The sequence below is a fragment of the Microbacterium phyllosphaerae genome (assembly GCF_050628115.1).
Lineage (GTDB): Bacteria > Actinomycetota > Actinomycetes > Actinomycetales > Microbacteriaceae > Microbacterium > Microbacterium phyllosphaerae_A.
Window position 1 is genome coordinate 792,952 of record NZ_CP192502.1, and the last position, 57,671, is coordinate 850,622.

Below are 57,671 nucleotides of genomic sequence, written 5' to 3' on the forward strand. Positions count from 1 at the left end.
GCTAAGCGGGTGGCTGGAAGCGGACTGGCGACGGGTGATCCCGACCGCATCTCAAGACAGCCGAGGCTCACGTTCCACCACAGAACTCCAGGTCAGATATCTTTTCGGCGGTCGTGGGCTTCCGGCAGATGAACAGCCACCGACCGACGAGATCGGATGGATCGACGCACAGCGCAGGGCGTCCGACGCCCTGTCGTCTCTCGCGACAAGCTTCATCACTCCGAAAGGCGTTGTGCTCGTCGACGAGTGGACGCCCCAAGACTGGTTGTCCGCACAAGATCTTTACAACTTCGCAAGCCGGTTGGGGACTGGCCAGGTTCACCTATTCTCGATCAGCGAGGCAACCGCTGCGGATCCGCTGATCAATGCCGCCGCCCGCAAAGGCGTACTCACCACGCACACAGAATCACTCGGCGAGTTTCTCGAGGCGGCGACCGAGAAGGGCCTGCTCCGCGACTCCGCGGGTCGCGGAGTAACTTCGTCGCGCTTCATCCCCGCCGGCTCCGGCTTCGTTCCAATAGATGTCGCGACATGGAACCGGATCGTCGGGACTGCGCGGCCCGTCGACCTTGAGCTGCTCGAACCATATGCGCACGCCTCCGAGGCGCTCACCTACCAGCGATTCCGGACCTTCCTTGGTTCGCCGGAAGGAGCGCCTCCATGGCGGGCAATCGCGAGCGAGATGAAGCTTGCGCGATCGTACGAAACACGCCTACTCAAAGTCGTCGAAGCCGCACTCGACGATCCCGAAGTGGTGGCTCCGATCATCCTTCAGGGTCAGACTGCGACCGGCAAAAGCCTCGCCCTCGCGTGGCTCGCTCAGGTTCTGGCTAGGTCCGGCAACGTCGCAGTGCTTCATCAATCCAGGCGCCGTGATCGCCCGATCGCGTCCGAGGTCGAGGCGTACAGCATCTGGGCAGAAGAGGTGGCCGGCCTGAAGTCCGTCCTCGTGTGGGATGGGATGGTCGACGTCGACGACTACTTCGCATTGCACCGACAGCTCCGCGCGAGGGGGCAGCGGGTACTCATCGTCGGGAGCACCTACCTCGGCGCAGTCACCGACAAAGACCACACGGTGGTGGCGCCGATCCACCTCGACGCGAAAGAGGCAGCAGCATACCGCCCGTGGCTAAAGTCTTACGGCATTGAACTTCCGGGTCTCAGTCCAGAGTCAGACACGTCGATCCTGGCAATGCTCTACCGAGCAATCCCCGAAACGGAATCCGGTCTACGACGCGGTCTCGCGCTTGAGATGCGCGCGGCCGAATCCGGCATGGAGTCACTGGCCCGGGAACGCAAGCAGCAGGAGCCAGAAGCCCGCATGACGGCGGTCGCTGCCGCTTTGGTTGCCGCGGGCTTCCATCTCGACACTCTCACACCATCGGACCATGCGGCGGAGGAGCTCGCAAACCTTGAGTTTGCAAAGCGCAGTACGACCGAGCAGCTCAGCGCCATGCTCCTAACAGCGGGTCGGCGCGGCCTCAGCGTCCCGCTTGAGCTCGCCCTTCGTGTCGTGGGACGCCAGGGTTCAGCGGCGATCGTCGACTTCATCCGCCGCTTCGACATCTTCAGGTGGACCGAAGAAGCGAACGGAAATCAGTTCCTCGGCGTCCGCACTCGCCTAGAGGCAGAACTACTCGCTCGCGAGAGCCTGACGGACCTCACCGAGGTTGACGTTGTCACGTCCTTCATCCACCACGTTCGACCCCAGTTCAACGGGCGAACTGGTGGCGACGAGATTCAGTTCATCGTAGATCTGATGGACCAGATCGGCCCCCAGAGTATTGAGAAGGGGCGGTACGCGCGGTGGTACGGAGACCTCGCGGATGCGTTTGCCGCACAACGGGAAAGCAGCGGCATCCTCCATCCACGGCTTGTACTGCAGGAAGTGAATCTCACTCGCGAGTTCGTCAAGCGCGCACAGCGCTCAGATGAACTGACCCGAGACGAGCGCATCGAGCGGCTTCGCGGGTCGGAAGACCTCCTTCATAGAACGCTCGAGGAGAGCGATAACTCGCCTCGAGCAAGACTGAACCTCTATGTCGAACTCGCGGCCGCCCTCGGTTCGCAAGCGTTCGAACTTGGCATGGAGGACGGCGCGCACTCAACCGAAGCGCTGGCACCGCTGCTTGAGCGCCTCGTCGATGCCGTCATGCGCGCACGCGCGGCCGACCCCGAGAATATCTATCCGGTCGATGTGCTCGCGTGGGCGGCAAAGGACGCCGTAGCCTCAGGCGGCCTGACTACCACCGCGCGCGTCGGACTGCTCGCCGACGCGAAGGCGTCGCTCGACTCGATCGACCCCGAAGACTTGTCAACGGGCCAGCTTGCGAAGTACCGTGCCCGCCAAGCAGAGATCTCCGGGCTCCTCGGCCACAAGGAACTAGAAACGAGCTTCCTGCAGGAGCTCATGCAGATGGAGGACCCCGCGGCCTATTACCTCTTGGCCGTGCGAGCGCTGGGAAACACGAACGATCCTGCGCGCGTCAAGATCGCACTGCAGGTCCTCCTCGAGGCTCCCGCGTCGATCCGTGAGGACTGGAAGTGTGCGCGGCTCATACTCGACTTGTATTGGCAAGCGCGCACCGGTGAGCGACTACTGCGCGGAGAGCGGAACACGGTCGCTTTCACGGAAAGCGAGTGGCGAGAGTGCCTGACGCTCCTTGACACGCTGCGCGGTGCCGCGACCTTCGACCAGTACCGAATTGCTTTTCTTCACGGCCTGACGCTGTTCCACATCGGCTCGGTCGCAGCGTCTCAGTCCGAGTTCCGCGAACTGGGTTCGCTCGGCCTCGACGTCAGCCGACGGGTGCACCTTGCATACCTTGCCAGCGACAGCGAGGGCCGCCCTCGGAAGTTCACAGGTCGCGTCGCCTGGGCATCGGCAGATGGCCGCAAGGGGCGAGTCTGGGTGGACCAGCTCAAGACCGAAGTGGACTTCGTCCCATTGCGCTTCTCCCCGGATGCGTACCGCTCGAAGGGCGAGGCGGTACCGACGTTCCACATCGGCTTCAACTACCTCGGTCCGATTGCAGACCCAATTCGCCTCCGCATGCGCCCAATCGGAGGTCGGTCGGTATGACGCTGGAACGCGTTGTCGGACTGGTCGGCGACCTGGACCGCAGCAAGCGTATGGCCGTCGGTACCGGATGCGCCCCCTTCCCACAAGCGACGTTCGGAGCGAAGAAGGTCTCCTTCACTGACGCAGTGACCGCCGTTTGGACGTGGTACACGGAGAAGCTACGGCACGACCTCCAGTTCTTGACTGCCCGCGCTGAGTACGCGCAGAAGGCAACCCTCCACGCTTTCGTCACGCTGCTCGACGACCAACGTCACGTCAATGAACACGCCGACTTCAACAGAGCTAGTGAAGCCCTCGCATGGAGAGCCGCGGTCCCGACCGACGCAGAGGTGCCGTCGGACGACGACATGCTCGACGCACTGCTCGACGAACTCATAACCGCGCTTGAGACCCTGAAGGCCATCGCCGCCAGGGTAGGCCAGAGCAACTCTGGCCCAGCCGAGTGGCGAACCCATGAAGCGCACACTCCTGAGAGCGAGATTCGCGCCGTTCTCGCCGACATCGGTCGCGACGGCCTTCCGCAGAGACGCGTCGAAACCGTCGTTCGACGCTTCGTGGGTCACTACAAACTCAAGACTGCCCTCACACAGCTAGACCGCACAAAAATTGCCGCAGTCGTCGCGATGGAAATGAACCTCGATCCCCTGAGTATCCCGCATAGCGACATTCTCGACGAGTTCAGTCTCATCGGAGATCCACGGGGATTCGCCCTCCTCCTGGTAGCTCACGGCGCGGAATCAGCCGGTTTCACGGGTTCTCGCCTGCTTCCGGCACTCCGACGCGCCTGGAGTGGGATGCATTCCAGTAACCCCCTAAAACCGCCAGTCTGAACGACCCGGTCAATGCGATTGCTCGATAGTGGAGATCGCTCTACGTTGCGTCGGTCTGCTGGTCACATTTCTAGCGGTCGCACTGACTTCGGCACAGATCTGGCCGGCGGCGTACCGCCTATTGGGCCGCGCGATACATCGCGTTGAGGTTCCTGTTCGACACGGTGATTGACCCGAGGCTGGCTACGAGGCAGCCGTCTCGGTGTCGACGCGTCATGTCCGCTCCCGGACACGTGGCCCGGGCCACCGCGCGTGAGAGTGAACCAGATCTAGATGCGACTCATGCTCAGGAAATGCGATCCTGGGTTTCAGAGCCTTTGGCGTCACGTTTTGGGGTCATCGTGATCTAGTACACGCACGGAGCGCAGGGGGCGCTTCTGCCCGGCACCTCCCCGTCGGATTCCTGGTCTCCCCAGTCCAGGAGGGGGAGGGCTGCTCCCCGCGCCCTCCCCTACCCCCCTCTGATACAGGAGATCATGTCTTCGCGTGCTGCAACGCCTCGCGTACCGGCGCCGAAGGCATGCTGGCAACAACACCGAGCTATCGGCAGATCGTTGCGGGGTGGGTCATCAGCGGCGTCTTTGGGCAATCGCGGCCCGCCGGTCGAAGAGTGTCCCGGCAAAGTGCCGTCTAGCTCATGGAGAGGTTGGCCAGTCCAATCCGTTTCGACAGTGAGGCGCCCCGGCACTCAGTATGTGACTCACCGCTGGGTCTCCACACTGGGCCTCGAGCACCACCCCACAGCGGCCAACCCCCCGCCGACCTTAGCTAGCGAAACAGCTTGGGAACGGGCGTTCAGCGTCTCGCCTATCGGGATGGACCTGTCCGACCTGCTTAGATCGACATGCATGCCAAACGCTCAGTCGCTACCAGAGTCCGGAGAACCAGTTGTCTGACCCTCAGAACATCGCTGACTCCACGGTCGCCGAGCTGCATTTCGAGGTCCATCCGTCAGTTCTATTCAAGCTGGGTGAGGATCTCATCACGGATGATGCCCAGGCACTCGTCGAGTTAATCAAGAACTCATATGACGCCGATGCGCAAACAGTGCGCGTTGACATCGACACCGAGCATTGGTACGACCGAATCAGCGGCGAGCAGCTTGAGCACAACTCGGCAGCGGCCGCAGGGGCCGTGCGGGGCAAGCTCACGGTCCAGGATGACGGGCACGGGATGAGTCTCGATGCTATCAAGCGAGGCTGGCTCACCGTGTCCAACAGTGAGAAGCGAATCTTTAAGGCGAAAGGGCTAACAACGTCCCGAGACCGAACGCCGTTGGGCGACAAAGGACTCGGACGACTCGGCGTCCAACGCCTGGGACAGCTTGTCGGACTCACTACCGTGGCGGAAGAATCGGGCTACTACGTGCGTCACCAACTTGTGATCGATTGGGCACCGTTTTTCGATGCCGAGAATCTGTCGTCCGTGTCGCTCCCCGTTTCCTCCGAGGCAGCTCCGGATCAACGGACTCGCACGACAGTGTCCGTGCTCGGGTTGAAAAACCCAGGCTACTGGGAGGGCTCCGGGGAACTGGACCTTCAGAAGCAGTTAGTTTCCATACTTTCCCCCTACGAGAACGCCGCCGGACTCCGAGTGTTCATCAAGATTAACGGCGCTGAAGTCGATATGCGTCGCGAAGCTCGCCGACTTCTTAATGCGGCACCAAACATTCTGAGGTTCAGCTATAAAGACGGTGTGCTTGAGATTCGTGCCAGCACTCAGGTCAGTGCGCTCCGCGGCCGTTCTGCGGCGGAAGGCGCGACCTTCCAACAGCTCCTCGCACCGGACAACGGACACGCGTTCGGTGAGTGGCTGCTATCTGAGCATGCCAAGCGGGCGAACGCCGTCGGCGCCGAGCTGGGCGACGACAAGTACTTTCTACGTTTCCATCGAGAGATGGCATTCGACGACGCGGTGGACCCGAAGTTCAATCCGGGCGACCCGGGCCCGTTCAGCGGCGAGATCAGCTCCTTCAACTACGGGAGAGCTGAAGAATCTGCTCTCGACAGCGCCAGCGAGTTGCGCGACTTCGCGAGAAGTGTTGCAGGAATACGAGTGTTCCGCGATGGCTTCGGGATTCGTCTCGACGAGGACTGGCTGGGTCTGTCAGCGCAGCAAACCACCGCGTCCTCGTTCTATGGGCTACGCCCGCTCAACACGGCAGGCTTCGTAAACCTCTCTGCCCGCGACAACGCAGCCCTCGAAGAGACCTCTAGCCGAGAAGCGTTCCGAGACACGCCGGCCTGGCGCGGTTTCTACCAGCTCATGCTCCAGGTGGTCAAATTTGCACGAGAGACACAAGAGCTGGTCAGACGGAACTGGCTGACTTTCTCGCGCGAGCACACAACTCCCTCAGAACTCAGCGCCACAGCGACGCCGAGTGATATCAGTGAGCACATCGTGGCTCGCACCTCGGAGGCACTGAAATCACGGACGCGGGCCGAGAGCGCGCGAGGCATGCTCAGCGCCTTGGATCGGGTCGTCGCAGACCTCAGCGCGTCGGCAAATGACTCGGCACAGTCGATCTGGAGCGACCCAAAGCTTCGGGACGCGGTCGACAAGGCAGCGTCACAAATTGGCGACGCACAGTCGCAACTCAGCGATGCGCTGCGCGAAGTCGACACTGTGCTGGGGTTCCTCGACGATCTTCGAGGCGCCGCTGCCTTGTTGGAAGAAAAGCTCCACCTCGCTGAAGAACGAATCTCCAACGCCTGGGAGTCGGTGGCTCTAGGACTCAGCGCCGAGATTCTCGCACATGAGGTCGATCAGATCTCTGACCGGCTCCGCGGAAGGAGCCACCAGATTCTGGACTACTTGCGAAAACAGAATCCCATCGACGCTCGGCCCGTCGCCTACGCAGAGCATGTCCGAGCATCGTCCGCTGAACTCACCAGACAGGTTGCACGGCTCAACCCCGCGCTTCGGTTCCGGAGAGAGACGAGGTCAACCCACTCGATTAGCGAGCTTCTTTTCGGGGCGGTGGAGTTCCACGAGCCACGATTGAGATCAGTGAGGATCGAGTTCGATGTGAAAATCAAGCAGGATTTCAACATCCGCGTGAACGAAGGAAAGTTCATGCAGGTGATCGACAACCTGATCAGGAACAGCGAGTACTGGATACTCAGGCATGCTCGTCAGCAGCATATCGAGGCAGGTCAAATCACGATCACCGTTGATTCACCGCGAATCATCTTCCGCGACAACGGCCCAGGCATTCAGCTGTCTGTCGAAGAGACACTCTTCGAACCGTTCGTCACGATGAAGCCGCCGACCGAGGGTCGTGGGCTTGGATTGTTCGTGGTGTCGCAGCTTCTCGACTCCGAAGGTGGTGCGATCGCGCTAGGCGAGCACAGGAACGAGAGTGGTCGTGCCGACACCTTTGAGATCGATCTTCGGGCGTTGATCGAGGGAGATTCCAACCTCGGGGGGGATGCGGAATGAGCGAGGATACACGGGCGGAGTCGTCGCCGGCGTCGGATTCGGCCACAGAAGTAGACGACCTCGCGGTCGCGAAGGAGCGTGTCAGCAGCCTCCTGTCAGCTCTGGACATTGATGTGGTCATCTCGGTTGACGACGCACATTTCGTCGGAGGCGCAGGCACCGCTCAAGAAGTCACAGAAGCAATGGCGGCCGCGCCGGAACTCCTCGCCGCGGCACGCGACCTGCTCGCCGGCTCTTCAGGGGTGCAAGGATTCGCCGAGGTCGATGAGGAGGACTCCAACGCAGTCGCCGACTTCGTGAACGAGTACTGGCACGGCTTCGAGATCGAGCTGCAAGAACAGCTACTTGCCCTGACCCGGATTGCGAAGCAGGACCGCAACGAAGCAGTTGAGGGGGAACAAATTGCTGACGATTTGCAAGCTCACCTCGTCTTGCAGCAGCTCTTCGATGGAACAGTGGACTATCTGCCGCTCTCGATGACCGACTGGAACTCGCGTTGGCGTGAACTGTTGGCGGACAGACGCCGCTACCTAGTGCTCATCGACCGAACCTTTACCCGCGAACGCGACGGAGCGGACGAGCTCGGGGATCAACTGCTTGCGGAGCTACTCGACGACGATCGGGACGGCGTGTGGGCAGGGCTGCTCACGCGGCACGCCGGTGACGAGGTAGCGGAGCGGACACTTACCGATCAACTACGCACCACATACCCCAAACATGCGCATCGGATCGCTGCGATTGGAAAGTTCCGGGCTCGTTCAGTGCCGCTCCTCCCCGCCGGTCTACGAGCGCTCCTTCTGGTGCAGGAGCTGGATGCATATCGCAAGCTTGCCAAGAGCGCGCTCGAGGAGGCAGCCGTCGTCGCGGTCAAGAAGTTCGACGATCTTAGCGACTATGCGATCGTTGAAGCTTTCGCGGCTGCGCAACATGAAGGCACGTTCGAGCTAGATCAAGCGGTTCGACTAGCGCAAAAGATCCACTCACGAGCGATTGCCGAGCGACTCCGCGACCCCGCATTCGCATCGCTACATCTTGCCGCACTGCAGGGCGGATCTATCGGAGCGTTTCAGAACGCGGAGCGAGACCACGCGAAGATCAGATCCCTGCTTCACGAAGACGTCTTCGAGACGATCAACGCAGTGAACGGGCTCGGACTTCCGCTCGAAGTCGGCGACATCTTCGCGTTGCGGCCCCTGGCGAGACGGAACCAGGACAAGTACTTCATCTTGCTCGGTCAGTCCTGCGATCTCTCAATGCGCGGTTCTGGGAAACGCGAGCCAGCGCTCAGGTCTGTGACCCTTTCCCCTCTTACACGGCTCAAGCCTGGGGCGAAGAGCACACCAGCGAAACATGCGCTCGGATATCTTGACCCCGGCTCCGACGAGCTCTGGGCCGTGGACTTTCGGGCCGGTCTCGATATCGTCGTTCCCGTCGCCGCACTCGACGCTACCGTGTTCAACGTCACCGGGGAGAGTTTGATCGCGCCCGCCTATCAAGAATCCCGCCCAATGGCGCGCAGCTGGCTCAGGAGGCTGGAACTTCTCCAGGAACAGGCGTCAGAGATCATCGGCAAATATAGGGAAGTCTCCGACGACGTTGCCGAGGCAACGCAACGTGATCAGATCCTGTCGGCGATGGCAGCCAACCTTACGAATGCCGCCACCGATCACACGACGGGCGCCACCGTTCAGATCGATGCTGAGGGCAATTACATCCGCTTCGGAGTTCGACGTCATGCCCGCGTCCGGGCGGAGATCGCTCTGCGTGTCTCAGATGTCGCAATTCACTACCACGGCCGACCAGCTTTTGACTCCAGCTTCGTCAAACCGTAGGTGCGGATCCCGGGCTCTAGCGGGTCCGAACTGAGATCAGGATGTGCTCAGCGCTCATCGTCTTCCCACTCTGGTTCATCGCTGCCATCCGCTTGCGTTTCTGCGGCAGAACCCGGTCGATGACCGCCACCGTCTCGTGCCCGTACAACTTCAAGAACTCCTCCGTGATTCGGACCAGAGGCACGCCGTATCCGCCCACGCGCCGCTCCCCCAAGGTCCAAAAACTGAAACCACCGATCTTGAGGGCCCGCGTCGCGTGCTGCAGCGCCAATTCATAGTCTTTCGAGAAAGACACCACCTTCTTCAGGAGGTCAGGCCGGTCTTCGATTTTCGTCAGGAACCCAGCGAGCGAGGCGGACTTCTCTGCGATGCTTGCGCGACTACGGAGCGCTCCGACCAACGAACCACCCAGGCTCAGAGTGTCAATACGAGCGGTCGACGCGAGCAACTCTGGGGTGAACGGGCCGACCATGTCGTCCGAGGGAATCCAACGCAGCGGGAGATAGCTGTGCTGTCCGTACGTCACTGTCGTGTCGTTGTCGCCGTATGGCGGCGACGACATGATTACATCGGTCGACGAAGGACCGATGATGTCACTAAGAATCGACGATCGCTGGATCCTCACCGTCGGGCTAGCTGTGTCGGCCCCAGCGTCCCTGGCTCGCACGCGTTCCCAATGGTCTCCTGAACGCTTCGCGTTCGCTAGTCCGATCGTCTGGAACATCGAGATCGCCTGCGGCTTACGGCTGGCGAGAACCTCGGGCGAGTAGGAGTGGAGCTTGACGGTCGAGGTCCGCGAGTTCGACACTAGGCGGATAGTCTCCGCCAGACAGACCCACAGGAACTGCCTGAGCTTCTGGTCAGACACTCCCAGAATGGCTACGCGCAGTTGGGAGAGCTCTTTGTGCACTTCCGGCTGGAACCACTTGCTGACGTTCGGAAACGAGTACGCCTCCGCCACGGTTGCGCGCGCCTCAGAGACGACTGCTGTTACGGACACCTTCGCGATGTCTTCCGTTGGCGGGTTGGACTTGACTGTGCTCAATAGCGCAGCCATCGGATTGATGTCGACCCCGTGGAAGTCAAGCCCTCGGTAGATCGATTCTAGGAGGACGGTCCCCGAGCCCATGAAGGGGTCATATACATGCCGCACCGTGGGGTCCGCAGTCAGGAGATCATCGAGGAGCGCCCCCTGGAGTTCGGGCACCATCATCGCCGGGTACTGGAAAAAAGCGTGGCTACCACCACGTCGCGGAGAGTCTGCGAAGTCCCAGTAACCTGGGCACGCGGCTTCGCGCGCGCTGATCAACTCAACGAGTCGCTCGCGAACGGATGTCGAAGAAGCGTCGGCGGCCGAGCTCATACCGGCCCCCTTCCGTCTGCCACTACATCAGCATAGTTACCGCTGGCCTCTGACAGCGCGGCGCGCCGCATGCCCTGGGCGCACCGTGACCGGAGATTCCGTCATGCCCACCGACAATCGTTGAGAGGGACGGTGCGAAGCACCTGTTTCAGGCGTTGCTCGAAGGTGCCTCCTACCGTGCGGCCGTGAGTATCGCTGACGTACTGATGCCACCGGGATGGATGCCGTGGTCGATCACCGACCTGCCACACCTGCAAATGGCCATGCACTTGAAGTTCGTGGCGAAGCCACTCAAGCTGCGCACGAAGGTGCGGCCTCGATTCACGAGACGATGGAATCAGGCCAAAGCCGAGAAGCACGCTGTCGGCCGAAGCGATCGCCTCAGAGACGCTGACCCGGGCTTCTCGCCAGCCTTCGGCAGACACACCCAGAACAGCGATTTCACGTGAGCTCTCGCTGGCTCGGGAGAATAGGTTCACGATCTCGGCACGTTCATATCCAAGGGCGTCGCGCACCAGCGCGATGCGCTTCTCGGTGCGGCTGCCGTCGCGCGGACGTGGATTGGCAAGGACAGCAACCAGAGTCCGCTCACTCTTGTGAAGGCTGCCGCTTGATCGTTGACCCATGATCCCCTTGATGCGATTGACTAATCGCTCTCACGCTACCCGTCCAAGACTGCCCCGCTCCCCGGAACCGACATCAGGAGCGCACCGCCTCGCGACCAGCAACCCGCTAATGGAGGTGTGCATCTACTTGAAAATCAAACGGCCACCGGTCTGTCCTGTCGCCTCTCAGTTCGCTATCGAGGCTAGTTCACGAACGCTTGAATCGCCGCGCAACGAATTCGAGTAAGGCCCTCGGTTCCCGGGCACCTCCAATCCACCTCCAATCGACCCTGACGCTCCCCGCCGAAGGCCTTTGACATCGGGCGCCCTTCAAGAAAGTGTCACGTCAAAGACGTCGCGTTCGCCCCCCTTCTCCCTTCCACGCGTGACACTTGGTGTCATCTGGCCGCGCTTCCGACAAACTAGAAGACGACCCCCACCAGACCACCCGACCGCAACGCCAGCAACGGCCGACCCCTTCGATCGGGGCCGGCCGTCGCGGTCGTTCACTACGGGATCGACACCGGGAGGGTGACGGTGCGCGAGTTTCCGGCGGCATCGATCACACTTGCGCGAAGCACGTAGTCACCCGATGCGACGCCCTGGGGAAGAGACCAGGCTTCCTGCCAGGTGGCGGAGGTGATCGCCGTCGATGCCGGCGTCGACCCCACCGCCGCCACGAGGGTGGTGTTGGCGGCGTTGTAAAGGTTGACGGCGACGCGTTTCAGACCGACGCCGTCCGATGCGGATGCGGATACGGCCTCGTCTGCGACGTTGATCGACAACTCCGGCCGCGTGTTGTCCACCGTGAACGGCACCTTCAGCGAAGTGGACGTGCCGTTCTGACTCTTCGCCGAGAACAGCAGATAGTACTTTCCGTCGGCGAGCGTGCGGGTGTCGATACCGGTGAGCGCGAGGGTCTTCCCGGAGGGCTGGTACTGGTAGCCCTTCACCGACGGAACCTGATTCCCGGCCGAGGTGTACAGCTGCGCGTGATACGCCTGCGGCGCCGCGTCGGTCACGGTCATCGTCACATCGTTGATCCCCCGGAGGATGGAATCGACGGCGAGCGAGCTCGTGATCACCGGCGCGGTCGGCGGCGCCGGGGTGTGCTCCGCATGGATCGAGGGAGCGTCCACAGCCCAGTATCCGTTGTCACCACCGTTGTCGAGACGCCATCCGATACGCACCGAGCCTGCTCCGGCGGGGGCGGTCGTCGAGAGCGTGAGCGGCTGGTTGATCTCGAACAGCGCCCCCTGGGACGCATCGCGGCTCCATAGCATTTGCTCGGTGCCGTCGTCGTACTGCGCGACGACTTCGGCATGCTGCGAGGCGTTGGCGTCGAGCTGTCGGTAGTGGTGCACGAACGACACGTCCACTGCGCCGCCTGCCGAGACCGGCTGCCACGGGGACTGCAGTGTCGAGTCGAATCGCGCTCCGGCCCCGGCGGGATCCCCCAGGTCGTTCCACTCATCGGGATCTGCCACAGCGATGACATCCCGACCGCGGACGAACGAACCTCGCCCCTGGCCCTCCTCGCTGGTCGCCCAGAACTCGCCCGACATCAGGGACCATCCCCGGTACTCCGCCGCACCCGCATCGGGGGTGCGCTCGTCGATCTCCCATCCTTCCGGCGTCTGCTTCGTCCACCCGCCGCTGTGCGAGGGCTTCGCCGGCTCATCCACCACGCCCCCGAGAACAGGAGCCACGCCATCGAACGGGTCGGTGGAGTCGGTTCCGATCGGCACACCCTCGTACCCCCACTTCGGGTCGATCTCGACACCGAGGTGATTCAGCATCGTCGGTGCGATGTCGACCTGGCGCCACTCGCGCGTCGCCTGACCGGTTGCGGGCACATCACCCCCGGAAGCGAGCGTCCAGACCATCCGCGTGCCGTGCTGGTCACCGCCATGTCCGTACCCGGTGAATCCATGGTCCGTGGAGGCGACGATCAGCCAGTCCTCGGATGCATAGGTGGCGCGACTCTCTATGGCATCGACGAGCGTGCCGACCTGGGCATCTGCCGTCTCGATCGCCGTCTTGTACTGCGCCGAGTCGACGTTGAACGTGTGCCCGGCGGCATCCGGGTTGTGGAGGTAGACGACCATCGCGTCGGGGTTTCGCGTCGAGAGCACCTCGACCGCGTCGTCGACGCTCTGCACATCGGTCGCCGCCTGCGACGGGCCACGCTGCTGGATCTTCACGTCGGGGCGGAGGATCAGATGCTGATTCAGCGGCGCCCAGTCCGCGGTCGAGAACGTCGAGTAGCCGGGATCGACCTGCTCGAGCCGAGTCAGTACGTCGGGGTACGCCTCGATGTTCGGAGCGACGAAGTTGTTGTCGAACGATTGATGCTTGTCGACCCAGACGCCGGACAGCAGGTTCGCATGGCCGTGCCCCGACACGGTTGGCCCGAGTGCGTTGTCCTGCATGTAGCCGACGCCCATCTGACCGGCTGCGGCGAGCGCATCGATGTTCGGGGTGGCGTACTCTTCGAGCTTGTCGAACCGCACACCGTCCATGTCGACGAACAGCACCTTGCGATCGCTGATGCCGTCGGGGACATCCGAGGGCTGCGGACCGGGAGGGGGCAGCGGAGACTCGGCATCCGCAGGAGTCGAGTTCGTGACCGTGATGTCGTCGATGGCCCAGTACCAGTCATTGGTGGCCTGCTCGATCACCCAGCTCGCCGTCATCGAGGTCGCCCCGGCCGGCACGGCGACCGGCTGCGTGAGGAATCTGTCCTGCAGATAGGTCTGATCGCCGAGCACCGCAGTGCTGTACTCGAAGAGGCGTTGCGGTGCACCGCCGTCGAAGGACACCTCGAGCGCGGCGACCTGCGGACCGGTCTGCCGATAGTTCGAGTCGAAGTTGATGTGAACGGTGCTGCCGCCGACGACGGGGATCGTCGGCGACGTCAGCGTGCTCGCGAACAACTGCTCGCCGGGGCTGTTTCCGTCGTCCCACTCGTCGTTGTCAGCGACGGCTACGACTCCGGAGCCCTTCGAGAAGTCCTCACGGCCTTGCCCTCCCTGCGCCGCCGCCCAGAATGTCGGGGTCGCGAACGTCCACCCGCGCCACTCGGCCTTGCCTTTCGCGCCCATAGAGGCGGCGTTGCTGACCGTCCATCCGTCGGGAGCCGTCGGCGTGAAGCCGAGCGTGGAGATGGGGATGTGGGTCTCGTCCGCGCGGGGTTGCAGCGACGAGCCGAGCGAGTCGAAGTTCTCGGAGAAGACGGCGTCGGCCGACTGCTCGTCGGCGGAGTCGTGCGCGAAGGCCGGGTGAGAAGGCAGTATGAGCGCGGCGGTGAGGCACGCCGCGACTCCGGTGGCGAGGCGGTATCGGTGAGATCGCATGGTTTCCCTTTCAGGTCGGTGCGATCAGCTTTTCCACGCCAAGCAACATCTGCCGGTCCAGCCGATGAACATAGGCAAACAAGTTACGTCCGACTGGGCGGAGTTGTCGACACATGTGGGTTACGCCGGGGTGTGCGCAACGGGCCGGACTACGGTGGCGGGGTTCAGGCAGAGCCGAGCGGCCGCACGTATGCGTCGCCTTGCCGGGAGCGCCCCGATGCAGACACCGTGAAGCGCACCTGGTCGCTGAGATAGCGGTCATCCGAGGCCTCGAAGGTGCGCCCCTCCGAGTCATACGAGATACGTCGGAGGCGCAGGACGGGAGTGCCGGGAGCCACTCGGAGCAGGTCGCTGTCGGTCTCGTCGGCCGCGATGGCGTCGATCTCGTGGTCGACCCCCGCGTATCCGAAGCCCTTCTCGCCGAGATGCTCCGTGATCGAGATGCTGTCGAGGTCGACTCCGAAAAGGTGGCGCCCGACGGGTTCGATATAGGTCAGGCGCTCGAGCATGGTCGGCCGGTTGTCGAGGAGTCGCAATCGCAGCACGTCGACGATGGGGTCACCGACCGCGATGTTGAGCAGTGCCGCCTTGTCGGCGTCTGCACGCCGGATGCTGAGCTCCTGAGTGCGGGCGCCTGGCACGGCACCGATATTCTGCGCCCACCGCGTGAAGGGGATCGAGACATCCACGGCCTGGTTGGCCTTGCGCGTCGCCACTCGCGCGGGCCGGCCCCGCGAAGTCTCGATGAGCCCTTCCTGACGCAGCGCCGCCAGGGCGTTGCGGATAGGACCGCGCGACGTCGCCCACCGCTGCGCGAGCTCTGCCTCGGTCGGAACGGGGTCGCCCGGGGCGAGGTCGCCGTTGGCGATCTGGGCGCGGATCTCGTCCGCGATCTTGTCGTACACCGCAGCAGCCACGCCCGAATGCTACCGCGGCTTCATGACGCGCGATCGGAGGTCCGTTCTGCCCTGTCGCAGCGAGTCCGGGACGGCGGCCCCTCTCGTCTAGTCGCTTCCCGCGAAGAGCTCACGAACACGGGGAAGCACGGTGGCGTATCTTTTCGCCACCGCCACGTACGACTCCCTGAGCCTCGGGTCGACCGAGACCTGCTTGTCGATCCGCACCATGGAAGCCACCGCCTCGTCAGCGGATCGGTGCAACCCCGTAGCCACTGCGGCCGTGATCGCCGCCCCCATTCCCGCCGCATCGGAGACCGCAGGGGTGCGCACCGGGACGCCGTAGACGGCGGCGAGGATGGTGAGCATCAGATCGGAGGCGCTGCCTCCGCCTGTCACGATCAGACCGCCGAGCGGTCGCCCCAGAGCCCCGCGAGCGCGCGCATCCGCGAGCGACGTCTCGATCGCGAGCGCCTCGAGGATCGCGCGGTAGACGTGGAATCGGCCCTGGGTTCCATCGAATCCGACGATCGCGCCCCTCCTCCAGGGCTCATCGACGGACGCCAACCAGTCGAGGGCGACGAACAGACCGCCCGACCCTGGCGGCACGAGTTCGGCGCCGAGGTTGAGGTCTGTCTCGGAGTATCCCCCTGACGGTGAGGCGAGCAGATCGCGGAACCAGCTGACGGTCCACATGCCACGCCTGACGCCGTGACTCTCATAGAGATACCCCTGCGGTTCAGCAGCGAAGTTCGTCCAGAAAGCGTCGCTCTGACGCACCTCACGGCCCGGCGTCATGGTGGCTACATAGGTGCCGAGCGAGAGCAGCGCATCGCCCTCGGCTCGCAGCCCCGCTCCGAGCGCCTCGACGGCCTTGTCGTTCGAGGTGGCGATCACGGGGATGCCGACCGGCAGTCCTGTGACGGCGGACGCCTCTGGCGTCACCGTGCCGAGCGATTCCCCGGGGGCGACGAGCTCGAACAGCATCGACGGGTCCATGCCGCAGCGGACGTAATCCTCGGCATCCGCGCTCCACGTCCATCGAGTGGTGTCCACCGGCCAGACGCCCTGCACGTTGCCCGCGGCATCCCGCCGCTCCCCCGTCAGCCGATGACCGATGTACCCCGAGGACGTGGTCACGAAGACGGCGTCGTCGGTCTCGCGTTCATACGCCCGCGGAACTCGCTCGTCCATCCAGCTCATGACGGGCTGGGCAAGATGCCCGTCGGCTCGGAGCACGGCCCGACAGAATCGTATGGTGCAGAGGCCCACCCCTCGGATCTCTGCCGGATCGCCACGGAACTCGCCCATCGCTGCCCGCAGCGCGGCGACGATCGAGTCCCACAGGTCGTCGTCCGGATGCTCCCACCGCCCCGGCGCTGGAGAGGCATACGGCCTCAGCAGCACACGTGCGCTCGCATGCACCGCCCCCGCCTCGTCGACGATGAGGACCTTGGTGCTCTGCGAGCCGTTGTCGATCGCGACGACGAATCCCGCAGCCGGCGCAGTCACGCGGGGATCACCTCGGCGTCATCGAGCGGGTAGATGGTTCCGCGGTTCATGATGCCGTTCGGATCCAGTCCCTCCTTCAGCGTGTGCAGCAGCGAGTACGCCGTCCCGTGCTCCTCGTGGGTCCACGGCGTGCGGTACTTGCCGATGCCGTGGTGGTGCACCATCGACCCACCGAGGCGCAGAGCCTCCTCCACCACGATCGCGTTGAGGGGCTCGTGGTACTCGGTGATCTCTTCGCGCGGCTCGCAGCTGATGTCGTAGTCGTACACGAAGTACAGGTTGGTTCCGGTCTGGTAGCTGTGCGAGGAGTGCGCACCGAGCATCGTCAGATCGGCTGCGCGCGGGAACTCGGTCCGCGCCCGCCGCATCACCGACTCGAACAGCTCTTCGACGCCCGACCAGTCGATCGAGACCTCTGTCGTGTAGCCGAGATGCGCCTTCTCCAGCATCTCCCGCCTCTCCGCGTCGATCTTCTCCTGGCCCCAGTTGAGGTTGTCGAACCATGACTCGATGAGCGCGCTGTCGACCTTCTCATGCGGGATGCCGGCGAAGATGGCTTCGATGCCGGCCGCCGTCGCGTCCGCCACGCCTTTCGGTCCCTCGGCGACGAGGACCACGACCGCCTTCCCCTCGGCGAAATGCGAGAAGTGCTGGGCTGCATCTTCCTCCGAGTACGTCCGTGCGACCGAGGGGCGGTAGCCGGCGACGATGACGTCGCGCAAGCCTGCGACCCCCGTCGGCAGCGAGTCGACGAGGAATCCGAGAAAACGATTGTTCTCCGGCTGGTAGGTGAACACCTTCACGGTGACCTCGGTGATGACGGCCAGCGCACCCTCGTTGCCGATCACGATGTGGCGGATGTCGGGGCCAGCGGCTCGTCGGGGCACGTTCTTGATCCGCACGACGTCACCGCCGGGAAGCACCGCCTCGAGGCCGATGACCATGTCTTCGATGCCGCCATACAGGGTCGAGAACTGCCCGATCGAGCGGGTGGCGACGAGTCCGCCCATCTGCGCGAGGGGCTTCGACTGCGGCGAATGCCCTGTGGTGAGGCCCTGCGCGCGAAGAGCGTCTTCGAGCGTCTGCAGCGGCACGCCGCACTGCGCCGTCACCATCATGTCGACCGGATCTATCTCGAGGATCGCGTTCATGCGCGAACCGTCGAGCACGATCGTGTCGTCGACGATCGTCTCGAGCCCTCCCTCGGTCGCCGTGCGGCCCGTGCGAGGGACGACGTTGATCAGGTTCTCGTCGGCGAAACGCAGGATCGCGACGACGTCGTCCGTCGATTCGGCGTACGCGATGGCCGCCGGGATCGGACCATCGAATATGTCGTGCACAGCCGTGTACTTCTTGAATCGATCGACGCTCGCCTCCCGCAGCTCGTGCGGGTCGGTGTCGACTTTGGCGGAGCCGATCAGCTTGCCGAGTCGGGTGACGATCTCGTCGCGTGAAAGGGCGGATCGTGAAGCAACCATGAGGGTGATGTCCTGTTCGTAGAGAGGTGGGGCGCGGTCAGCGCACGAGATAGCCGCCGTCGACGGTCAGGGTGTGACCGTTGACGAAGTCGGATGCAGAGCTGGCGAGGAACACGGTCGCGCCCATGAGGTCTGCGACGTCACCCCACCGGCCGGCTGGGGTGTGCTCGATGATCCGGCGGTTCACTTCAGCATCCGCTCGGGACTGCTCCGTGATGCGAGTCGTGAAGTATCCGGGGGCGATCGCGTTGACCTGGATCCCGTGACCGCCGAGCTCATCGGCGTAGGCCCGCGTGAGGCCGACGATCCCATGCTTCGTCGCCGCGTAGGCGGGCGAGCCCAGGCCACCGAGGAACGCGAACAGCGAGGCGATGTTGATGATCTTGCCTGAGCCCTGCGCGATCATCCGCTTGCCCGCTTCGTGCGCCATCTCGAACGCTGCTGTCAGGTTGACGGCGACCATCGGGTCCCAGTCCGCACGTCCGAACTCGCTCACGTCCGCGATCCGACTGATCCCGGCGGAATTGACCAGGATGTCGACTCCGCCGAACGCCTCACAGGCAGCAGCGATCGCCGCCTGCGGGGCGCCGGGAGCAGTGATGTCGACCGTCAGCTCGGCGTAGCGACGGCCCTCGGCCTCGACCAGTGCTGCGGTCTCGCCATGGTCGTCGAAGAGGCCGGGAACGAAGACATCGGCTCCGCCTTTCGCGAGTGCGAGGGTGAATGCCTGACCGAGCCCCGTGTTGCCGCCGGTGACGACCGCGCGCTTCCCGTGCAGAGAGAAGTGATCCAGGGAGAAGTCGGAGATGTGCAAGAGATGCTCCTTCAGAAGTGCGGGGTTGCGGGGATCCGGATGCCGGCGCGCCGAGTCACGCGAACGGATCCGAGATGCCGATGTACGTCGTCTCGAGGTACTCGTCGATTCCCTCGAAACCGCCCTCGCGGCCGAGACCCGACTGTTTGACGCCGCCGAACGGGGCCGCGGGGTTCGAGACGAGGCCCGTGTTGAGCCCGAGCATTCCCGTCTCCAGTCGCTCGGCGAGACGAAGCGCGCGATTCAGGTCGCGCGTGTATGCGAAGCACACCAGGCCGTACTCGCTCGCGTTGGCGAGGCGCACCGCCTCGTCCTCATCGCGGAACGCCGTTATGGGCGCGACCGGACCGAAGATCTCCTCCTGCAGGATGCGCGCGGACTGCGGCACATCGACGAGCACCGTCGCTGGATAGAAGTACCCTGCCCCCTCTGGCGTCACGCCACCGAGCACGAGACGCGCGCCGTCTTCCACCGCTCCGCCGACGAGTTCGGCCACCTTCTCGCGAGTCGACTCGTCGACCAGCGGGCCGAGCGTCGACGCTGGATCCGTGCCGCGGGCATGCACCGTCTGCCGCATCCGTTCGACGAGACGGCTCGAGAACTCGTCGACGATGCTCTCGTGCACGAGGAAGCGATTCGCGGCGACGCACGCCTCCCCGCCGTTGCGGAGTTTCGCGATCAGCGCGCCGTCGACCGCGGCGTCGAGATCGGCGTCCTCGAACACGATGAACGGAGCGTTGCCGCCGAGTTCCATCGACACGCGAAGCACCTGGTCGGCGGCGTCGGCGATCAGCCGTCGACCGACTTCTGTCGAGCCCGTGAACGACAGCTTGCGCAGCCTCGCATCCTTGATGAGCGGTCCGGTGACGGCGCCGGCGCGCGTCGTCGGGATGACGTTGACCACGCCGTCGGGCACCCCTGCTTCACGCAGGACCTCGGCGAACAGCAGGGCAGTGAGCGGCGTGAGGGCCGCGGGCTTGAGTACCGACGTGCACCCGGCGGCGAGCGCGGGCGCGATCTTTCGGGTCGCCATCGCCAGAGGAAAGTTCCACGGCGTGATGAGCAGGCTGGGGCCGACGGGTCGCTTTGCGACGAGCAGCCGGTTGCGACCGTCGGGAGCCGTGGCATAGCGCCCTGAGATGCGCGGCGCCTCTTCCGAGAACCAGCGCAGGAACTCGGCGCCGTAGCCGACCTCGGCTCGCGACTCGGCCAGGGGCTTTCCCATCTCGAGCGTCATGACGAGGGCGAAGTCGTCAGCGCGGGCGGTGACGAGCTCGAAGGCGCGGCGGAGGATCTCACCGCGCTCGCGCGACGGAGTCGCCGCCCAGGACGCCTGCGCAGATGCGGCGGCATCGAGCGCCGCGGCGCCGTCTTCGGGCGCAGCGTCTGCGACGTGGGCGAGCACTTCGCCTGTCGAAGGGTCGTGCACAGCGAAGGTCGCACCGGTCGCGGACTCTCGCCACTCGCCTCCGATGAACAGCCCGGTCGGCAGAGACGCCAGCAGCTCCTGCTCCCGAGCGGCGGTCATGCCGCCACCTCCGCCGCGTGCTCGCCGGCCTCGCGACGCAGGTCTCGTCCGAGCATCTCCTCGTAGAGACGCACCGGCGTCATCTCGCCCGCGAGGTCGCCGAATCGCGCTCGCGCCCTGCGGAAGATCTGCTCGACCAGCGACGACAGCTCCACCGGCATGCCGACGGATCGCGCGAGATCGACAGAGAGCCCCAGGTCCTTGCAGGCCAAGGCGATGGCGAATCCTTCGTCGTAGTCGCCGTGGTCGAGGATCGAGAGCACGTCGCGCGAGACGAATGTGCTGTTCGCCGGGCTCGCGACGAGCGCATCGCGGAGCACTCCGAGATCGACGCCGGCGGCGACGCCCACCGAGAGCACCTCGGCCGTCGCGACGAGGTGAGAGAACCACAGCTGGTTGATCATGAGCTTCACGGCGTAGCCGGCACCGTGGCCGCCGACGTGGAGGATCCGCTCGGGGTCGCCCATCGCCTCAAAAACGGGACGCAGTCGAGCGACGTCGACCGCATCGCCGCCGACGAAGATCTGCAGCATCCCGTTCGCGGCACCGATCGACATCCCGCTCACCGGAGCGTCGAGCAGATGAAGGCCGCGATGCGCCTCGGTGCGGCGGATGCCGTCGAGCACATCTGGCACCGACGTCGACATGTCGACCCAGGTGCCGCCGTCGGGGAGGCCGGCGACGATGCCGTTCGCTCCGGATGCCACAGCCGCTACGTGCTTCGGTGTCGGCAGCATCGTGATGACGAGATCGGCGGAGGCCGCGACCTCGCGAGGACTTTCGGCCCAGCGGGCGCCCTCGGCGAGCAGCCCTTCTGCAGACTCTCGTCGCAGATCGGTGACGACCAGGGGATAGCCCGCGGCCTGAAGGTTCTTGGTCATCCCAGATCCCATGTTGCCGAGTCCGATGAACCCGACGGTGGGAAGGGGGCCAAGCGGTGACCGGGTGGAAGCGTTCATGGAGCTATGCATCTTTCGGTGGAAGGTTCGGGGTGTAGAAGGGATTCGTCGGGCTGTGCCGTGCGGCCAGGACGTCGTCGATCGCGGGGAGTGAACGCGCCCCGTTGGCGAGCGCGGTCTTCGTGGCCTCGCGATTGTTCAGATACACGAGGTCGGCGTCGTCGGCGGACGGGTTCACCCAGACCGCCGCGATGAGCGCGTGGGTGTCGGCCTGCTCTGCGGAGACGTGTCCCTCAGCCACCGCGTCGGCCACGCCGGCGGCGACTCCCGCCTGCGCCGGCCCCCAGATGAGGAGGCCGTGGTCGTCGCTCGCCGGCGCCGACTTCGTGACGAACAGCGTCAGGGGTTTCACGGGCAGAGACGGTCGGAGAACTGCGACGAAGGGCACATGCCCGGCGGTCGGCGTGGCCAGTGCCGTGGCCCACGCCGTGCCCGCAGGGCCGTCGCGGTGACCGAAGACGGTGTTGATGTGCGCAGCGTTCACGCCGCTTCCGATGAAGCTCTCGCCGATCTGCAGCGCGGCGGTCATCAGATCAGGTCCTGCTCTTCGAGCCACTCGATCGCGACATCTTCAGGGTCTTCACCCTCGACGTCGACGAGGGCGTTGAGCTCTTGCATCACCTCAGTGGTGAGCAACGGGCTGACCTCGGCGATCACGTCGGCGATGGCCGGGTACTCGTCGAGCGTCGACTGCTTGAGCGTGAACCCGCCCTGGTAGCTCGGGAAGAACTCCTTGTCGTCCTCCATCACCACGAGTCCCAGAGCAGGAATGCGCCCGTCGGTCTGGAAGACCTCGCCGAAGTTGCAGTCATCGCCCTTCTCGGTCGCGGTGTAGATCACGCCGGTGTCGAGCATGGTGATGGAGGCATCGAAGCCGTATGCCTCGCTGAGACCCGGCATGCCGTCATCCCGAGTCGAGAACTCGCTCTCGATGCAGAATGTCTGGTCGCCGGCCGGGAGGGCCGCGACATCGCTGAGAGTCTCGACGCCGAGCGCATCGGCCTCGGACTCGCGGATCGCGAAGGCGTAGGTGTTGTTGAACGGCGCCGGGTCGAGCCACGCGATGTCGTTCTCCGCGTCGGCTTCCTTCACGGCGTCGAACTGCGCCTCAGCTCCCTGCACCGGTGCGGTGTTGCCGTTGTAGGTGATCCATGACGTGCCGGTGTACTCCCAGTAGCCGAGGAACTGATCGTTCTCGAGCGCCTGGCGCACGTTCGCCGAGCCGACGAGCTTGGTGTTCGCTTCGACATCCGCGCCGTGGGCGTTGAGCAGTTCGGCAGTGAGGTAGGCGAGGATGTACTGCTCGGAGAAGTCCTTGGAGCCGATCTCGCCCGTGAGACCTTCGAGCTCGTCGCCCTGTGCGCCCGCGCCGCCGCCGGCGCCGGCCGAGCAGCCGGTGAGCGCGATGGCACCGAGAGCCAGGACGGCGATCGAGGATGAGGCGAATCTGGATGTCTTCATGTCGAGTTCCTTTCGGAGGGATTCGGGTGTGTTCGTGCAGTTCAGAGAGGTCAGAGACCCTTGGGGCGGACGATCTCCTCGACGAGGCCGGCGGCCCAGTCGATGAGGACCGCGATGGAGGCGACGAGCACGGCGCCGACGACGAGCACCGGGTACCGCTGCAGCTTCAAGCCGTTGATGATCATGTCGCCGAGCCCGCCCGCGTTGATGAAGGTCGCGACGGTGGCGACTCCGACCGCGAAGACGAGCGCCGTGCGAAGACCCGCGAGGATGACGGGCGATGCCAATGGCAGCTCGACCCGGCGCAGCACCTGGGCGGGGCGCATCCCCATGCCACGGGCGGATTCCTTGATGCTGGCATCGACCTGCGCGAGACCCGTGATCGTGTTCTGCAGCACGGGCAGGAAGGAATACACGACGAGCGCGACGAGGGCGGTGGTGAAGCCCGTCTGCCAGACGATGGCGAGCAGGATCACGACGCCGATCGCGGGCGTCGCCTGCCCGATGTTGGCGATGCCGATGACCGTTGCGCGGAAGACCCGAGAGCGCGACCGGCTGACGGCGATGCCCGCCGGAATCGCGAGGATGGCGACCAGCACCGCGGCGAGGATCGACAGCACCAGGTGCTCGCCGATGCGGGCGATGATGTAGTCGCCGTTGAGGGTGCGCTGTTCGATCGAGTCGAGTTCGAGACTCGATACCCACAGGAATGTCGCCAGAAGCACGAGGGCGACGACGATCAGCGGCATCGTCCGTCTCAGCAGCGTCGGCATCCTTCGACGCGGAGCGCGCTGGGTCTGCAGCACCGTCGTCGCCGACGGCACGACCTGGTCGGTTGTCATCGTCATGCCTCCGCCGTGCGCTGGGCGTCGTGCGGGCGGGGCTCTGCACCGAGGGCTGCCGAGATGGCCGCCTGATCGATCGAGCCGACAGGCCGACCCGCGCGTGAGACGGTGATGCGCGGCGCACCGGTGAGCACGAGCAGGTCGAGCGCCTGGCGCAGAGACGAGGTCTCATCGATCGTGGCATCGGGTGCTGTCGGGTCGATCGAGCCGATGCGCGCCGTCTCGACGGGGATCAGCGCGAGGCGCTTGAGGGCGGCACCTTCGCCAATGAACGAGCGCACATAGTCGTTGGCGGGCTCGGCGAGGATGCGAGCCGGGGTGTCGAACTGCTCGATCCGGCTGCGGTCGCTGAGCACCGCGATGCGGTCGCCCATGCGGATCGCCTCTTCGAAGTCGTGCGTGACGAAGATGATGGTCTTGCCGATATCGGCCTGCAGCCGAAGGAACTCGGCCTGCAGCTTCTCGCGGGTGATCGGATCGGTCGCGCCGAACGGCTCGTCCATGAGCATGACGGGCGGGTCTGCGGCGAGGGCACGAGCCACGCCGACCCGCTGCTGCTGACCGCCGGACAGCTGGCGCGGATAGCGGTCGGCGAAGATGCCGGGGTCGAGCTGCACCGTCGTCAGCAACTCTTCCACTCGGGCTGCGGTGCGCTGTTTCGACCAGCCGAGCAGCCGCGGAACGACCGCGATGTTCTCGGCGATCGTGAAGTGCGGGAAGAGCCCGATCTGCTGGATGACGTAGCCGATGTGGCGGCGAAGCTCGTTGCCGTCGAGCGAGAGGACGTCGTCTCCGTTGATTCGGATCGACCCGGAGGTCGGCTCGATGATGCGGTTGATCATCTTCATCGTCGTGGTCTTGCCGCATCCGCTCGGACCGACGAACATGACGAGTTCACCGGGTTCGATCCGCATTGAGAAGTCCTCGACGGCAGGATTCGCCTGCCCGGGGTACTGCTTCGTGATCTGGTCGAGGACGATGTCGACGCCCGCCTGCTGCGATGCGAGAGAAGTGAGAACGCCGGTGTTCGTGGTGATGTCAGGCACGGAGACCCCTTGAGGTGGTGAGACGGGCGACGAGGATGAGGATGCCGTCGAGGACGAGCGCGAGGATGATCACGGCGACGGTGCCGGTGAGCGCATAGTTGAGCGCGTTCTTGGACCCGAGCGACGACAGCCCCTTGAAGATGTATTCGCCGAGACCGGGGCCGGCGACGTAGGCGGCGATCGCCGCGATGCCGACCGTGAGCTGCGCGGCGACGCGAATCCCCGTCATGATCACCGGCCACGCGATCGGAAGCTGCACAGTGAACAGCACGCGGGTCGGCCCCAGTCCCATCCCGCGAGCGGATTCCAGCACGGAGACCGGCACCTCCCTGAGTCCGACCACGGTGTTGCGGACGACTGGCAGCAGCGAGTAGAAGACGAGAGCAACGACAGTAGGAAGCCAGCCGAGGCCGAGCACGGGGCTGAGGAGAGCGAGCAGAGCGAGCGACGGAATGGTGATCGCGATGGCCGCGGCAGTGAGCACCGACGTCCGGGCGATCCGCCTGTTGCGCACCAGGATGCCGAGGCCGACACCGATGACCGAAGCGAGCAGCACAGAGATGACGACGACGACGAGGTGATCCCGAGTGAGCTCGAGGATGTCGTCAGCGCGGCGTGTGAGGAAGGCCGTGAGGTCTTCCCAGTTGAATCCGGTCAAGAGGGCTCCTGTCTCGTCGTTGAGGCCGGTACCGGGTGTGTACTCACGGTACTGGCTGTATCCATTTGGTCAAAGGGTGTTGCGCGTATGGCAACTGCATTTAGACTTCGAGCATGAATCGCTCAGTGGGAAACGGTGTGCGCCGCAACTCGTCGGGGTTGGCTCGGGACTTCGAGATCCTCGAGATCCTCGGCTCCGACGAGGCCTTGCGGTCGGGCGGGCTCGGCGTATCGCAGGTCGCGCAGTTGACTGGACGCGACAAGGCCGTCGCGTCACGAACCCTCGCGACTCTCGCCGAGACCGGGCTCGTAGAACGCGATGACGAGACTCTTCGCTACATGCTCGGCTCGCGGCTGTACGCACTGGCCGCCCGAACCGCCAGCACCTCGCTCGTGCATGCGTCGCGGGGGATCCTCCGACGTCTCGTGCAGTCCACGAGGGAGACGAGCCACCTGTGCGTACTCAGAGGTGGCAACGTGCTCACTCTGATGAGCGAGCTGAGCCCTCACGATGTCCGCACGACCGGATGGGCGGGGACCACCACGGCCGCATGGCGCACCCCGTCTGGTCGCGCGCTCCTCAGCGACTGGGATGAGGATGCGCTCGAGCAGTGGTATGACGACCACGGACGAGATCAGCCGCTCGTGGGACGCTTCGACCAATCCGACGACTCCGTCTTCCCGGTGCTCGATGCGCCGCCTCCCGGCAACGCCCCGGTGACGGACTTCGCCAGCCTCCTCACCGAGCTGGGGCGGATCCGCGACCAGGGCTACGCGCTTTCGGACGAGGAGCTGGAGTTCGGCGTCGTCGCCGCGTCTGCACCGATCACGGATTTCACGGGGCGCGTCGTCGCGGCGATCAATGTCAGCGCCCCCAAGGCCAGAATCGGATCGCGCCTGGATGCGCTCGGCACCCTCGTGGGTCGAGCATCCCGTGAGCTGTCCTCACGCCTCGGCGCCACCCCGGATCGATAATTGAAGAGACGGCACCGAGCGCCCACGCCTCCGCACCGCGCGGCAGACCGCTCGGACGCCAGGAAGAAGAAGCACATGAAAGCTCTCCGTTACGTCGAGATCGGCAAGCCTCCGGTCGTCGTCGACATCCCGATTCCTCAGCCCGGACCGGGTCAGGTGCTGCTGAAGATCACGGCGGGCGGCGTCTGCCACTCCGACGACTACGTCATGGGCCTTCCCGAGAAGGACTACCTCGAGCAGAGCTATCCGCTGCCACTGACGCTCGGCCATGAGGGTGCGGGCATCGTGCACGAGATCGGCGAGGGCGTCGACTCGACGCTGAAGGTCGGCGACGCCGTCGCGGTCTACGGTCCGTGGGGCTGCGGCCGCTGCCACAACTGCTCGCAGGGCATGGAGAACTACTGCACCAACGCCGCCGCCGAGGGCATCCGCCCTCCCGGTCTCGGTAGCCAGGGCTCGATGGCCGAGTACATGATCGTCGATGACGCCCGCCACCTCGTGCCGCTCGGCGACCTCGACCCCGTGCAGAACGTCTCACTGACCGACGCCGGCCTCACCCCGTACCACGCGATCAAGCGCTCGCTCCCGAAGCTCGGCGCCGGTACCTTCGCCGTCGTCATCGGCACCGGTGGGCTCGGCCACGTCGGCATCCAGATCCTGAAGGCGATCTCGGGCGCCACGGTGATCGCCCTCGATGTCAACGACACGAAGCTCGAGCTCGCCACAGAGGTCGGCGCAGACCACGTGCTGATCAGCGATGCATCTGCCGCCGAGAAGATCCGTGAGATCACCGGCGGCCTCGGCGCGAACGCAGTGTTCGACTTCGTGGGCGCGAACCCGACGATGGCCCTGGCACAGAGCGTCGCCGCTCTCGATTCGGATGTCACGATCGTCGGCATCGGCGGCGGAACCATGTCGCTCGGCTTCGGCGCGATCGCCTACGACGCCGCCGTGCGCATCCCCTACTGGGGCTCGCGCTCTGAGCTGATCGAGGTCCTCGATCTCGCCCGCGCGGGCAAGATCCACGTGCAGACCGAGACCTACTCGCTCGACGACGGCCCGAAGGCATACGAGGATCTCGCCGCGAACAGCATCCGCGGCCGCGCGGTCATCGTCCCGTAGACGGCGATCGTGCAGAGTGCGGCCGCTCCGACTCGCCCTCGGGGCGGCCGCTGCTTTCTGCGGCGACGAACAGAACGCCACACAGCCCGCGGAGAGGGATCGCGGATGCCGCGTCAGAGCACCGAGCTCTGCTCCAGTTCATGCAGATGGGGTGGGGCCGCACCGGTTCGGGACACCGCGACGGCCGCACTGGCGAGCGCAGTGTCGGCGGCTCTTTCGAGCGCCCTCAGGACATCGGCGTCAGGAGCGAAGACGTCGGCGGTGAGCGCCGCGACGAGGCCCCCGGAGACGATCCCGTAGACGAGGCCGGACATGAACGCGTCGCCGGCACCGATCGTGTCGACCACCGTCACGGGCGACGCTCCCCTCGCCACCGGTTCTCCCGCACCCGCGATCGCGGTGACACAGCCCGCGCCTCCTCTCGTGACGACGGCCATCCTGGCTCCCAGAGCGAGCACGTGCGCGAGCACATCTTCGACGCTGCGACCGGGGTAGAGCCAGTCGGCATCCTCATCGCTCAGCTTGACGACGTGCGACGCGGCCATGATCGCCTCGACGCGCACGGCGGCATCCGCTCGCGGGCCGAGAAGCGCGGGCCGGATGTTCGGGTCGTACGTGCGCAGGGTGCCGCTCGGCACCGTCGCGAGCATCGCCTGCACGGCACCGGCTCCGGGTTCGAGCGCCGCGCCGATCGACCCGACATGGATGAGGTCTGCCTCCGCTGCCTCGGCGATCGCGTCCGACTCGGAGAGGGTCCATTCGATGTCGAAGTCGTAGACGGCCGCGCCGTCGTCGCCGATCACGGCGGTGGCCCGAGAGGTGCGGCCCCCGACTCTGAGGCTCGCCGCGGTCAGAGCGACGCCCTCACGGACGAGGTGGTCTTCGAGCATCCGACCGAACTCGTCATCGCCGATCCGGGTGAGCAACCTCGTATCGAGCCCCAGCCTGGCGAGGCCGACTGCCATGTTCATGGGCGATCCGCCCGCATGGGGCAGGCCGTCGACGACATCGACGAGGGCCTCACCCACGACGAGGCAGCGGGGAGTCAGCATCCCCTCTCCGCGATATCCGCTCGCACCCCATCCAAGGATCCCCCGACGGCTGTCACGGTGTACGTGCGCGGAGACGCGACGGGGATCAGCGCAGTAAGCACCCTCTCGCCGTTCTGTGCGAACAGCTCGACGGACGACACCCTCTCATTCAGATCGTCGACCCAGAGGTCCCACCCGATCTCGTCCCGCCGGTCGAGAGTCATCGAGGGCGACCCGCGAAAACCTGACGGCATCCCTTCGCCGAGACGCTCGAGCTCGACCCGTCCGCTCGTGCGGTCCTGACGGATCACGACCCGTCCCTCCTCCGATGCCGACTCGATGTGGAGTTCGATGCTCTGGGCATCGCCGAAGGTCGCGGTGAAGCGGATCCGCGCGGCGCCGGCGACTCGTTCGGCGAGCGCGACGCCACCGGCCATGCTGAGGAGGTCGATGCTCTCCTCGACCTCGAATCCGATCGCCGGGTGCTGTCGCAGTCGTTCGACTCCCTCCGCATCGCGAGTGAGCGAGAGCCTGCGAGGAAGAGTCATCGCGCTGCGGCGCTCATCGGAGTCGTGGGTCGGGATGCGACCGGCATACTTCCAGTTGTCCATCCAGGCGATGAGCGTCCGCTCGCTGCGCGAGAGGCCGTCGAACGTGACACCGGCGTAGCAGTCGGGCCCGAAGTCGATCCATCCGTAGCGTTCCAGCTCGTCGCGGGTCTGACTGCCCGCTCTCAGCAGCTCGCGCGTCGGAGCGGCGTGGGGAACGGAGGCGCGGAACGTCGTGCCGTCGAAGTCGCCCACGACGTAGTGCGTCCCCGAACCACCCGCGATGCCCCCGGGGTTCAGGCTGATCAACAGCACCCAGCGCACGTCGGTCTCGTCGCCGTCGACGGCGAGCGGGAACATGTCGGGGCACTCCCAGACGCCGCCGACGGGGCCGGCCGGACCGTAGGACGACAGGTAGGTCCAGGTCTTGAGGTCGTCGGATCGGTGAAACAGCACCTGGCGGTCCTCCGCCTCGACCGCGACCATCACCCAGTACCCGTCTCCCCCGTCGTCGTAACGGAACACCTTCGGGTCACGGAAGTCGCTCGTGCCGCGGTCGAGCACGGGATTGCCGTCGTACTTCGTCCAGACGTACCCGCCGTCGGTGCTGTACGCGAGAGCCTGCGACTGATGCCCCGGCGCCGCGGCCGTATAAAGAGCGACCAGCGGAGGCGCCTCGGCCGTGCCGAATCCCGAGGTGTTGCCGTGGTCGACCACGACGGAGCCCGAGAAGATCTGCGCATCGTCATCCCAGAGGATCGCCGGGTCGTGCTCGGTCCATCGCACGAGGTCGGTGCTCGTCGCATGACCCCAGCTGAGGTTGGCATGCTCGACGCCCTGAGGGTTGTACTGGAAGTACAGGTGGTACAGGCCGTCGTGGAAGACGAGACCATTGGGATCGTTCATCCAGTTGTTGCGCGGGGCGAAGTGCAGTCGCGGGCTCGCGGTGCGGACCGGGGGAAGGTCAGTGGGGGTCACCGGACAGTCGTCTTTCTCTGTGATGGGGACGTGCGTCACTTGCCGACGCCCGCTGTGAGTCCTTCGCGCAGCGGCTTCTGCCCGAAGAAGAACACCAGAAGCGCGGGGATCATCGAGAGGATCACGCCGGCGAGCACCGTCGAGATGCTGCCGGTGCCGAGGTTGCCCTGCAGCGTCACGAGCCCCAAGGGCAGAGTGAAGTTCTGCTCGCTGATGGTCATGATGAGCGGCCGGAAGAACTCGTTCCAGTGATAGTTGAAGGCGAGGATCCCGACGATCGCGAGTGCCGGCGTCGCCAGCGGCAGGTACACGCCGAAGAACGTGCGCCAAGGCCCCGCGCCGTCGAGCTGCGCGGCTTCACCCAGTTCCGTCGGGATGCCCATGAAGTACTGCCGCATCAGGAATGTGCCGAACGCGGTGGGCAGGGCGGGCACGATGAGCGCCAGAAGCGTGTCGGCGAGCCCCATGCCCCTCACGAGCATGAACACGGGCACGATCGTGACCTGCAACGGAACCATCATGGTCGCGAGGATCAGAGCGAACAGGATCTTCTTGCTGCGGAACTCGAACTTGGCGAAGACGTAGCCCGCCATAGCCGCGGAGAGCATCTGCCCCGCGGCGACGAGCATCACCACGAGCGCGCTGTTCCAGGCGTACAGCCAGAGCGGGATCTTGGTGAAGACGTCGGCGAAGGCTCCGAAGCCGACCGTGACCTCTTGAGTGACGCTGTCGGTGGGCGAGAGCGCCGTGATGAGCGTCCAGACGACCGGGCCGAGAGTGAGGAAGGCTGCCAGCCCGAGGATGACGAATTTGCCGCCTGTGCCGAGGCTGTGGGCCCACGAGCGCTTCGTGATGATTGTCGTAGTCATGATGGCCTCACCCGTAGAAGACGAATCGGCGGCTCAGCCGGAACTGGATGGCCGTGACGAGCATGATGAGAAGCGTCAGCACGATCCCGATGGCAGAAGCACCGCCGAAGTCGAGCTCCCGGAAGGCGGACTCGTAGATCACCATCACGGCGGTTCTGGTCTCGTCGCCGGGGCCGCCGCGGGTGAGCACCCACGGCTGATCGAAGATCTGCAGCGCATTGATGATGGCCATGACCGACGCGACCAGCAGGGTCGGGCTCACGAGGGGCAGCGTGATCATGCGGAACTGCGTCCACCCGGCTGCGCCGTCGAGCGAGGATGCCTCATAGACCTCGCTCGGGATCGCGGCGAGCCCTCCGATGAAGAGCAGGAACGTGAAGCCGAAGTTCTGCCACACGTACACCAGCAGCACCACGACCTTCGCCCCCCACCCGGTCGTCAGCCACCCGACGTCGGCGATGCCGATCAGGTTGAGAGTCTGGTTCACGAGCCCGAATTCCTGGTTGAACAGGTACGCCATGATCAGCGAGACGGATGCGGCCGACAGGATCAGCGGGAAGAACAGCGACGACCGGAAGAAGGTGCGCAACCACGCCGGCATCTTCGATTGGACGAGGATGGCGAGCACCAGCGCGACCGTGAGCTGCAGGATGACCGCCACGATCACGAAGCCGATGGTGTTCAGGAAGGACACGCGCACCGTCGGGTTCATCGCGAGGTCGACGAAGTTGTCGACTCCGACGAACACCGGATCCGAGATGATGTCCCAGCGGAAGAACGCCAGGACGAACGATCCGACGATGGGGACGAGGTTGAACAGCCCGAGGCCGATCAGGGTGGGAGCCAGGAAGACCCAGATGATGGACCGGCCCGAGCGGGCGACGGTGCCGGTCTCGCCGCGTGCCCCCGGCGGGACGGTGAGGGTTCGAGTGCTGCTCTCCGACATCATCGTCCTCCCAGCGCGATCTCGAGGTCTCGCTGCATCGTCTCCAGACCCCGGCGCACTCCGGAAGGGCCGTTGGTGATGGTCGACACCACGTTCTTGAGCAGGGCGGACTCGACCGCCGCCTGCTGGGGAGGAGCCGGCATCGGGCCCGTATCGGGGAACTTGTCGAGGGTGTCGTAGAAGACCTCCCAGTGGGCGGGGCCCACCCCTGCTCCGTACAGTTCGGCGTTGAGCGAGCGACGAGGAAGCGACGAGTCGGGCCTCGGGTGGGCGATCTTCATCCCCTCGACGGAGACGCAGTACTTGAGCCATTCCCAGGCCTCGTCCTTGCGCGGAGAGGTCTCCATGATCGTGTACCCGCCCGCGCCGAACTGGTGCCGCTGCCCCGACATCCGCGGGAAGTAGGTGACGTCGTACGCGTCGTTCGCGACGCCTGCCTCTTCGAGACCACGAACCCAGAATCCGCCCGCGGGCGTCATCCCGACCGCGCCGGTGGAGAACAGGGAGACCAGCTCGTTCCCACCGCCCTGGGCGGGATTCGCGGCAAGCCCTTCCGAGACCATCCGCTCCAGCACCGAGAAGCTCTCGACGGCCTGGTCGTTGAGCGCGTCGGCCTGCTTCCACACGTATCCTCCACTGCGGGCAGGCTGGTCAGGATAGAAGCGATTCCAGAACCAGTCGCCTCCGCCTGCCTTCTCCTCACGCAGGAAGCTCGTGTTGTTCACGTAGAGCCACGGAACGACGCCACCCCAGAGTCGGTTGTTCCAGAAATAGGGGAGGAACTGCTCGGGGGCGCTCTTCTTCATCGAGCGGGCCGTGGCGAGGAACTCCTCCAGAGTCCAGTTGTCGGCGGGGCGTTCGAGCCCCGCGCGCTCCATCGCCTGAGTGCTGTAGAAGACGTTCGCCGCATTGAAGTTGTCGGGCATCTGGAACAGGCTGCCCTGGTACATGAACGCCTCGATGAGCGTCGGGTTCACGTCGTCGAAATACTCCTGCATCTCCGACGCGTCCCTGCGCACGAAGTCGTCGAGCGGGTGCGCGAGACGTGAGGCGAACAGCTGCGATCCCTCGGTCGCGACCGTGACGACATCCGGCGGCGTGCCCGCCGCGATCATCGTGAGGATCTTCGCGAAGTACTCGCTCCAGTCCTGGCCCTGGATGGCCACGATGCGCACCTCGATGCCGGGGTGCTTGCGCTGGAATCCGTCGATCAGCGCCTGGCGCGCGACGGCATCCTGCGCGGTGCCGAAGAGGGCGACCGTCAGAGTGTCGGTTCCGCGCCCCGGGATGTCGGATCCGGTGAGCCGCGGCCACGAGACGACCGTGCCGACTATGCCCAATCCGATCGCGCCGAACAGAGCCCTGCGAGTGAGATCAACCACGATGTTCTCTCCTGAGTGAGTGACTCCGCGGGCGGGAAGCAGTATCCGCACGGAGGTGCTGAATTGATTCAGCACGCCGAGATTAGCATCGCGGATTGCGGGGTGCAAGCCTCCTGCTAAATCAATTCAACCCGAGTGGTTCCGTGGCGGTGCAGACACTGCCTAAGCTGGGGATGTCACGACAGGAGGAACCCGGTGCCGAAGAACGTCGATCGCAGGCCGACGCTCGCCGATGTCGCCGCGCTCTCCGGGATGTCGAAGACCGCCGTCAGCATGATCTTGAACGACCGGCCGGGCTCGCGCCTCTCGGCCGACGCCGCGCGCCGGGTCCGCGCCGCTGCCGAGGAGCTCGGCTACCGCCCGAACCCGGCAGCACAGAGCCTGCGGCTCGGCAAGACGAAGACCCTCGGCTTCATCTCCGATCAGATCACGGTGACGCGGTACGCATCCGAGATGATCCGCGGCCTGCTCTCCGCGGCGAAAGAGCACGGCCACACCGTCCTCATCGCTGAGACCGAGGGCGACGATGCGAAGATCTCGGACGAGATCCAGGCGATGATCGACCGCCGGGTCGACGGCATCATGATCGGGCTCCTCGGCGCCCGCATGATCGAGGTACCCGAGACGCCCGCAGACGTCCCCGTCGTGATCGTCAACGGCACGTCGACGACCGGGCACCCCTCTGTGCTGCCCGACGAGCGCGTCGCCGGCCATGCGATGGCGCGACTGCTCACGGATGCCGGACACCGCCGCGTCGGAGTGATCGGCAACAACCCCCGTGCGGTCTCGTCTCCCGTGTACTCGGTGACCATCGGCTCGCGATTCGACGGCATTCGCGCCGCGTTCGCCGAGGCGGGCGTCGAGCCGCTCATCATCGACGTTCCCGAATGGAACCCCGACATCGGATACACGCGGACGCTGCAGATGCTCGACGCGCACCCCGACCTCACGGCGATCCTGGCCGGCAACGACGGTGTGGCATTCGGCACCTACCAGGCGATCGCCGAACGCGGGATGCGAGTTCCCGACGACATCTCGGTCGCCTCCTTCGACGACGAGGAGCTCGCGAGCTTCCAGCGACCAGGCCTGACGACCGCCCGACTCCCGTACGACGTGATGGGTCGTACAGCGGTCGAGATGCTGCTCGGGGAGCGACCGCTCGACGCCGTGCTGATCCCGATGCCGGTCATCGAGCGGGCCTCGATCCGCCGCCTGACCTGACCCGCAGCGGTAACCTCGTTCCATGCCGCCCGCCACGCCGACACCTCCCTCGTCGAGCAGCATGGGCCGAGGGCTCGATGTGCTCTCCTCCGTCGCGACGCTCACCCGCGACCTCCGACCGGCCACGGTCAGCGTGATCGCGGATTCGCTCGGTCGTGAGCGCTCGCAGGTGTCGCGCACGCTGGCGAGTCTGGAACGCTCGGGCCTCGTCACCAGGGCGGCGGACCGTTCATTCGCCCTAGCGTGGGGATGGTACGCCGCTGCCCAGGAACTGAGCGCACAGCGCTTGCGCACGCACGGCCTGGTGGTGCTCGAAGACCTGTCTTCGCGCCTCGGCGAAGCCGCCTTCCTCAGCGTGCTGCAGGGAGACACGACGCTCACGACGCTCGAGAGCCTGCCCGCCGACTCGCGCATGATCGGGTCGTGGATCGGACGCGCCTACCCTGCCTATTGCAGCGACGCCGGCCGTGCCACGCTGTGGGACGCCTCCGCCGACGAGATCCGCGCGGTGTTCCGCGCCACCGAGTTCTCGCCGCAGGGGCCGAACACCCCCACCTCGATCGACGACTTCCTCTTGCGGCTCGACGACGATCGGCGCCGAGGGTTCGCGATCGTCGACCAGGAGGCGGAGCCTGGGCTCTACTCGGTCGCCGCTCCCGTGTGGGACCACCGCGGCGAGGTCGTCGCCGCGGTCCAGGTCATCGGCACGCGCGACGTGATGGCGCAGCGCACGGCGACGTGTGGTGAGGCGTGCGCCCTGGCGGCCGCCGACCTCTCCCGAGAACTCGGAGCCCCGTCAGCCGTTCTCGCGTAAGGGCCGATCCGCGCCGGCTGCGGCGCTGAGCTCGCCGGCGAACTGCACGAGCAGGGTTCGCGTGTCGCGAGTGATGCCCTTGGGCCGGTGCCTGCCGCGCACGGCCAGAGAGGCGATGACCTCACCCCCGCTGCGGATGGGAAGCGCGAACTCGTCGATGCCCTCGTCGTATTCCTCCGCCGCGGCGACGAGCGAGTCCGCGCGGTCCCGCTCGAGCAGTGCCCACACATCGCGCGTCGAACGAGCGGCCGTCGGTCCGCCGACCCCGACGAACTGCACGTCCTCGAGCAGCGCCTCGAGCTGCTCGAACGTGTGATCCCAGAGCAGCGCCCGGCCCGCACCTGTGCACCAGATCGGTGTGACGAGCCCCTCACGGATGGAGCGATCGAACCCATCGGCCGACCTCTCACAGCGCAGCAGCACACCGCGCGCGCCATCGGCGATCGTGATCAGGGCGTTGACACCGCGCTGCGAGGCGAGCGCCCGCAGCGCGGTGCGCGAGGCCCGCAGCCACGTCGTGTTGAGCACCGCAGCGGTACCGAAGAACTCGGGCCCCGCCGAGAACAGCGCATCGTCATCTCGAGTGAGCAGCTGTCGCGCTCGCAGCTCCTGAGCGAGCCTCGACACCCGGCTGCGCTCGATCCCCGTGTGCTCCGCGAGACGCGAGGCGTTGAGGCCCGGCCGCGCGCGACGCTCCTGCGAGACGGCCGCGTCGAGGAGCTTCAGCCCCTGCACCAGAGACGAGGAAGCCACCACCGGTCCTCCTTCGCTGCGGGTCGAGATCACGGCAATCCTATCCGGCGGCAGCCACCGCACGACGAGGCAGAAGGCGTCCCCACGCGACGTAGAGGTCGGCGGCGATGTGACCGTGCGCGCCTTCGACATCGGCCGAGGTGATCGCCTCGTCGCCCTGACGGCCGAACAGCACCACCTCGTCGCCCGGCGCTGCGGCGTCGATTCGGGTGACATCGACGAGAAAGCTGTTCATGGCGATCCGATCCACGATCGGTGCACGTCTCCCCCGCACGAGCACCTCTCCGGTTCCGCTGAGGCTGCGATGGAATCCGTCGGCATATCCCAGGGGGATCACGGCCAGACGCGAATCATGGTCGAGACGGTGCCACCGTTCGTAGCCGACCGTGCTTCCGCGACGGTAGACGTTGATCGCTGCGATCCGCGACACGACTCGCATGGCCGGACGCAGCGCGCCACCCACGGCATCGGTGTCCCCGTACAACCCGGCGCCGATGCGCACGAGATCGAACCGGGACGCAGGCACCGTGAGTGCCGCGAACGTGGTCGCGCAGTGCCGCATGATCGATGCATCCGCACCTGACCGCGCGAGCACAGTGCATGTCTCCTCGTCGAAGCGGGATGCACCCTCGACCACATCGGCGACGTCTTCGCAGGGGAAGTGGGAGCACAGGCCGATGACCTCCAGGTGCGGGTCTGCGAGCACACCGGCTGCTGCGTCGCGTCCGGCCGTCTCACCGAGCTCGATCCCGTCGCGACCGAGCTGCGTCGAGTTCAGAGACAGGTGCACTCGAATCCGGACGCCGCGGGCTTCGGCGAGCGCACTCACGACACGCGCGTGCTCCGCACCGCCGATCCACTCCTCCATGCCGAATCGGATGCCCTCGCCGATCTCGTCGCGTCCGCCGGGGCGCACCCGCATCATTCGCCCCGTGAACCCTGCCCGCCGCACGACCGCGGCGTCATCGTTCGACGCGACACCGATGATCGTGATCCCCTCCGCGACGAGCAGCGGGACGACGATGTCGATCCCGTGCCCGTAGGCATCGGCCTTCACGACCGCGCAGAACTCGACGTTCTCGCCGAGCTCTGCGCGGATCGTGCGGACGTTGTGGGTGATGGCGCTCTCATCGATCTCCACCCACCCCGCCACGGACACGGGGGGCGTCATGCCTCGACGGACTCGGCCTCGTGATCCTGCACGACATCTCGTGTGCCCTTGCGACCGTGACGCCACCAGAAGTAGAGGTAGCAGGCGCCGACGAACGGGATGCCGAAGTAGAGCGCGGCCACCTGGTTCGGGTCGAATGCGATCGCGATGATCGAGATGAGCAGCAGCGAGAAGGCGACGATGGGCAGCGCCGGGTAGAGCGGCGTGCGGTAGGCCAGATCCTGCACGCGTCCTCCTTCGCGCACGAACTTGCGGCGATGGAAGAACTGCGAGGCGACGATCGACATCCACACCGCGACGACCGCGAATCCGGCGATCGACACGAGCACCAGGTAGACCGTTCCGGCCGCGATCACACTCGTCAGCAGCGAGACGAGACCGATGAGGATGCTGACGCTCAGCGCGATGAGCGGCACACCGCGCCGGGTGAGGCGGGTGAACGCCTTCGGGGCGTGCCCCTCCTCGGCGAGCGAGAACAGCATCCGCGCGCAGGAGAAGAGTCCGCTGTTGCCGGCCGAGAGAAGCGCCGTGATGATCACGAAGTTCATGATGTCGGCGGCGTAGGGGACGCCGACGTACTGGAAGACGTCGACGAACGGGCTGCTGGTGACGCTGGCCTGGTCGTACGGCAGGATCGCCGCGATGACGGCGATCGCCCCGACGAAGAGCACCACGAGGCGCAGCACCGTCGAGCGCAGGGCACGGGGGATGTTCTTGGCGGGGTCCTTGGTCTCGCCCGCGGCGACACCGATGAGCTCCGAGCCGCTGAACGCGTAGAAGACGGCGAGGGCGGTGACGATCACGCCGCTGAACCCGTTCGGGAAGAGACCGCCGGGAGTCTCGAAGTTGCTGAAGAGCAGTGCCGGCGGATGCTCTGGCGACAGCGGTGTGAATCCGAAGATCGCCGCGCCGCCGAGCACGATCAGGCCGACGATCGCGATGACCTTGACCAGCGAGAACCAGAACTCCGCCTCACCGAACACGCGAGCCGAGATCGCGTTGAGCAGGAACAGCACGGCAGCGAAGATCAGGCACCACAGCCACACCGGAACCCCGGGGAACCAGCGCTGCATGAGGATGCCGGATGCCGTGAACTCGGATCCGAGCGCCACCACCCAGCAGAGCCAGTACAGCCAGGCCGTGGTGAATCCGGTCGCGGGTCCGATCGACCGGGAGGCATAGATGTGGAACGCCCCGGAGACGGGGTAGGCGACGGCCAGTTCGCCGAGGCACGCCATGACGAGGTAGACGACGAAGGCGCCGATCAGGTAGGCGACGATCGCGCCGAGCGGACCCGCCTGCGAGATCGTGTAGCCGGAGCTGAGGAACAGGCCGGACCCGATGACCCCGCCGAGCGCGATCATGATCAGGTGCCTGGCGTCCATGGTCCGCTGCAGACGCCGAAGCGGCACCTGGGTCGCCGTCGTGTTCGGCAGGACGTTGGGGAGGGACTTCTCCCCGGGAAGAGGCGTCATCGGAACTCTCAATCGGATTGTATGTGCATCATCGTCACATCAATGTGCCAATGAAGCAATAGATGGGTGTCTGCGGGGACACTATCCCCTGCGAGAACGGCGCCGCAAGACCCGAAACCCGGAATCTCTCCTGCGGGCCCCACCGCCGACGATCCGGCCGAGAAACTGCCATTCCGCCAGGATCCCCTGCGGTTCTGACAGGCGCGCACCGACACCGCCCGCACTGAGGATGGACTCGTGTCCGCCCGGCGATGACGCCTGCGACAGCCCACGGAAAGAAGGAGAACCCCGGTGACTCACCACGACCTCGCCCTCATCGGCTTCGGAGGCGTCAACCGCGCCCTCGCCGAGATCATCCGCGACCGGGGCTCCGACCTCGCCGACGATCTCGGCTTCACCCTGAGAGTCGTCGCGATCACCGATCTGCGGTTCGGCTCCCTGATGCAGGAGGACGGCGTCGACCTCGCCGCGGTGCTCGGGATGACCGGCGACGACTCGTTCGCCGGGATGCCGGGCGGAGACGCGGAGCCTCGCAACGATCACGTCATCCGCACCACGACGGCGGGGATCATCGTCGAGGCGACCTACACGAACCCGATCGACGGCGAGCCCGCGATCTCGCATGTTCGCGCCGCCCTCGAAAGCGGCAAGAGCGTCACGACCACCAACAAGGGCCCGGTCGCACTCGCGAGCACCGAGCTCAATCGTCTCGCCGAGGCCCACGGGGTGCGATTCGAGTACGAGGGCTCGGTGATGAGCGGCACACCCGTGCTGCGGCTGGCGCAGCAGACCCTTCAGGGTCTCCGCATCACCCGCATCCAGGGAATCCTCAACGGCACGAGCAATTTCGTGCTCGGTCAGATGGAGTCGGGCAAGTCGCTCGAGGATGCCGTGGCCGAGGCGCAGGCGCTCGGCTACGCGGAGGCCGATCCGACCGCCGACATCGAAGGGTCCGACGTGCAGTTGAAAGTCGTGATCCTCGCCAACGAACTGCTCGGCGCCGAGATCACGACCGACGACGTCTCTCGCGTCGGCATCAGCGGGATCACCGCGAGCGACGTGATCGCCGCAGCGGCGGCGGGCGAGCACTGGAAGCTCCTCGGCACGATCTCGCGCGACGAGTCGGGCGCAGTGACGGCATCCGTCGAGCCCCTCTCGCTGGCCGCCGACCACCCCCTCGCGGGGATCTCGGGGGCGACCAACGCGATCGCGTTCACGACCGACCTGCTCGGCACCGTCACGATGTCGGGTCCCGGTGCCGGACGCCTCGAGACGGCCTACGCGCTGCTGTCGGACATCATCGCAATCGACGCTCAGCAGGCGGCGCTCGTCGGAGCGGTGCGATGAGCGCGCCCACCCTGGAGGCCCCCGCATCTCAGACGCCCCTGCTCGAGGTGCTCGATCCCTACAACGGAGAGGTCATCGCTCACCTCTCCCAGCACTCGGTCGACGATGTCGATGAGATCATGACGCGCGCACGGCTCGGTGCCACCCTCTCGCGCGGTCTGTCGAGGTTCACCCGGCATCAGGTCCTGGATCGCGCCGCGCGGATCCTCGAGGCCCGGGCGGAGGAGGCAGCGACCCTCATCGTCCGCGAAGCGGGCAAGACGATCACTCAGGCACGCAAAGAGGTGAAGCGCGCCGTGACCACGATCTCGTTGTCGGCCGAGACCGCCCGCGCCTTCGACGGCGAGGTCATCCCCTTCGACGCCTACGAGGGCTCCGCGAACCGCCGTGGCTGGTACACCCGGGAACCGCTCGGAGTCATCCTCGCGATCACGCCCTACAACGACGCCCTGAACCTCGTCGCCCACAAGATCGGTCCCGCGATCGCCGGCGGCAACGCCGTGATCCTCAAGCCCTCGCAGTTCACTCCGCTGACCGCGCGGTTCCTCGTCGAGGTGCTGACGGAGGCAGGGCTACCCGATGAGATCATCACGGTCGTGCACGGAGACCGGCATGTGGCGCAGGCGCTCGTCGCCGTGCGGGACATCCGCATGGTGTCGTTCACCGGGGGATTCGCCACCGGCGAGGCGATCGCCCGCACGGCCGGTCTCAAGAAGCTGGCGATGGAGCTCGGCGGCAATGCCCCCGTGCTGGTGTTCGCGGATGCCGACATCACCGCTGCCGTCGAGGCCTGCGTGTCCGGCGCCTTCTGGGCGGCAGGGCAGAACTGCGTCGGCGCGCAGCGCATCCTGATCGAGCGCTCCGTGTACGCCGAGTTCCGCGACCGCTTCGCCGCTCGCACGTCGATGCTTCGCGCGGGAGACCCCGTCAACCAGGCGACCGACGTGGGTCCGATGATCTCGGTCGCTGCGGCGACGCATGCCGAGCGTGTGGTCGACGACGCCGTGCGGTCGGGGGCTCGCGTGCTCGCCGGTCATCGGCGGGACGGCTCGGTGTACTGGCCCACCGCACTTGAGAACGTCCCGCCGACGTGCGAGGTCTGGAGCGAGGAGGCCTTCGCCCCCATCGTTGTCCTGACTCCGTTCGACACCGAGGACGACGCGATCGCCGAGGCGAACAGCATCGAGTACGCCCTCCATGCCGCGGCGTTCACGTCGGACATCACCCGAGCGCTGCGAGTCGCCGAAGCGCTCGACGCCGGAGGCGTGATGATCAACGACTCCTCCGACTACCGCATCGACAGCATGCCGTTCGGCGGCTCGAAGTACGGGAGCATGGGGCGCGAGGGTGTGCGCTTCGCGTACGAGGAGATGACCCAGCCGAAGGTCACCTGCATCACCACCTGAGATCTCCTCGCGCAGGGGCAGGGGTCCGCGGGGGATGCCTTGCCCCTGCGCGAGGTCAGACCCGGTCGACCACCCGCGTCAACGAGACGGCCGTCACGGTGTTCGCGACGCCCGGCAGCGCGGCGAGAATCTCCCAGATCTCGCCGATGCGCTCCATCGACTCGGCCTCCAGCGTCACGAGCAGATCGAAGTCGCCCGAGAGCACGTCGCATCGACGCACCTCGGGGATCTGAGCGATCTCGGACACGACGCTGCCGCCGCGCATCCGGTCGCTGCGGTAGACCATCACGATGGCGGACACCGCGGATCCGACGGCGCGCCCGGACACGACCGTGTAGCCGCCGATCACACCCTGCCGCTCCATGCGCTCGATGCGCTGCTTGACCGCGTTCCGCGACAGATGCACCTGGGCGGCGAGAGCCACCAAGGGGATTCGGGCGTCCTCCGTGAGCGCGGCGAGGATCTGGCGATCGATCTGATCGAGATGATGAAGCCGCTCCATCGGGACCTCCTGGGATTGAGCGTTAGCCGTGCATTATCAGCAATTGCGCATGTCTATTATGCATGCGTAGAGTGGATGACGGCACTGAGGACTGGTGCAGAACAAAGGAGTCAAGATGAGCCCTCGCCCCGACCGCAGGGATCTGCGCACGCTGTCCGATCTCAGTCTGGCCGTGCACGCGGGCAATCAGCTCGACTCGACCCTGGCGCTGCGCACGCCGCTCGTGATGGCGAACTCGTACCAGCTGCCCGACGACCCGAGCGAGATCAGCTGGTCGGCCACGGCACCCGGGCTCTACACCCGCAACACCGGAGTCAACCAGGCGGCTCTCGAGCAGAAGCTCGCCGCGCTCGACGGCGCCGAGGACGCGGTCGCGCTGGCCTCCGGGGTCGCCGCGCTGCATGCGGTCTTCTTCACCCACGTGCGCGTCGGCGACCACGTCGTCGTGAGCGACGTCGTGTACGAGGCCACCTGGCGCCTGTGGACCGAACTGCTGCCTCAGCGATACGGCCTCGAAGCCACGTTCGTCGACATCACCGACCTCGACGCGGTGCGCACCGCGATGCGTCCGGAGACACGGCTCGTGTGCATCGAGGCGATCGCGAACCCGACCACGAAGGTCGCCGACGTGAGCGCCGTCGCCGAGATCGCCCACGCCGCGGGCGCCGTCCTGATGGTCGACTCCACCTTCACGCCGCCGCCGTTCTACCGCCCCATCCACGACGGCGCCGATCTGGTCGTACACTCCCTCACCAAGTACCTCAACGGTCACGGCGACGCCATGGGAGGCTCCGTCTCGGGGCGGCGCGATCTGATCGAGGCGATCAAGGCCGACGCCATGGTCGACGTCGGCGGCATCATCTCGCCCTTCAACGCCTGGCAGATCCAGCGCGGCACCGTGACACTACCACTGCGCCTTCGCCAGCACTTCTCGTCGGCCCAGCGGATCGCCGAGATGCTCGAGGTCGACCCTCGCGTGGAGTACATCTACTACCCGGGCCTCGAATCGCATCCTGATCACGCTCTCGCGGCTCGCCAATTCGACGGACGCGGCTTCGGCGGGATGATGGCGTTCGCCGTGACGGGCTCCCCCGACGTGCAGAATAGATTCGTCGCGAACCTGCGATTGATCACCTCCGGGTTCTCGCTGGGTCACGACGACTCGCTCATCGTGCACACCGGAACCGACGGCGGCCGCGTCGCCACGTACCCCGCGCCCTTCCGGGAGTTCGGGCACCTGCGTCTGTCCGTCGGCCTCGAGGACACCGACGACCTCCTCGCCGACCTCTCCGAAGCTCTCGATCTCACCTTCGGAGCCGACTCGCGATAGCCCGCGACGGGTCGAAAAAATCCATTCACGCGCATCCATCCCCCTCCGACGGGCGTAGGCTGGAAAGAAGGACGGACCGTCCGAGAAGATCTCCCGGCACCGCGACCGTCCGGAAGAGGAGTCACTCGTGGCTCAGTACGACGTCTCGAACCGCTCGGCGATCGTGACGGGAGCGGGCAGCGGAATCGGACGCTCGACCGCTCTGCTGCTCGCCCGGAACGGCGCATCCGTGGTCGTCAACGACCTGAACGCGGAGCACGCGAACGCTGTCGTCGAAGAGATCCGCGCCGCGGGCGGCACCGCCGAGGCATCCGTCGGAGACGCGACCGACACCGCCTGGATCGCCAGCTCGATCGAACTCGCGAACACGCTCGCCCCGCTGCGCATCGGCGTCAACAACGCCGGCATCGGCGGAGCATCCGCCCCCACCGCCGAGTACGACGACGAGGCCTGGGACAAGGTCATCTCGATCAACCTCAACGCCGTGTTCCGCAACATGAAGGCGCAGATCCCCTCGATCCTCGCGAACGGCGGCGGCTCGGTCGTCAACATCGCGTCGATCCTCGGCAGCGTCGGCTTCGCTGGCTCCCCCGCCTACGTCGCCGCCAAGCACGCGGTCGTCGGCATGACCAAGTCGGCCGCCCTCGAGTACTCCGCACAGGGTGTGCGCGTGAACTCGGTCGGCCCCGGCTTCATCGACACCCCGCTGCTGGCCACCATGGGCGACGAGGCGAAGGAGTTCCTCGTCAGCAAGCACCCGATCGGACGCCTCGGCCAGGCCGACGAGGTCGCGAACCTCATCGCGTTCCTCGCGAGCGACGCCGCCAGCTTCATCACCGGCAGCTACCACCTCGTCGACGGCGGCTACACCGCCCTCTGAGGCTCGGTCGCCGCGAGCGCCCGCCGCGCGGCACACCTGCAGGACGAAAGCACGGATGCAGGGCCAGATCACAGATCTGGCCCTGCATCCGTGCTTCGGTCCTGCATCCGGCACCGACCTACCCGTCGGCACCGGCTTTCATTCCTGCATCCGGCACCGACCTACCCGTCGGCACCGGAACAGGCCCCGAGAGAACGCCTCGTCAGGCGAGGCGGTCCAACCGCAGCGTGGCCGTCGCGCTGTGAGCGGCCATCCCCTCGGAGTCAGAGATCACCTGCACCGCGTTCGCGAGCTCGGGCGTCGCCTCACGGCTGATGCGCTGATAGGTGAGCGGCTTGAGGAATCGCGACACCGAGAGACCCGCGCTGTGCTTGGCCCCACCGGCCGTCGGCAGCACGTGGTTGGTGCCCGCCATACCCTTGTCGGAGTATGCGACCGTGCTCCACGGCCCGAGGAAGATCGAGCCGTAGTTGCGCAGATTCTCGTGGTACCAGTCGTCGTCTGCTGTGAGCAGTTCGAGGTGCTCGGGCGCGAGATCGTCCATGAGCGCCGCGGCGGTCTCGCGGTCCTTCGCGACCGTGACCACACCGTAGTCGCGCCAAGCGGCACCCGCGATGTCGACGGTCGCCAGGGTCTCGAGCTGCCGTTCGATCTCGGTGATCACGGCATGACCGTGCTCTTCGGAGGTCGTGATGAGCGCCGCAGGCGAGTTCGGCCCATGCTCCGCCTGACCCAGAAGGTCGGCGGCGACGAGCACGGGGTCGGCCGTCTCGTCCGAGATGACCGCGACCTCGCTGGGCCCCGCGAGCAGGTCGATCGCGACCGTGCCGAAAAGCTGACGCTTGGCCTCGGCCACGAACGCGTTGCCGGCACCGACGAGCATGTCGACGGGCAGATCGCCGAGCAGCCCGTAGGCCATGGCGGCGAGCGCCTGCACTCCGCCGATCACGAACACGCGATCGACGCCCGACAGGTGCGCGGCATAGACGACGGCGTCGTTCGCTCCACCGTCGGGCTGCGGCGGCGTGCAGGCGATCACGGTCGGCACTCCGGCTGCCTTGGCCACACCCACGGTCATGAACGCGCTGGCCGTGAGGGGGAACCGGCCCGCCGGAAGGTACGCACCCACGCGTGAGACGGGGATGTACTTCGCGCCGGTCACGATGCCGGGAACGAACTCGGTCTCGAAATCGGTCAGGTGCTCACGCGAGGCGCGGGCGAACGCCTGCGTGCGTGCAGCGCCGAGCTCGATCGCGGCGCGGAGGTCAGGGGCGAGGCGCTCACCGCTCGTCGCGATCTGCTCGGCGGTGAGCTCGATGTCGGTGCCCTGATAGTTGTCGAGCTTGCGGGCGTAGTCGAGCACGGCATCGAGGCCCCGCTCGCGGATGTCGGCGAGCATGTTCGTGACGGTCTCGATCACGGCCGGATCCCGCTGCGCGGCGGGTGCGTCGATGAGCGGGGTCTTGAGGTGATGGAAGTCGCCGTCGAAGCGGGCGAGCACTGCTGAGGAGTAACGCATGCAGGAAGGCTAGATCCGCTGCTTCCACGAGACAACCCTGATGATCCTGAGCGTTCCATCGGGTTTACCATTGGGTGTGACCATCACCCAGTTGACCGCCTTCCTCGCCGCTCTCGACGACGGCTCGTTCACGGCGGCGGCGAAGAGCCTCGGGATGACACAGGCATCGGTCTCCGAGCTGGTCGCGCGGCTCGAACGCGAGCTGGGCGTCATGCTCTTCGCGCGCGGCAGCAGACGTCTCGTGCCGACCGCAGCGGCGCTCGATCTGCGACCGCACGCGGCTCAGGCGGTGAGCGCGGTGCAGAACGGCATCGACACGATCCAGGCGCTGGCGTCGCTCGATCGCGGCACCTGCACGTTCGGCGTGCTGCGCAACGCGGCCTACTACGCGCTCGCCGATCTGGCCGAGACATTCCACCACCGGCATCCGAACGTGCGCCTGCGACTGGTCGGCATCAACTCCACACACGTCGCGCGTTCGATCGCCGCCGGGGAGCTCGAGGCCGGCCTGCTCGTGCTGCCCGTCGATGAAGACGGCCTCGAGGTGTGCCCGCTGTTCCGCGACGAGGTGCTCTACGCCTCCGCGACGCGCGAGCCCGGGGCGGGCTCCGTCACGATCGACGAGGTCGCCGACGCCAAGCTGGTGCTCTATGACGCCTTCGCCGGATGGGATGACCCGACCAGGCGGCAGCTTCTCGAACGCGCACGGCTCCGGGGCCTCATGATCGACCCCTCGGTCGAGGTCGAGCATGTCGAGACCGCGCTCAGCCTGGTCGCCGCCGGCACGGCAGACACCATCGTGTCGCGCTCGATCGCCGAGTCCGAGGTCTTCCCCGCCGGCATCCGCACGTTCCCGTTCGCCGAGCCGATGCACGACACCATCGCACTCGTGCAGCGCGAGGGCGTGCTGCTGTCACCCGCGACGCAGAAGCTCGCCGAGCTGGCGGAGCGGATGCTGCGCGAACGCCTGCCCGAACACGAGGGCCGCACGGCGCTCGGCTGACCCGGGCCTCGCCCCGCCCTGCATCCGTGCTTCAATCCTGCATCCGGCACGGCTCCGGTCCTGCACTCAGCACGCGCCTCGGCGGCCCGTCCACTCAGTACAGGTCACTCCGCCGATCGGCGAACAGATCGTTGTGCGGCGGCAGCGCCTTGCTGCGGACGGCGTCGAGCGACAGCACTGCGGTCGCCCCCATCACGGCGCGGAAGGCGACGATCCAGCCCTGCTCATCGATGATCGCCGTGCCGTCGGTCCAGTCGACCCCGCGCTCGGATCCCCACCGGTCGGCGATCACGACCGGCAGCCGTGACGAGCGGGCCGATGCCATCGCCTGGATCAACTCGGGAGCGTGTTCTCCCTCGGGGCGAGGGACGAGCGGCCAGTTGACCGGAAGCGCGAGCACGTCGGCGCCGTCGAGCGCGAGGCGACGAGGCACCTCGGGGAACTCGTTGTCGTAGCAGAGCGCCACACCGAGGCGACCGAACGGCGCATCGACCACGGCCCCGGCCTCTGCCCCGCTCTCGAAGATCTGCTTCTCGGCACCCCACAGGTGCGACTTGCGATAGTCGGCCAGTCGGGCGTCACGAGTGAGCACGGCGGCGGTGTTGAAGAGCAGATCCCCGTCGCGTTCCGCGTAGCCCACCACGACGACGGCATCGTCGGGGATCGACTCCTGCAGCGACGACCACCGTGCGTCATCGACGGCGAGCGCGACGCTGCGCGCCTCGCTCCGATCGGCCAACACATAGCCGCTCGTGGCGAGCTCCGGCAGTACGATCAGCTGCGCCCCGCGACGAGCGGCCGCCGAGATCGCCGAGCGGATGCGGTCGAGGTTGCCGTCCAGATCACCGATGACGATCTCGGGCGACAGCGCCGCGACGCGCAGCCCCGCGGCACCCGCTGATCCGGCATCCGCTGCCCCCACGCCCGAAGCGGAGACGCCGGGGCGCGAGGAGCCCGAAGCTCCTCGCGCCCCTGTGGTCTCAGTCATCTTCGGTGGCGGTGACCATCACTCCGAGCGGGGCCAGGTAGCCGTTGGGGTCGATGGTCCAGTCGGCGGCAGCTGCGGCCTCGACGACCTCGGGAGCCCACTCGAGGTAGACGCGGTCGTCGCCGCCGTTGATCACGAGCACTGTTCCGGTGCCGGTCTCATCGCCCTCGATGCAGACGTACGAGCGCCAGCTGCCCTCGGGCACCGAGAACGTGTCGCCGGCGCCGAGCGTGACCGCGGTCGACGGGTCGCCGTTGAGGGTGACCTCCCAGCGGCCGGTCTTGAACAGCAGCGCCTGCGTCTTGTCGTGGCGGTGCCGAAGCACACCCTGGCCCGCTTCGGCGCGCACCCACGCGAGGTTGAACGAGTGGGGCTCGGTCACGTTCGGCACCTGGCGACGGTTCTCGCTCATGCCGTATCCGATCGCGCTGGCGAGTTCGACGCGCCCGCCGTCGACCGCCGCGCACAGCAGCGCCGCCGCCGAGTACTTGCGGTCGCCCGGCTGGATCACACGCGAGCGCATGTCGTCGACCGTGTAGGTCGTGAGCTCGTCGATGTAGTGCTGCTTCATGGGCGTGATCAGCGGCACGTCGTCGGGCAGCACGTCGCCCGCGACGGTGTCGATGAGCTTGTTGTCGGCCGTGAGGTGCAGCCCGTAGGACTCCGCCTCGCGCAGCACCGACGGACCCCAGATGATGCCGCCGTTGTCGTCGCGACCGAGCACCGTGTAGAGGATGCCGTCATCCGGCCCCTCGTTCGTGAACCCGCGGAAGATCCAGGTGGGGATCGTCACGATGTCGCCGTCATGGCTGATGTACTCGCCCTGCTTGCCGTCGACGCCCCAACGGAGCCGGAACTCGCCGCCGAGGTTGATGAAGACCTCAGCCGTGAAGTGCAGGTGCAGGTTGTTCGAGATGCCGTTCGGCATGCCGGCGGCACCGGTGTTGAAACCGTGGTTCACCTCGAGGTTCACATACTGGCTGGCATTCTGCGAGACACCGGCGCCGATGAAGGAGTAGTTCTCCTTGCGGTCGGAACCCGGAGTGCGGCAGTCGATGAATGCCGAGTTGCACGGCACCCAGTCGGTGCGGCGGATGGTTCGGCGTTCGATCTCGTCCGCGGGGACGATGACGTCGACCTGGTCGACGATGGCGTTGCTCATTTCTTCTTCTCCCTGTCGATCAGTCGCTGATCAGTAGATGTTGCTGAATGCCGCGGGCTCGTCGCCGCGGACGCCCGCGATCTGAGCGCGCAGGGCGATGTCGTCCCAGAGGCGCACCTCTTTGACGAGGGCTCCCTGGTGGAACGTGAACTGCGAGATGCCGATCAGGTCGATCGGCTTGCCGGTGAGGCTGCCGTAGTTGGGGACGCCGTTGTAATCGCCGACGAACTTCCACGTCACGGCGACGCGCAGGCCCGCATAGCGCACGTCGTAGTTGGTCTGGATGTCGCGGATCTCGAACTGCCCCGCGGGGAACGACTCGAGGAATCGCAGCAGCGCGCGGCGGTACCCCTCGGGGCGGATGACGACGCGGTTGCCGACAGTCAGAAGCACGAGGTCGCGATGGAAGAACTTCTCGACCTTCTGCAGGTCTCGCTCGTTCCACACCGTCTGGATCATGTCGATCACGGTCTCGACCTCGGAGCGGTAGTCATCGGGCCGCACGCCCGAGTCGCCCTTCGCGATCGGGTCCACGGGAGGGGCTTCGGTCCACGAACCCGAGTAGCCGCGGAAAGCCTGGGCGCGTGCCAGTTCGTCGAGGTCGTCGCCCCGCTCGAGAGCCCCGGCGAGCGAGTCGCGCACGACCCACTCCTCGACCATGCGGCCCTTGCGGTACAGGCAGTTGGCGATGGTGCGGCTGTGGGATGACGTCTGCAGGTGCCCCGAGAGCACGAGGTGGGAGCTCAGGAAGGCGTCGTCGCCGCGTGCCTCCCAGATCACGTCTTCGGCCTGACCCGTGCGGTCGGGTGTCGCCGAGATGCGCATGAGCGTTCCCTCGATGACCTCCTGCCGCGTGGTCGAGGTGCCGTAGGCGCCGTGCACGATCGAGTCGGGCTCGTAGTTTTCGCGGATGAAGCTGATCGACCGATCGACCCAGATCAGATCAGTGACCTCACGGATGAAGTCGTCGGGGTCTTGGTACGGCAGATAGGCAACCGGGTCGAGAGACACGCTTTTCACTCCTTCAGGATGCGAAGCTGCGGTTCATCGGTGATCGCTGGCTTCGTCTTCGCCAGTGTATGCGTATGCACAAAGCAGCGCAAGAGACGATCCTGCGCACACGGTGATCATTCCGCGACGAGCAGGATCAGGAGGCGCGCACGGCCGCGAGAGTGCGCCGAGGCACGAATGCCGATTCGAACCGTGCGTTCTCGAGGTCCGCTGCAGGGTCCTCGATACGGCGCACGATCAGGTCTGCGGCCGTGCGCGCCATGCCGGCGATGTCGTAGCCGATCGTGGCGAGGTCGATGATCGGCCACGCCGCCTCGGGGAGATCGTCGAAGCCGACGATCGAAAGATCATCGGGCACGACGAGACCGGCGCGATGCGCGGCGTTGAGAGCCCCGTAGGCCACCACGTCATTGCCGCAGAAGAGCAGCGTCGGGCGGTCGGGCGCTGCGAGGATCTCCACCGCGGCCGCCTCGCCCTCGGCGGCGCCGTAGGGGACCCGCCGGACATCCCCCTCGTCGAGTGTCGCGCCCGCGGCCGCGAGCGCCTCCCGCAGCGCGGTCTCGCGACTCTGCGCCGTGCTGGTGTTGCTCGGCCCGAGCACGGCTCCGACCCGCGTGTGCCCGAGCTCGACCGCTCGGCGCACAGCCTCTCGGTAGCCGGGCGCGGGGTCGACCACCGTGGCATCCGCCTCGACGAACGAGCCGGTGCGATTGAAATAGACGAAAGGCAGACCGCGGTCCTTGAGGCGCAGGGGCGCGACGGACTCGACAGTGGTCGTCGCGAGGATGACGCCGTCGAGGCCGTTCGCCAGCAGACGCTCGACGATCGTGTCGTTGTCAGCCGACTCGGTGTGCAGCATCAGCTGATAGCCGAGCGCCTCGAGTTCGCGGTGCACCGGGGCGATGATGTGCGAATAGAACTGGTTGTCGAGGTCGGTGAGCAGCAGCCCGATGCGACGGGTGCGCCCGGACGACAGCGCCCTGCCCGCTTCACTCGGCACATAACCCAGCAGCTGCGCGGCCTCGCGCACCCGGAGCTTGGTCGCCTCGGACACTCGCGCGTCGTCGCGCAGCGCGCGAGACACCGTCGGCTGCGACACCCCCGCTAGCCGGGCCACATCACGACTCGTGACGACCATGTGACGCCTCCCCCTCGACTCAACGGATTCTACTGCCCTTGACGCCGGAATGCATACGCGGTCATAATCAGCACATACGTATGCAATGAAAGGAAGGGCCATGCCCCTGCATCTGAAGACCGCGCCGACGAAGACGTTCGCGGACACCGCTCAGCAGGACGTCGCCGAGCGGGTGAGGGGAATCATCGGCGACATCCGGGAGAACGGCGACGCCGCCGTCCGGCGCTACGCCGAGCAGTTCGACAACTGGAGTCGCGACTCGTACCGGCTGACGGATGACGAGGTCACGGAGATCATCGCGACGCTCGACCCGCAGGTGATCACCGACATCGAATTCGTGCAGAGCCAGGTGCGCCGCTTCGCGCAGGCCCAGCGGGATTCGCTCGTCGACATCGAGGTCGAGACGCTGCCAGGCGTCTTCCTCGGCCAGAAGCACGTGCCGGTGCAGGCCGCCGGCGCCTACATCCCGGGCGGCAAGTACCCGCTCACGGCCTCGGCCCACATGACGATCATCACCGCGAAGGTCGCGGGCGTACCTCGCGTCGTCGCGTGCACCCCGCCCATCCGCGGCGAGATCCCTGCGGCGACCGTGGCCGCGATGAAGATGGCCGGCGCCGACGAGATCTACATCCTCGGCGGAGTGCAGGCTGTGGCCGCGATGGCGGTGGGCACCGACTCGATCGAGCCCGTCAACATGATCGCCGGACCCGGCAACGCCTACGTCGCCGAGGCCAAGCGCCAGCTGTTCGGCGAGGTCGGCATCGACCTGTTCGCGGGCCCCACCGAGATCCTCATCGTCGCCGACGAGCATGCCGACCCGTTCTTCACCGCCGTCGACCTGCTGTCGCAGGCCGAGCACGGCCCCGACTCCCCCGCAGTCCTCGTCACGACCTCACAGGCACTGGCCGAGGAGGTCATGGACTGGATCGAGAAGATCCTGCCCGGCATGCCGACGCGCGACTACGCAGGCCCCGCCTGGCGCGACTGGGGCCAGGTGATCGTCGCCGACGACCTCGACGAGGCCTACAGGATCGCCGACGACTTCGCCTTCGAGCACGTGCAGATCTTCACGCAGGACCCGCGCGAGGCTCTGACGCGGATGCACGACTACGGTGCGCTGTTCCTCGGCGAGAACACCTGCGTCTCATACGGCGACAAGGTGATCGGCACCAACCACGTGCTGCCGACGCTGGGTGCCGCGCGATACACGGGCGGTCTCTGGGTGGGCAAATACCTGCGCACCGTGACGTATCAGGAGATCCAGAACACCGACTCCTCCGCCGAGCTCGGAGCGGTGTGCGGTCGTGCCGCGCGGGTCGAGCTGTTCGAGGGCCACGCCCGTTCGGGCGACGCCCGCGCCTGGCGGCACGCCGGCACGGAGTTCGCCTGGATCGACGAGAGTCACGCGGCGGTCGGCGCGGAGGCACGATGACTGACCTCACCCGTCGCACCGCGGTGGTCACCGGCGGCGGCAGCGGGCTCGGGGCAGCCATCGCCCGGGCGCTGCACGCCGCCGGCGCGCAGGTGGTCGTCGTCGGGAGGGATGCCGAGAAGCTCGACCGCGTCGTCGCCGAGCTGGGTTCGCGGGCACGCGGAATCACCTGCGACGTGGCCGACGCGGCATCCGTCGACGCGCTGCGCGAGCAGCTCGTCGGCACCGAGGTCTCGATCCTGGTGAACAACGCAGGCATCCCCGGCCCTGTCGCCGCGCTCACCGACATCGACGTCACCGACTGGGACGAGGTGTTCGCCGTGAACGTGCGGGGCACCTTCCTGCTGTGCAAGGCGCTGCTGCCCGGCATGGTCGAACGCGGCGACGGCGACGTGATCAACGTCGCATCCGTCTCGGGCAAGCGTCCGCTCGCGCATCGCACCCCCTACTGCGCGTCGAAGATGGCCGTGATCGGACTCACCTCGACGCTCGCGTTCGAGGTCGGGCCGGCCGGCGTCCGGGTGAACTCGCTGTCACCGGGCCCGGTGCAGGGGCCGCGGATGGAGCGCAACTTTCGGCTCGAGGCCGAGAGATCGGGCACCAGCATCGACGATGCCGAGCAGGCGTTCGTCTCTCGTGCAGCGCTCGGTCGCATGGTGACGGAGCAGGAGGTCGGCGCCGCGGTGATCGCGATGCTGGCGATGCCCGGCATGTGCGGAGCCGACATCGATCTCTCGGCGGGGATGGTGGCCTGATGCACTCCTTGCGAGCCCGCGCGCTCGCCGGCAAGAAGCTGATCGGCGCTCTGCTGCGGATGCCCTCGGAAGAGCTCGTCGAGATGCTCGCCGTCGCGGAGTTCGACTTCGTGCTGATCGACTGCGAGCACGGTCCCGCCGACGTCGTCGCCCTGCGCCAGCACATCGCGCTCGCCCAGATGCACGACGTGCCGGTGATCGTCCGGGTGGGTGAGGGTGATCGCGGTCAGATCCTTCGGGTGCTCGACCAGGGCGCGGAGGGGATCCTCGCTCCCCACCTCGACACCGCGGCGGATGCTGCCGCACTCGTCGACGCGGCGATGTACCCGCCCGTCGGCAACCGTGGCTTCGCCACGTACAGCCGGGCCGGACGATTCGGCCTCGTCGCGCCGGCGGATCACCGCGACTGGTGGCTCGAGAACACGCTCGTGCTCGGCATGGTCGAGTCGCCGGGCGGAGTCGCGAACGTCGATGAGATCGTCGCGACACCGCGGCTCGACGGCATCATGGTGGGCCCCGCCGACCTCGCCGCCAGCTCCGGCGCCGATGACCTTCCCGTGCCCGAGGCGATCGCCGCGGTGCATTCCGCTCTCGCGCGGGCCGGTTCGCTGCGGATGGACATCGTCGGCACGCGGGATGCGGCGAGCGCGGCGTTCACCGACGGAGCCGACCTCGTGGTCTACAACCTCGCGTCGTCGCTCATGGCGCATCTGCGCGGACTGGCGACGCCCGAGCGCTGACCCGTACGGCATCCCGCCCCGGCATCCCTCCCGTCCCGTCGGGAGGAGATCTGCGCCTGGGGAGGAGGGATCTACGGATTCTCTCCTCCCGAGAGACAGTTCTCCTCCCGGACGTGCGCGGGTGAGCCGACCGAACCTAGGCGTCCCGGCACCTCAGGCCGTCCCGCCGTCGGGCACCCGCGGTCAGGCGATGGCGCCGGCCAGTCGCTGCTGCGACATCCACGACTTGACGAGACGCCCGAACTCCCTCGGCCGCTCGAGGGGCAGCAGGTGTCCGGCGTCCAGGGTCACCAGACGTGCGTCGGGCATCGCCGACACGATCTCGGTGTGGAAGTGCGGAGGGCAGATGACGTCGTCCAATCCCGAAACCACGAGCGTCGGCATCCGCAGCTCGGGCAGATGCGCGAGCAGGTCGGTGCGTGTGAGCTGCATGCTCAACTGAGCCCTCAGGCGATCGACACCCGTCTCGTCCCCCATGCGCAGCGTCCGCTGCACCAGCTCGGGCCGGTCTCGCACGAGGGAATCCCCGAGCAGAGGAACGAGGATGCTCTGCTGCAGCGCACGCGGCTCGCCCCCCTCGTCGAGCTGCGCGAGCCAGTCGCGCCATCCGGAGCGCTGCGCATCGGTGGGCGCCTTGGCGTTCGTCGAGACGAGACAGAGTCCCGCCACGCGCTGCGGAGCGGCGAGCGCGAGAGCCATACCGACGATGCCGCCCAGCGAGTGACCGACGAGCACGAAGCTCTCCGGCAGCCCGTCGAGCAGCCCCTCGACCTGCTCGGCGATCGAGGGGCGATCCAGCACCGGCTGGATCGCCCCTATCGCCCCATCTGCGCCGAACCCCGCATCCGCCCACAGGTCGGCCGTGCAGTTCATGCCCGCGAGCAGCACGAGCGGCGGCACCGCGACAGACATGTCAGCCCTTCACGGCACCGTCGCTGAGCCCCGCGACGAGATACTTCTGCGCGATGAACGCGATCACGAACACCGGGATCGTGAGGAGCATCGAGGCGGCTCCCGCCTGTTGCAACATCGGCAGCGTCTGCCCGAGCTGCGTGGCGATGAAGACCGGCACGGTCTTCGACGAGGTGTCGGTGAGCACGAGCGCCGTGAGGTACTCCTGGAACGCGAACAGGAACACGAAGATGCCGGCGGTGAGGATGCCCGGCCCCATCAGCGGGATCATGACCCTGCGCAGCATCCCGATCCTGGTGCAGCCGTCGATCATCGCCGCCTCGTCGAGCTCCTTGGGGATCTCGGCGAAGAAGTTGCGCAGCAGCCAGATCGTGAACGGCTGGTTGATCGCGACGAGGGCGATCGCGAGTGCGAACGTCGTGTCGTAGATGCCGAGCGCCCGGCTGATGTCGTACATCGGCAGCACGACCGCGAATCGGGGCAGCGCACGGAAGATCAGCGCGAGCACGAGCAGCAACGCCGAGACGTAGCTCGGGAACCGCGACAACGCGTAGGCCGCCGGGATTCCGATCGCCAGCGCGATCACCGTCGACACCACGGCCACGACCACCGTGTTCACGAGGTAGTCCGCGAAGTAGGTGGTCTGCCAGAGGTCGACGAACGCCTGCAGGGTCGGCTGGTAGTCCCACAGCACCGGCGGGTTGGAGAAGGCGACGTCGGTGGGCTTGGTCACCGACAGCGTCATCCAGATGAACGGGCTCAGCACGACGACGCATAGGATCGCGAGCAGCAGCCCCGTGATCACGGGCGGACGATTGGGGCCGCGGCGACGACGCTTCGGCACGCCCTTAGTGACGATGGCCCTCGTCGAGAGTTCTGCGGAGGTGAGACTCATCGTTCGGCCTTCGCTTCCTTGAAGATGCCCCGGATGAACGGGATCAGCATGATGAGGATCAGGAGGATGGTGAGCACGTTGATCGCGCTGCCGAGACCGAGGTTCTCGGCGCCATCGGCGAATGCCACGGAGTAGACGTAGAGCATGATCGATTCGTTGCCGATGTTCTGCGCCTGCGGCGACAGCGGGATCAGGTTGTCGAACATGCGCAGCACATCCATGATCGTGATCAGAGTCACGAAGCCGAGCACCCCGCGAATGGTCGGGATGATCACGTTCAGATGGGTCTGGAAGCCGTTCGCGCCGTCGATCTTCGCCGCTTCCTTCAGCTCGTTCGGCACGCCCTGAAGACCCGCGAGGATGATGAGCATCGCGAACGGCAGCATGTGCCAGACGGTGTTGGCGATCACGAGGATCGCGTTCGGCACCTGGTCGGTGAACCAGAGCACCTGTGATCCGCCGAAGAAGCCGATCAGGCGGTTCACCACGCCGCCGAAGTTGTCGTCGAAGAGCCACGAGAACGCGACGGCTCCGACGAGGTTCGGCAGCACGTACGAGACGAGCATGATGCCGAGCACGAGTGGCCGCGACGTCGTGATGCGGTTGATGCCGGTGGCGATGATGTAGCCGAACACGAGCAGGATGGCCGTGGTGACGACCGTGACCGCGACGGTGAACATGACCGCCTTGTGGAAGCGGGGGTCCGTCAGCGCGTCGGTGAAGTTCGCCAACCCGATGAAGGTGCCTGGTGTGCCGTATCGGACCTGCTCGAAGCTCCACTGCACCGTGCGCACCAGCGGGAGCACGAGGAGTGCACCCATCACCAGCAGGCTCGGAGCGAAGAGCAGCCAGAATTCGCGTGCCTTCATATGCGTCCTCCCTTGGACGGACTGTGGCCTGAACTCGCGCTCAGGCCACAGTCATGGACGGTCGGTCCGTGGTCAGCCGGCGATCTTCTCGCCGGCGGCCTGCATCTGGGCGAGTCCTTCGTCGACCGACACCTGGCCGTTCAGGATCGAGACCAGGATCGGCCTGATCTCGTTCGTGATGTCGGCGATGACCGGCGACACGATCGGGGGCATGGCGCTCGCGATCGAGTCGTTGGCAGCGGCGCCGTAGGGAGAGTTCTTCTCCGTCACCATCCCCTCGCGGGCCGGGTAGGCGGCAGGAACGGATGCCGTGGAGGCGTCTTCGCTGACGGCCGAGGCCATCATCTGGAAGAGCATGTCGTGGTCGAGCTTGGTGTTGAAGGGGATCGACCAGCCGTCGATCGACAGACGGTTGTAGGAGTACTGGGCGTCGTCCGAGATCTTCGGTGCGCCGGCGAAGCCGAAGGAGTCGGACAGCTTGGAGTTGGCGGGCAGGGTCAGGTCGAACATGCGACCGGAGAACATGATCGACATGGCGGCCGTGCCGTTGAACATCTGCTGCTGCACCTTGGGCTGGTCGAACGTCGTGACCTGCGGGTCCATATAGGGCTTGAGGGCGAGCATCGCCTCGATGGCCTGCTTCGCCTCGGGGCCGTCGAGCGTGACCTCTCCGTCTGCGGTGACGAAGTCGGCGCCGACGGAGTTCATCGCTCCCTCGAAGCCTGTGGTCACGTCGGCCGTGGCGAGCCACGGCAGCGCGATCGGGTACTCCATGAGCCCGGCGGCCTTGAT

General features: G+C 66.2%; 48 protein-coding genes (2 of these 48 only partly in view). 16 read left to right on the forward strand and 32 right to left on the reverse strand.

Annotated elements, in window-relative coordinates:
* From ACQ4LY_RS03570 to ACQ4LY_RS03585, 4 genes are all read left to right on the forward strand, one after another.
* A protein-coding gene (locus ACQ4LY_RS03570; RefSeq protein ID WP_431074604.1) for a hypothetical protein crosses the window boundary here: on the forward strand, positions 1-3,082 show its 3' portion. It extends 122 nt beyond the left edge of the window; 3,082 of the gene's 3,204 nt are visible here — the last part of the coding sequence; its start codon lies beyond the left edge, outside the window; the stop codon is at positions 3,080-3,082.
* Positions 3,079-3,912, forward strand: coding sequence for a hypothetical protein (locus ACQ4LY_RS03575; protein WP_431074605.1), 834 nt, complete (start codon positions 3,079-3,081; stop codon positions 3,910-3,912). The genes ACQ4LY_RS03570 and ACQ4LY_RS03575 overlap by 4 nt, the downstream gene beginning before the upstream one ends.
* 888 nt (positions 3,913-4,800) lie before the next feature.
* Positions 4,801-7,353, forward strand: a complete 2,553-nt coding sequence (locus ACQ4LY_RS03580) for an ATP-binding protein (RefSeq protein ID WP_431074606.1) — start codon at positions 4,801-4,803, stop codon at positions 7,351-7,353.
* Positions 7,350-9,185, forward strand: coding sequence for a hypothetical protein (locus tag ACQ4LY_RS03585; RefSeq protein WP_431074607.1), 1,836 nt, complete (start codon positions 7,350-7,352; stop codon positions 9,183-9,185). Before ACQ4LY_RS03580 ends, ACQ4LY_RS03585 begins: the two co-directional genes overlap by 4 nt.
* 16 nt (positions 9,186-9,201) lie before the next feature.
* Here ACQ4LY_RS03585 and ACQ4LY_RS03590 read toward each other — a convergent pair whose 3' ends face one another.
* The 14 genes from ACQ4LY_RS03590 to ACQ4LY_RS03655 all read right to left on the reverse strand — a co-directional run bounded on the left by ACQ4LY_RS03590 (position 9,202) and on the right by ACQ4LY_RS03655 (position 25,706).
* On the reverse strand, positions 9,202-10,548 hold the full coding sequence (locus ACQ4LY_RS03590; protein ID WP_431074608.1) for a hypothetical protein: 1,347 nt from the start codon (positions 10,546-10,548) through the stop codon (positions 9,202-9,204).
* Positions 10,549-10,649: 101 nt separating this feature from the next.
* Positions 10,650-11,174: a DUF1643 domain-containing protein gene (locus ACQ4LY_RS03595; RefSeq protein ID WP_431074609.1), complete on the reverse strand. Its 525-nt coding sequence runs from the start codon at positions 11,172-11,174 to the stop codon at positions 10,650-10,652.
* A gap of 488 nt (positions 11,175-11,662) precedes the next feature.
* Positions 11,663-14,509 carry an alkaline phosphatase family protein gene (locus tag ACQ4LY_RS03600; RefSeq protein WP_431074610.1) on the reverse strand — a complete coding sequence of 949 codons (2,847 nt, stop codon included), beginning with the start codon at positions 14,507-14,509 and terminating at the stop codon, positions 11,663-11,665.
* Between the two features lie 164 nt (positions 14,510-14,673).
* Positions 14,674-15,426: a GntR family transcriptional regulator gene (locus ACQ4LY_RS03605; protein ID WP_431074611.1), complete on the reverse strand. Its 753-nt coding sequence runs from the start codon at positions 15,424-15,426 to the stop codon at positions 14,674-14,676.
* 87 nt (positions 15,427-15,513) lie between these two features.
* Positions 15,514-16,917: an FGGY-family carbohydrate kinase gene (locus ACQ4LY_RS03610; RefSeq protein WP_431074612.1), complete on the reverse strand. Its 1,404-nt coding sequence runs from the start codon at positions 16,915-16,917 to the stop codon at positions 15,514-15,516.
* Entirely contained in the window at positions 16,914-18,395 is a 1,482-nt protein-coding gene (locus tag ACQ4LY_RS03615; protein ID WP_431074613.1) for an FAD-binding oxidoreductase, read from the reverse strand. The genes ACQ4LY_RS03610 and ACQ4LY_RS03615 overlap by 4 nt, the downstream gene beginning before the upstream one ends.
* Positions 18,396-18,432: 37 nt before the next feature.
* Positions 18,433-19,209 (reverse strand): SDR family oxidoreductase, encoded by a 777-nt coding sequence (locus ACQ4LY_RS03620; protein WP_431074614.1) that lies wholly within the window; start codon positions 19,207-19,209, stop codon positions 18,433-18,435.
* 55 nt (positions 19,210-19,264) lie between these two features.
* Positions 19,265-20,737 carry an NAD-dependent succinate-semialdehyde dehydrogenase gene (locus ACQ4LY_RS03625; RefSeq protein ID WP_431074615.1) on the reverse strand — a complete coding sequence of 491 codons (1,473 nt, stop codon included), beginning with the start codon at positions 20,735-20,737 and terminating at the stop codon, positions 19,265-19,267.
* Positions 20,734-21,618, reverse strand: a complete 885-nt coding sequence (locus ACQ4LY_RS03630) for an NAD(P)-dependent oxidoreductase (protein ID WP_431074616.1) — start codon at positions 21,616-21,618, stop codon at positions 20,734-20,736. The genes ACQ4LY_RS03625 and ACQ4LY_RS03630 overlap by 4 nt, the downstream gene beginning before the upstream one ends.
* Positions 21,619-21,700: 82 nt before the next feature.
* Complete coding sequence (gene fae, locus ACQ4LY_RS03635) at positions 21,701-22,225, reverse strand: formaldehyde-activating enzyme (RefSeq protein ID WP_431074617.1); 525 nt, start codon at positions 22,223-22,225, stop codon at positions 21,701-21,703.
* Entirely contained in the window at positions 22,225-23,157 is a 933-nt protein-coding gene (locus tag ACQ4LY_RS03640) for a glycine betaine ABC transporter substrate-binding protein (protein WP_431074618.1), read from the reverse strand. The genes fae and ACQ4LY_RS03640 overlap by 1 nt, the downstream gene beginning before the upstream one ends.
* A 50-nt stretch (positions 23,158-23,207) precedes the next feature.
* Positions 23,208-24,005, reverse strand: coding sequence for an ABC transporter permease (locus ACQ4LY_RS03645; RefSeq protein WP_431074619.1), 798 nt, complete (start codon positions 24,003-24,005; stop codon positions 23,208-23,210).
* Entirely contained in the window at positions 24,002-25,048 is a 1,047-nt protein-coding gene (locus tag ACQ4LY_RS03650) for an ABC transporter ATP-binding protein (protein ID WP_431074620.1), read from the reverse strand. Before ACQ4LY_RS03650 ends, ACQ4LY_RS03645 begins: the two co-directional genes overlap by 4 nt.
* Positions 25,041-25,706 carry an ABC transporter permease gene (locus tag ACQ4LY_RS03655; RefSeq protein ID WP_400862890.1) on the reverse strand — a complete coding sequence of 222 codons (666 nt, stop codon included), beginning with the start codon at positions 25,704-25,706 and terminating at the stop codon, positions 25,041-25,043. The genes ACQ4LY_RS03650 and ACQ4LY_RS03655 overlap by 8 nt, the downstream gene beginning before the upstream one ends.
* 113 nt (positions 25,707-25,819) lie before the next feature.
* Here ACQ4LY_RS03655 and ACQ4LY_RS03660 point away from each other — a divergent pair, with 113 nt between their 5' ends.
* Complete coding sequence (locus tag ACQ4LY_RS03660) at positions 25,820-26,680, forward strand: IclR family transcriptional regulator (protein WP_431074621.1); 861 nt, start codon at positions 25,820-25,822, stop codon at positions 26,678-26,680.
* A gap of 75 nt (positions 26,681-26,755) precedes the next feature.
* Complete coding sequence (locus tag ACQ4LY_RS03665; RefSeq protein WP_431074622.1) at positions 26,756-27,802, forward strand: NAD(P)-dependent alcohol dehydrogenase; 1,047 nt, start codon at positions 26,756-26,758, stop codon at positions 27,800-27,802.
* Positions 27,803-27,915: 113 nt separating this feature from the next.
* Here ACQ4LY_RS03665 and ACQ4LY_RS03670 read toward each other — a convergent pair whose 3' ends face one another.
* From ACQ4LY_RS03670 to ACQ4LY_RS03690, 5 genes are read right to left on the reverse strand one after another with little or no spacing between them, the layout of a single operon-like run.
* Positions 27,916-28,854: a PfkB family carbohydrate kinase gene (locus ACQ4LY_RS03670; RefSeq protein WP_431074623.1), complete on the reverse strand. Its 939-nt coding sequence runs from the start codon at positions 28,852-28,854 to the stop codon at positions 27,916-27,918.
* The gene (locus ACQ4LY_RS03675) at positions 28,848-30,359 is read right to left on the reverse strand and encodes a glycoside hydrolase family 32 protein (RefSeq protein ID WP_431074624.1); all 1,512 of its coding nucleotides are present in this window, start codon (positions 30,357-30,359) and stop codon (positions 28,848-28,850) included. Before ACQ4LY_RS03675 ends, ACQ4LY_RS03670 begins: the two co-directional genes overlap by 7 nt.
* A gap of 35 nt (positions 30,360-30,394) precedes the next feature.
* Positions 30,395-31,228, reverse strand: a complete 834-nt coding sequence (locus ACQ4LY_RS03680) for a carbohydrate ABC transporter permease (protein WP_431074625.1) — start codon at positions 31,226-31,228, stop codon at positions 30,395-30,397.
* A gap of 7 nt (positions 31,229-31,235) precedes the next feature.
* Complete coding sequence (locus ACQ4LY_RS03685) at positions 31,236-32,174, reverse strand: carbohydrate ABC transporter permease (protein ID WP_431074626.1); 939 nt, start codon at positions 32,172-32,174, stop codon at positions 31,236-31,238.
* A complete protein-coding gene (locus ACQ4LY_RS03690) occupies positions 32,174-33,556 on the reverse strand; it encodes an extracellular solute-binding protein (RefSeq protein WP_431074627.1) in 1,383 nt (460 codons plus the stop codon). The genes ACQ4LY_RS03685 and ACQ4LY_RS03690 overlap by 1 nt, the downstream gene beginning before the upstream one ends.
* A 195-nt stretch (positions 33,557-33,751) precedes the next feature.
* On the opposite strand from ACQ4LY_RS03690, the gene ACQ4LY_RS03695 reads away from it, so the two are divergent.
* Positions 33,752-34,777, forward strand: coding sequence for a LacI family DNA-binding transcriptional regulator (locus ACQ4LY_RS03695; RefSeq protein WP_431074628.1), 1,026 nt, complete (start codon positions 33,752-33,754; stop codon positions 34,775-34,777).
* Between the two features lie 22 nt (positions 34,778-34,799).
* Positions 34,800-35,591 carry an IclR family transcriptional regulator gene (locus ACQ4LY_RS03700; RefSeq protein WP_431074629.1) on the forward strand — a complete coding sequence of 264 codons (792 nt, stop codon included), beginning with the start codon at positions 34,800-34,802 and terminating at the stop codon, positions 35,589-35,591.
* On the opposite strand, the gene ACQ4LY_RS03705 is transcribed toward ACQ4LY_RS03700, so the two are convergent.
* The 3 genes from ACQ4LY_RS03705 to ACQ4LY_RS03715 are packed head-to-tail and all read right to left on the reverse strand — an operon-like array spanning position 35,574 to position 38,990.
* A complete protein-coding gene (locus ACQ4LY_RS03705) occupies positions 35,574-36,344 on the reverse strand; it encodes an IclR family transcriptional regulator domain-containing protein (RefSeq protein ID WP_431074630.1) in 771 nt (256 codons plus the stop codon). The two genes, ACQ4LY_RS03700 and ACQ4LY_RS03705, sit on opposite strands and share 18 nt — an antisense overlap.
* 40 nt (positions 36,345-36,384) lie before the next feature.
* Positions 36,385-37,515 carry an alanine racemase gene (gene alr, locus ACQ4LY_RS03710; RefSeq protein ID WP_431074631.1) on the reverse strand — a complete coding sequence of 377 codons (1,131 nt, stop codon included), beginning with the start codon at positions 37,513-37,515 and terminating at the stop codon, positions 36,385-36,387.
* Positions 37,512-38,990, reverse strand: a complete 1,479-nt coding sequence (locus ACQ4LY_RS03715; protein WP_431074632.1) for an amino acid permease — start codon at positions 38,988-38,990, stop codon at positions 37,512-37,514. The genes alr and ACQ4LY_RS03715 overlap by 4 nt, the downstream gene beginning before the upstream one ends.
* A gap of 291 nt (positions 38,991-39,281) precedes the next feature.
* Here ACQ4LY_RS03715 and ACQ4LY_RS03720 point away from each other — a divergent pair, with 291 nt between their 5' ends.
* Together ACQ4LY_RS03720 and ACQ4LY_RS03725 are read left to right on the forward strand one after the other, a co-directional pair.
* The gene (locus ACQ4LY_RS03720) at positions 39,282-40,337 is read left to right on the forward strand and encodes a homoserine dehydrogenase (RefSeq protein ID WP_431074633.1); all 1,056 of its coding nucleotides are present in this window, start codon (positions 39,282-39,284) and stop codon (positions 40,335-40,337) included.
* Positions 40,334-41,743 carry an aldehyde dehydrogenase family protein gene (locus ACQ4LY_RS03725; protein WP_431074634.1) on the forward strand — a complete coding sequence of 470 codons (1,410 nt, stop codon included), beginning with the start codon at positions 40,334-40,336 and terminating at the stop codon, positions 41,741-41,743. The genes ACQ4LY_RS03720 and ACQ4LY_RS03725 overlap by 4 nt, the downstream gene beginning before the upstream one ends.
* A 55-nt stretch (positions 41,744-41,798) precedes the next feature.
* Here the strand turns inward: ACQ4LY_RS03725 and ACQ4LY_RS03730 are convergent, their stop codons facing one another.
* On the reverse strand, positions 41,799-42,245 hold the full coding sequence (locus tag ACQ4LY_RS03730; protein ID WP_431074635.1) for an Lrp/AsnC family transcriptional regulator: 447 nt from the start codon (positions 42,243-42,245) through the stop codon (positions 41,799-41,801).
* A gap of 115 nt (positions 42,246-42,360) precedes the next feature.
* On the opposite strand from ACQ4LY_RS03730, the gene ACQ4LY_RS03735 reads away from it, so the two are divergent.
* Both ACQ4LY_RS03735 and ACQ4LY_RS03740 read left to right on the forward strand, forming a co-directional pair.
* Positions 42,361-43,575 (forward strand): trans-sulfuration enzyme family protein, encoded by a 1,215-nt coding sequence (locus ACQ4LY_RS03735; RefSeq protein ID WP_431074636.1) that lies wholly within the window; start codon positions 42,361-42,363, stop codon positions 43,573-43,575.
* Positions 43,576-43,702: 127 nt separating this feature from the next.
* Positions 43,703-44,455: an SDR family NAD(P)-dependent oxidoreductase gene (locus tag ACQ4LY_RS03740; RefSeq protein ID WP_431074637.1), complete on the forward strand. Its 753-nt coding sequence runs from the start codon at positions 43,703-43,705 to the stop codon at positions 44,453-44,455.
* A gap of 202 nt (positions 44,456-44,657) precedes the next feature.
* On the opposite strand, the gene hisD (ACQ4LY_RS03745) is transcribed toward ACQ4LY_RS03740, so the two are convergent.
* Entirely contained in the window at positions 44,658-45,974 is a 1,317-nt protein-coding gene (gene hisD / locus ACQ4LY_RS03745) for a histidinol dehydrogenase (protein ID WP_431074638.1), read from the reverse strand.
* 76 nt (positions 45,975-46,050) lie between these two features.
* Between hisD (ACQ4LY_RS03745) and ACQ4LY_RS03750 the strand changes: the two genes are divergently transcribed.
* Positions 46,051-46,977, forward strand: coding sequence for a LysR family transcriptional regulator (locus tag ACQ4LY_RS03750; RefSeq protein WP_431074639.1), 927 nt, complete (start codon positions 46,051-46,053; stop codon positions 46,975-46,977).
* Between the two features lie 94 nt (positions 46,978-47,071).
* Here the strand turns inward: ACQ4LY_RS03750 and ACQ4LY_RS03755 are convergent, their stop codons facing one another.
* From ACQ4LY_RS03755 to ACQ4LY_RS03770, 4 genes are all read right to left on the reverse strand, one after another.
* Complete coding sequence (locus ACQ4LY_RS03755; protein WP_431074640.1) at positions 47,072-47,965, reverse strand: nitrilase-related carbon-nitrogen hydrolase; 894 nt, start codon at positions 47,963-47,965, stop codon at positions 47,072-47,074.
* Entirely contained in the window at positions 47,958-49,127 is a 1,170-nt protein-coding gene (locus ACQ4LY_RS03760; protein WP_431074641.1) for a hypothetical protein, read from the reverse strand. The genes ACQ4LY_RS03755 and ACQ4LY_RS03760 overlap by 8 nt, the downstream gene beginning before the upstream one ends.
* A gap of 30 nt (positions 49,128-49,157) precedes the next feature.
* Positions 49,158-50,138, reverse strand: a complete 981-nt coding sequence (locus ACQ4LY_RS03765) for an ester cyclase (RefSeq protein ID WP_431074642.1) — start codon at positions 50,136-50,138, stop codon at positions 49,158-49,160.
* A gap of 136 nt (positions 50,139-50,274) precedes the next feature.
* A complete protein-coding gene (locus tag ACQ4LY_RS03770) occupies positions 50,275-51,276 on the reverse strand; it encodes a LacI family DNA-binding transcriptional regulator (protein WP_431074643.1) in 1,002 nt (333 codons plus the stop codon).
* A 100-nt stretch (positions 51,277-51,376) separates the two neighbouring features.
* Here ACQ4LY_RS03770 and hisD (ACQ4LY_RS03775) point away from each other — a divergent pair, with 100 nt between their 5' ends.
* The 3 genes from hisD (ACQ4LY_RS03775) to ACQ4LY_RS03785 are packed head-to-tail and all read left to right on the forward strand — an operon-like array spanning position 51,377 to position 54,203.
* Positions 51,377-52,708 carry a histidinol dehydrogenase gene (hisD, locus tag ACQ4LY_RS03775; protein WP_431074644.1) on the forward strand — a complete coding sequence of 444 codons (1,332 nt, stop codon included), beginning with the start codon at positions 51,377-51,379 and terminating at the stop codon, positions 52,706-52,708.
* Positions 52,705-53,463: an SDR family NAD(P)-dependent oxidoreductase gene (locus tag ACQ4LY_RS03780; RefSeq protein ID WP_431074645.1), complete on the forward strand. Its 759-nt coding sequence runs from the start codon at positions 52,705-52,707 to the stop codon at positions 53,461-53,463. Before hisD (ACQ4LY_RS03775) ends, ACQ4LY_RS03780 begins: the two co-directional genes overlap by 4 nt.
* Positions 53,463-54,203 (forward strand): HpcH/HpaI aldolase family protein, encoded by a 741-nt coding sequence (locus ACQ4LY_RS03785; protein ID WP_431074646.1) that lies wholly within the window; start codon positions 53,463-53,465, stop codon positions 54,201-54,203. The genes ACQ4LY_RS03780 and ACQ4LY_RS03785 overlap by 1 nt, the downstream gene beginning before the upstream one ends.
* A 183-nt stretch (positions 54,204-54,386) precedes the next feature.
* Here ACQ4LY_RS03785 and ACQ4LY_RS03790 read toward each other — a convergent pair whose 3' ends face one another.
* The 4 genes from ACQ4LY_RS03790 to ACQ4LY_RS03805 form a co-directional block, all read right to left on the reverse strand.
* On the reverse strand, positions 54,387-55,115 hold the full coding sequence (locus tag ACQ4LY_RS03790) for an alpha/beta fold hydrolase (protein WP_431074647.1): 729 nt from the start codon (positions 55,113-55,115) through the stop codon (positions 54,387-54,389).
* Between the two features lies 1 nt (position 55,116).
* Positions 55,117-56,010 (reverse strand): carbohydrate ABC transporter permease, encoded by an 894-nt coding sequence (locus ACQ4LY_RS03795; RefSeq protein WP_120494911.1) that lies wholly within the window; start codon positions 56,008-56,010, stop codon positions 55,117-55,119.
* Positions 56,007-56,879 carry a carbohydrate ABC transporter permease gene (locus ACQ4LY_RS03800; RefSeq protein ID WP_431074648.1) on the reverse strand — a complete coding sequence of 291 codons (873 nt, stop codon included), beginning with the start codon at positions 56,877-56,879 and terminating at the stop codon, positions 56,007-56,009. Before ACQ4LY_RS03800 ends, ACQ4LY_RS03795 begins: the two co-directional genes overlap by 4 nt.
* A gap of 72 nt (positions 56,880-56,951) precedes the next feature.
* Positions 56,952-57,671, reverse strand: the 3' portion of a protein-coding gene (locus tag ACQ4LY_RS03805) for an ABC transporter substrate-binding protein (protein WP_431074649.1). The gene runs 588 nt beyond the window's last position; the window shows 720 of its 1,308 coding nt (coding positions 589-1,308); its start codon lies beyond the right edge, outside the window — the gene reads right to left on this strand; it ends in the stop codon at positions 56,952-56,954.

Excerpts from the sequence above, each read along its gene's own strand:
- ACQ4LY_RS03715 (WP_431074632.1), bottom strand. The coding sequence starts at position 38,990 with ATGACGCCTCTTCCCGGGGAGAAGTCCCTCCCCAACGTCCTGCCGAAC.
- ACQ4LY_RS03640 (WP_431074618.1), bottom strand. The coding sequence starts at position 23,157 with ATGAAGACATCCAGATTCGCCTCATCCTCGATCGCCGTCCTGGCTCTC.
- ACQ4LY_RS03615 (WP_431074613.1), bottom strand. The coding sequence starts at position 18,395 with ATGGTTGCTTCACGATCCGCCCTTTCACGCGACGAGATCGTCACCCGA.
- ACQ4LY_RS03770 (WP_431074643.1), bottom strand. The coding sequence starts at position 51,276 with ATGGTCGTCACGAGTCGTGATGTGGCCCGGCTAGCGGGGGTGTCGCAG.
- ACQ4LY_RS03760 (WP_431074641.1), bottom strand. The coding sequence starts at position 49,127 with ATGAGCAACGCCATCGTCGACCAGGTCGACGTCATCGTCCCCGCGGAC.
- ACQ4LY_RS03735 (WP_431074636.1), top strand. The coding sequence starts at position 42,361 with ATGAGCCCTCGCCCCGACCGCAGGGATCTGCGCACGCTGTCCGATCTC.
- ACQ4LY_RS03665 (WP_431074622.1), top strand. The coding sequence starts at position 26,756 with ATGAAAGCTCTCCGTTACGTCGAGATCGGCAAGCCTCCGGTCGTCGTC.
- ACQ4LY_RS03630 (WP_431074616.1), bottom strand. The coding sequence starts at position 21,618 with ATGACCAAGAACCTTCAGGCCGCGGGCTATCCCCTGGTCGTCACCGAT.
- ACQ4LY_RS03755 (WP_431074640.1), bottom strand. The coding sequence starts at position 47,965 with ATGACTGAGACCACAGGGGCGCGAGGAGCTTCGGGCTCCTCGCGCCCC.
- ACQ4LY_RS03670 (WP_431074623.1), bottom strand. The coding sequence starts at position 28,854 with ATGCTGACTCCCCGCTGCCTCGTCGTGGGTGAGGCCCTCGTCGATGTC.
- ACQ4LY_RS03780 (WP_431074645.1), top strand. The coding sequence starts at position 52,705 with ATGACTGACCTCACCCGTCGCACCGCGGTGGTCACCGGCGGCGGCAGC.
- hisD (WP_431074644.1), top strand. The coding sequence starts at position 51,377 with ATGCCCCTGCATCTGAAGACCGCGCCGACGAAGACGTTCGCGGACACC.
- ACQ4LY_RS03700 (WP_431074629.1), top strand. The coding sequence starts at position 34,800 with ATGCCGCCCGCCACGCCGACACCTCCCTCGTCGAGCAGCATGGGCCGA.
- ACQ4LY_RS03785 (WP_431074646.1), top strand. The coding sequence starts at position 53,463 with ATGCACTCCTTGCGAGCCCGCGCGCTCGCCGGCAAGAAGCTGATCGGC.
- ACQ4LY_RS03680 (WP_431074625.1), bottom strand. The coding sequence starts at position 31,228 with ATGACTACGACAATCATCACGAAGCGCTCGTGGGCCCACAGCCTCGGC.
- hisD (WP_431074638.1), bottom strand. The coding sequence starts at position 45,974 with ATGCGTTACTCCTCAGCAGTGCTCGCCCGCTTCGACGGCGACTTCCAT.
- ACQ4LY_RS03590 (WP_431074608.1), bottom strand. The coding sequence starts at position 10,548 with ATGAGCTCGGCCGCCGACGCTTCTTCGACATCCGTTCGCGAGCGACTC.
- ACQ4LY_RS03800 (WP_431074648.1), bottom strand. The coding sequence starts at position 56,879 with ATGAAGGCACGCGAATTCTGGCTGCTCTTCGCTCCGAGCCTGCTGGTG.
- fae (WP_431074617.1), bottom strand. The coding sequence starts at position 22,225 with ATGACCGCCGCGCTGCAGATCGGCGAGAGCTTCATCGGAAGCGGCGTG.
- ACQ4LY_RS03600 (WP_431074610.1), bottom strand. The coding sequence starts at position 14,509 with ATGCGATCTCACCGATACCGCCTCGCCACCGGAGTCGCGGCGTGCCTC.
- ACQ4LY_RS03795 (WP_120494911.1), bottom strand. The coding sequence starts at position 56,010 with ATGAGTCTCACCTCCGCAGAACTCTCGACGAGGGCCATCGTCACTAAG.
- ACQ4LY_RS03730 (WP_431074635.1), bottom strand. The coding sequence starts at position 42,245 with ATGGAGCGGCTTCATCATCTCGATCAGATCGATCGCCAGATCCTCGCC.
- ACQ4LY_RS03790 (WP_431074647.1), bottom strand. The coding sequence starts at position 55,115 with ATGTCTGTCGCGGTGCCGCCGCTCGTGCTGCTCGCGGGCATGAACTGC.
- ACQ4LY_RS03645 (WP_431074619.1), bottom strand. The coding sequence starts at position 24,005 with ATGACGATGACAACCGACCAGGTCGTGCCGTCGGCGACGACGGTGCTG.
- ACQ4LY_RS03685 (WP_431074626.1), bottom strand. The coding sequence starts at position 32,174 with ATGTCGGAGAGCAGCACTCGAACCCTCACCGTCCCGCCGGGGGCACGC.
- ACQ4LY_RS03725 (WP_431074634.1), top strand. The coding sequence starts at position 40,334 with ATGAGCGCGCCCACCCTGGAGGCCCCCGCATCTCAGACGCCCCTGCTC.
- alr (WP_431074631.1), bottom strand. The coding sequence starts at position 37,515 with ATGACGCCCCCCGTGTCCGTGGCGGGGTGGGTGGAGATCGATGAGAGC.
- ACQ4LY_RS03575 (WP_431074605.1), top strand. The coding sequence starts at position 3,079 with ATGACGCTGGAACGCGTTGTCGGACTGGTCGGCGACCTGGACCGCAGC.
- ACQ4LY_RS03585 (WP_431074607.1), top strand. The coding sequence starts at position 7,350 with ATGAGCGAGGATACACGGGCGGAGTCGTCGCCGGCGTCGGATTCGGCC.
- ACQ4LY_RS03660 (WP_431074621.1), top strand. The coding sequence starts at position 25,820 with ATGAATCGCTCAGTGGGAAACGGTGTGCGCCGCAACTCGTCGGGGTTG.
- ACQ4LY_RS03595 (WP_431074609.1), bottom strand. The coding sequence starts at position 11,174 with ATGGGTCAACGATCAAGCGGCAGCCTTCACAAGAGTGAGCGGACTCTG.
- ACQ4LY_RS03625 (WP_431074615.1), bottom strand. The coding sequence starts at position 20,737 with ATGACCGCCGCTCGGGAGCAGGAGCTGCTGGCGTCTCTGCCGACCGGG.